This window comes from Methanoregula sp. UBA64, assembly GCF_002502735.1.
Lineage (GTDB): Archaea > Halobacteriota > Methanomicrobia > Methanomicrobiales > Methanospirillaceae > Methanoregula.
On sequence record NZ_DAQC01000001.1, the window covers coordinates 170572 to 228242 of the forward strand.

Below are 57671 nucleotides of genomic sequence, written 5' to 3' on the forward strand. Positions count from 1 at the left end.
ACTTCACGGTCCCGGTGGCAGGAAGCGGCGCCGTTGTCCATGCAATGGAGATCAATCCTGTTGCGTTCGGGTACCTGAAACGAAATATTGCCGCAAACAACCTTGGGGATCGGGTGGAGGCGTCCTGCGGGGACTGCCGGAACCTCCTTACCGGTGAATACGACCGGGTGGTGATGGGACATTTCGATGCCGTGGAGATGCTCCCGTCCGTCTTCTCCCATGTCCGCGCGGGCAGCGTCCTCCATGTCCACAGCATCGGGGAACAGTCGGCAAAGATCGGGGAAGCCCTGAGAGGCGCAGGTTTTTCTTTTAGCATCCAGGTACATAAGGTTAAGAAATACCGCCCGCACGCATGGCATGTCGTGCAGGACGTGACGCTCGCATGACAGTCCAGACCCTTGCAAAAAAAGAGATCGTGATCGGTGTTACGGGGAGCATCGCGGCGGTGGAGACCGTAAAACTTGTCCATGCGCTCCGGAGGAAAGGCGCCACGGTCCGGCCGGTCATGAGCGCGGCGGCGCAGGGGATCGTCCACCCCGATGCGCTCACGTACGCGAGCGGGAACGAGACCATCACCCGGCTCTCGGGCCTCGTGGAGCACGTGACCCTCTGCGGCGACGGGGGGAGCGCCGCGCTCCTTCTTGTTGCCCCCTGCACGGCAAACACGATAGGAAAGATAGCCTGCGGGATCGACGATACCCCGGTCACGACCTGCGCGACAACGGCGCTTGGGAGCGGGATTCCGGTGATCGTTGTCCCGGCCATGCACCACAGCATGTATCGCCACCCGGCGGTTATCAAAAATATCAAAACCCTCAAATCGTGGGGGGTGGAGGTTGCCGAACCCCGGATCGAAGAGGAGAAGGCAAAGATCGCCACGACCGACGAGATCGTCCTCATGTGCGAGCGGGCGGTCATGGGTAAACCCCTTGCGGGAAAGCGGGTGCTTATTACAAGCGGCCCCTGCCGGGAACCGGTGGACGATGTGCGGGTGCTTACTACACGGTCGGGCGGGCAGATGGGGCAGGAGATCGCGCTCGAAGCGTACCGGCTCGGTGCCGATGTTACCATTATCCACAACGGGAAGATCCCCCTCGTGGAAAATATCGGGATCGAGACCGCTGCCGATATGTCCCGGGCGGTAAGCGCGTACCTGAAGAAAGCGGCCCCTGACGTTTACATCAGCGCGGCGGCCGTTTCTGATTTTGCCCCAAAAAAGATCGCCGGGAAGATCCCGAGCGGGAGACCGGCCACCATCGATCTCTCCCCGCTCCCGAAACTCCTCGACAGCGTCCTCAGGCACAAGGAGACCCGGGTGATCGCCTTTAAGATCGGGAGAAAACCCCTCCCCGAGGCACAGGCCCTGATCGGCCGCGGGGCATGGATGGTGATGACCAATACGCCCGAGAGCATGGGCACGCCCGACGGCTCCTACCGGATCGTGACCGCGAAAGATAAGGCCGGAAAACCGGTGGCCGGGACAAAAGAGGAGATCGCGTCCGCACTCTGGCAGGAGCTCCTTGCCGGTTTTGGTACCCCGAAAAAACCACGCAAACACAATTCCTAATAGACCCGGAGGGCATACAGTACTAAACAGGTACCTTGTCCGATGATACCGGCATCCGTTACGGCATTCTGCCCCGGCCATATATCGGGTTATTTCAGGAGAGTGGACGGGAGGGATCCGGCCACCACCGGGAGCATCGGCGCCGGCATTGTCATCAGCGAGGGCGTGACCTCGACCGTCCGTAAGGCCGGCACTTCCTCGGTCATTGTCCGTATGCAGTCCGCGGACGGGTCAGCGGTCGAGGTTTCTAGGAGTTCCCCGCCGCTCGCCTCCGCACTCGACCGGCTCGGGGCCACGGTCTCTGTGGAAACACTCTGCCGGCTTCCCATCAGCGCCGGCTTCGGGCTTTCGGCAGCGGCACTGCTCTCCACGCTCACCGCCACCGACCGGCTGCTCGGTCTCGGGCTTGCCGCTGACGAGATCGCGGAGATCGCCCATGAAACCGAGGTGAAGTTTAAGACCGGTCTTGGTGACGTCGCCGCCTGCCAGGGCGGCGGCCGGGTGGTCCGGACCGGCCCCGGCATCCACGGCACCATCCGCCGCAGCTTCGATCTTGCCGGGCCGCTCTCTGCGGTCTGTTTCGGGCCGATCCATACGCCCGATGTCCTCGGGTCGCCCGCGCAGATGGCGCAGGTGGCAGGAGCGTTTCCGGCGCGGGAGCCGGAGACGGCAGCAGAATTTTTTGCCTGCTGCCGGGAATTTTCCAAAAAGAGCGGGCTTGAGACGGCATCGGTGAAAGCCGTGCTTGCCGCGTGCGACCAAAAAAAAATCCCGGCAGCCATGACAATGCTCGGCGACGGTGTCTTTGCGTACGGGGCCGGGGCCGCCGGGGTACTCCGGCCGTTTGGCACGGTGTACGGGATGCAGATGGCAGCGTCCGGGACCCGGATTCTTGAGGTGAAAGAATGATCCCAAAAGACCACCCCCGCTACCAATCGCTTGTCACCCGCGAGCACCTTGCCGAGTGCGCCCGCGCCGGGATCGTATCCCTCGAAGGGCTCACCTCCCACGGGCGGGGCGAGGCCTTCGATTACCTCCTCGGGGAAAAGACCAGCGCCAGTGCCCTTCGTGCGGAAAAGACCGCGGCAGCCCTGCTCCGTCTGGCAAAACACCCGGTGCTTTCCGTGAACGGCAATACCGCGGCGCTTGCAGCACACGAGATTGCCCTTCTCCAGAAGGCGAGCGGGGCGCTCGTGGAGGTGAACCTCTTCCACCGGACCCCGGAGCGGGTACAGCAGATCGAGGCCGTCCTCCGCAAAGCCGGGGCCGCGGTCTTCTCGGGAGAAGCCGAGCGCCTGCTCCCGCTCTCCCACGACCGGGCCTTCTGCCGGCGCGAGGGGATGTATGCAGCCGATGTCGTGCTCGTCCCGCTCGAAGACGGCGACCGGTGCGAAGTCCTTGTCGGGATGGGAAAGAAAGTGATTGCGGTTGACTTGAATCCGCTCTCGCGCACGGCAAAGACCGCGACCCTGACCATCGTGGACGAGGTGACCCGGGCCCTTCCCCGGATCGCCGAAGCCTGCACCGCGCTCTCGGACGATGAATGCCGGAGTCTTGTTGCGGGGCTGGACAACCGGGGCTTTTTAGCGGAGGCAAAAGACGAAATGGCACGGAGGCTGCATGCTCTGGACTGAAAAGCACCGCCCGGCAGTGCTTGCCGAGATAAAGGGCCAGGACCGGATTGTTGCGATCCTCTCGTCCTGTGCCTCCGCAAAGACCCTCCCGCACCTGATGCTCACCGGCCCGCACGGCACCGGCAAGAGTGCCGCGATCCGCTGCTTTGCCCGCGAGCTGTACGGCGAGAACTACGAGACCAACACCACGATCTTCCAGACCTCCGATCTTTTCTCGCAGGGGAAAAAACTGCTCGAAGAGGACGAGCGGTACGCGCACCTGTACCAGAAAGGCCAGAGCCTCATTGTGAACTTCAAGCACATCCTCAAGTGGTACGCCTCGATCCGCCCGCTCGACGCGGACTTCAAGCTGATGGTCTTTGAGGACGCGCACGCCCTCACGCGCGATGCACAGCAGGGCCTGCGCCGGATCATGGAGCGGTACAGCGGCACCTGCCGGTTTGTCTTTACCACAACAAACCCGAGCGCCATAATCCCGGCCATCTCGTCCCGGTGCCTGCCGCTCTTCTTTGCGCCGATCCCCGCCGATCTCATGATCGGGCACTTGCGGGAGATCGCAGGGCAGGAACAGGCCGGGACCAGAGTGTCCTGCACGGAAGACGACCTCGAACTGATCGCCGCGGCAGCAAAAGGAGACCTGCGCCGGGCAATCCTGATGCTTCAGGTTGCAAGCGAGACCGGCTCGTGCAGCAATCTTGCCGCACTCTCGCAGTCGGAGACCGCGACCGTTGCATCTTCTGCCCTGCGCCTGATCCAGTCGGGCGATGTCCAAAGCGGCATCCGCCAGCTCGAATCGCTGATGATCGATTACGGGCTTTCGGGCCGCGAGGTGCTCGCCGAGATCCGCGAAGCCGCCCACCGGGACTACAACCACCCGGCCCTTGCCCGGGCGCTGGCGGCTGCCGACGCACGCCTCGGGCACGCGAACAGCGAGTATATCCAGATCGATGCGTTTGCCACGGGGATCCGGGAGATCTTCTCATGAGCCAGGTAAAAGTCGAGAAGATCCGGCAGCACTACGATGCAATCGCCGGCATCTACGACACCCATTACGACCACCCGCGGGGCCGGTGCTACCACACCCATATCAGCACGCACGTGATGGAAGCCCTCCCCCGGGGCGGCAGGCTCCTCGATATCGGCTGCGGGACCGGCCTTTTTATCGGGAAATATTTACAGAACGGGGGAAGTGCGGTCGGGATCGATATCAGCCGCAACATGATAAAAAAAGCCCGGATGCGGTGCCCGGGCTCGCCCTTTACGCTCGGGACCGGGGAGGGCCTGCCGTTCAGGGACGACTCGTTTGACGCGGTCTCAAGCCTTCTCGTCTTTACCTACCTCAGGGATCCTGCCGCCATGCTCGACGAGGCGTACCGGGTCCTGAAACCCGGGGGATCGATCTCGATCTGCACGCTCGGGAAAAAACTGCTCACTTCGGGGATCCCGGCCATCTACCAGATAAGCGAGAAGATCCGGGTCAGCCACGTGGTCATGAAGGATTTCGGGGAACGGTATTACGACGGGGACGAGATGTACCGAATGTTTGTCGAGGCCGGCTTTTGCAATATCTCGGTGAGCTGGCGCTCGTTTGCCCACATCGACATGATCGACCCGCTCTTCTCCCTTGCGCAACGGATGGAGCCGTTCATCGAGCGCCGGTTCCCGCAGCTTGCCTACAATATCTGCGTGGATGCGCAAAAACCCGGGAACTGAGTCCCGTTCCCCGGCATCTCCTGCGGGGATCCTCCCCAACCTTTATCAGTCACACGGCAGAATTACATAAGGAGTTTTCACATATGGGTAAGACAGGTACAACCCTCTGGTCACAGGTCAAGGGCGTTAAGGGGCAGATCCGGCTCGTCCCGAAAAAAGAAGGCGAGCGCAAGAGCCCGGGACCCAACCAGCGGTTCAAGTCAAGCATCAATTTACGCAAAGTCGACCAGGCAGCAGCTGAGGAACAGCAGCACGGACGCGGCGGCAGGCGCGGCGGATCTGGCGGACGCGGTGGGCGTGGCGGCAGGCGCGGCGGCGACCGGTCCGGTGGCTCGGGCATGAACGAGTCTACGGCAAGCCCGCTCATCCGCCGGCGCATGCGCCGGGCAAAAGTCTCTGCCCTCGGGGCAAAGGCAAAATCCTCGAAATAATTTTACCGTATAAAAAAAATTAGTGCCTGATCCGTGATCAGTGGATTCATTTCAGGAGGGGCATACCCCTGCCCCCCAGGCATTTTTTTAATAATCTTATCGCGTCCTCCGGGGGCTGTTTTATAGGAAGCACGCCAAAATCATAATTATCATCTACCCGGGGCGACTATCGTGAGTATGGATCTTCCAACCGCAGTAAAATCCTACCAGTTCGGCGAACGGGCAAAGTCGGAACTTATCATCGTTTCCCAGCTCTGCCTGGCACTGACCGGTTTTGCCGATACCCAGAAGAGCGGCGGCAAAAAGATGCTCCTCCTCCTCATGGAACAGGTCAGGGCCGAGATCCTCTTTGCAGCCCACAGCACCGGGGATAAGGAGTTCGAGCGGGCGGCAGCTTCCCTCAACGAGGCGATCTCGCTCGTGGAGAGCGAGCAGCCGGAAAAGGCCGCAGAAAAACTTGCCCTGGCCATCAGTGCATCGACTACCCCGGCGCAGCTCGCATGGCAGGAACTCTCGGACCATGGACTACTCTGAATTTTCCGGTTTCCTTCTGGGCCGCTGCTCGGTCCGGGAGTTCGACCCGGAACCGCTCGCCGATGAAGACATAACCTCTGTGGTAGCCGCAGCCCAGCTGGCGCCGAGCGCCGGCAATCTCGAAGCCTGGGATGTGGTCGTGGTGACCGACGAGGACGCCCGGCAGGCCATGTCCGATGCAGCATTCGGGCAGGCCCATGTGGCAGAAGCGCCGGCGCTCTTTGTGGTCTGCGCAAATTACATCCGCTCGATGTCGCAGTACGGGGAACGCGGGATCCTGTATGCCGTCGAGGACGCGACCATTGCCTGCACGTACATGATGCTTGCCGCCCGGGCCCGGGGGCTCTCGTCCTGCTGGACCGGGGCATTCGAAGAGGACGAGGTCCGGGAATATCTCGGACTTCCCGCCCATATCCGGCCCTTAGCGATCCTTGCTGTCGGAAAAAGCAGCGCCCCGGTGCGGCGGGCGGAGCACATGGATATCGAAAACCACCTCCATTATAATACGTGGTAGGGAATACGGGGAGAGAAAAAAGGGGAGATCATAAATGCCGGACTACCTGGTAACACTGGAATCTGCATGGTACATCAAGGAAGCAAAGTCGCTTGACGATGCGATCGGTATTGCAATCAGCGAAGCGGGCAAGCGCCTCAACCCCTCGGCAAAGTTTGTCGAGGTCGAAGCGGGGATGCTCGAATGCCCGTTCTGCGAACAGCCGCTCTCAAGCGCAATTGTGGTCGCGGACACGGCACTCGTCGGCCTGATACTCGAGATGAGGGTGTTTCGGGCCGAATCAAAGGAGCACGCGGGCCGGATTGCAAAATCCGTGATAGGAAAGGCTCTCCACGAGGTGCCGCTCAAACTTATGGACGTGGAAGAGATATGATCCATATCGTCGGGCACACCGCGGTCGACCATATCTCCCGCGTGGCCCATCTCCCCAAAGAGAACCAGTCAACCCATATCACCGAACGCCGGATCCTGTTCGGCGGCGGGGCGGCAAACATTGCTGCCGGGATTGCGGTCCTTGGGGAGGACGTCACCCTCCATTCCTGCGTTGGCGACGATTTTGCCGGCAGCGAGTACGAGAAATGGATGGAGACGCTCGGCATTAGCCGGCAGTTTTTTACCGTGCCCGGCACGCACACGCCGACCGCGTTCATGTTCACGGACGATGCCGGCGACCAGATGACGTTTTTCGAGTGGGGCGCATCAAAGGCCTTTGCAACCTCCGAGGCCCCGGCGCTTCCCCTTGTCCACATGGCAACGGCCGATCCCGAGTTCAACTGCCGGGTGGCGGAAAAGAGCGAGTTTGTCTCCTTTGACCCGGGCCAGGACGTATTCTGGTATACAAAAGAGCAGCTCGAATCCATTCTCTCGAACTCCGATATCCTCTTTGCAAACAAGCACGAGGTGCAGAAGATGTGCGAGACGCTGGGCACGACAAAAGAAGCGCTCATAAAAATGGTGGGAATGGCGATCTTTACCATGAGCGGCGACGGGAGCACGCTGTACGCGGGCGGGAGCGAACACGTGATCCCGGCGATCCCGGTTACCCTTGCCGACCCGACCGGGGCCGGCGATTCGTACCGGGCCGGGTTCCTCTCCGCGTACGTGCGGGGGTATTCTCCCCTTGCCTGCTGCCGGGTGGGAACGGTCACTGCCTCCTATGTGGTCGAACACACCGGCTGCCAGACGCATCTTCCCACCTGGGATCAGATGCTCGAACGGTACAGCCGCCACTTTGGCACGCTGGAACAACCGGCGCCGCGGGGGTAGGATCATGCGTTTTGCAGCAGGTACAGGACCGGGCAGGATCCCCGGGATCGCAGGGCGTGGCGTGTCGATGAAGTACGGCAGGAGGTATGCCTGATGGCAATGGCAGGGGATGTCAAACTCGGGCAGCTGACAAAGTATCTCTTCAGCGCCCCGTCGTGGCCGGTCTCCCTCCTCATCATGATCGTCCTTGGCCTGGTCATCGACGGCGCTATCGCCCGGGTCTGGGTCCAGCTCCCGTTCTCGGGAACCCTTGCCTTTACCATCCCGGCAATCGCGGCATTCGTGCTCACCAAGCCCATCATCGATTTTTCCGGCAAGACGATGACGTGGAACCGGTCGGCGCTCCTTGCGCTCTCCTGCACGGTCTTTGGCGTCATCATCACGTTCGCCTCGCTCGCGGGCGGGATCCGGTACCTTCCGCTCTTTTACGGGATCTCGCTCGGGTTTGTCTTTGGCCTGCGCCTCTTTGTCCTTGTTGCCATCTCCGATTACCGCGTGCCCCGGATGATCCTGCCGGCCGTGACGCAGAGCGGTGTCGGCGTTATTGCCGGGTGGTTCCTCTTCTCCCCGGGCTGGGTGGCATTTGCCCTCATCCTCCACGTGGTCTTTGGCCTCGGGTTTGCTATCCTTGTCTGGCTGATCGAGCGCCCGCTCTACCGTGCGTTCCGCATCCGCGGGCTCGCGTTCGTGAACGCGTTCGTGGCAAACATGACCGACGGCTCGAAAAAGGAGATGGAGGACTTTTTCCGGGACATCGGCGAGGAGATCTACGTGCCGCAGGTCTGCCTCTTTTTCAGGCGGGCTGCAAAAAAGCCGGTCCTCTTTACCGTCCCGAACCTCCACCCCGGGCCCATGGGCGAGATCGGGGGCGGCAACCTCCCGAAGCTCATCCACGACCGGATGACAAAAGAGGAGACCCTCGTCCCCCACGGCTGCGCCTCGCACGACTTCAACCTGGTCTCGGAGAACGAGATCGACAAGGTGATTGCGGCTATCGAAGCCTCAAAGAAGGACTGCGCCTACGATCCCGGTGCAACGCCCTCGCGGAGCATAACCTGCGGGACGGTAAAGATCCTGTACCAGCGGTTTGGGAATTCCATTCTGATGATCTCGACCCGGTCGCCGGAGATGACCGAAGATCTCGATTACTCCATCGGCCTTGCGATCATGGCAGAAGGCCACCGCTGGTTCCCGCACGTGGCATTTGTCGATGCGCATAACTGCATGACCGATCTCTCGTCTGCCGTGCTCCCGGCAACGCTGACTGCGACCGAGTACCAGAAAGGGGCGGCGGGCGCCATGGAATCGTGCAGCAACGCCCCCCTTGCACCGTTTAAGGTCGGGTATGCCCGCAGGCACCTGCCCTATTCCCGGGACGAGGGATTCGGGGATCTCGGCGTGCAGGTGATGGTGGTGGAGACGGCCGGGCAGAAGACCGCATATGTCCTCTTTGACGGGAACAATATGGCAGGCGGTGTCCGCGAGGCCCTGTGCGAAAAGATCCGCACGCTTGTCGATGCCACCGAAGTGATGACAACCGATACCCACGTGGTCAACACGATCACCGGCAAGAACCCGGTCGGGCTGACCATCCCGGCAGAAACCTTCCTCCCGCTCGTGATGGACACTGTCCGCGAGGCTATTGCCGATCTGGGCGATGCCGAGTGTGCGGCAACAACGGCGCAGTGCGAGCACGTGGTGGTCTTTGGCTCCAACCGGATCTCGCAGCTCGCGAGCACGGTAAACGCGATGCTCATCTTTGTGGCGCCGCTCTCGCTTGCCATGCTGCTTCTGGCATTCCTGCTTTCGCTTGCGGCATACGTGGTGCTGGTGTAGACCTGTTCATGTCTTACCCAAGGGGAACGGTCTCACCGCTTTTTCTTTTTTCTTTCCCTGATCCGGTGGACGATCCGGTTGTGCCGGGAAATTTATGGAAAATCCTGCAGGCAATGGTTCGAAGACCGGATTGCATTTATAGTATCACCTGAAAGGATGATATGGTGAGAACCATGAAGATCAGCGCACGAAACATGCTCAAAGGCACGGTAAAATCGATCACCCCGGGAGCCGTCAACTCCGAGATCGTTATCGAACTTCCCGGCGGCCAGCTCATCACCTCGATCATCACGAAGAAGTCCGTGGAATCGCTCGGGCTTGCACCCGGCAAGGTGGCATACGCTGTCATCAAGTCGAGCGAAGTCATGGTTGCAGTAGACTAATCTCTTTTTTATTTCCGGGATCTGTCCGGATGCTTTGTGATATTTCCGCTGAATGCCGGATCCGTCCGTCTCCTTGATCCGGGCACCTCCCCGGAGCCGGGGGATTTTTTGGCAACCGGGTCATTTCTGCGTGTGCCGGTTTTTTACCCTGCGGGACAACGACAATTTTTATGAGGGGCCGGCAGAGTGACTAAGGAATACCAGGCTTCGTTTTTCCCGGTGGTTTCCCATGAAGCATACGATACAGCGCATCCTTCTTGCAGCCGTGTTCCTTGCGGTATGCATTCCCGTTGTCCCGGCATGGAATGTGGAGAGTTACACGATGAATCCCTCCGGCCCGCTGCCGCAGAATGCCCCGGTGACGGTTACGTTCAGCGTGGACTTCCCGGCAGAAGCTTCCGAACCGACCTTTCCTGCAGCAGGCGACCTGGTCATGACCACCGGTCTTGCAAAGCCCGCATGGTCGTACACGATCACAACGGGCGATGGCGGGTCGTCCACGACACCTGCGTACTACAACCAGACCCTTGACTTAAGCGGCCTTTTGTTATCCTACAAAGGGCATGGCAGCGAGGCACTGAGCGTTACGCTGAAGGGAACGGCTCCCGCAGTGCCGGCGCCTGCAAATATAACGGTCCTCGATCTCCACGAAATTGACAAAAACGGGAAGGCCGTTACGAGCACGCAGGTAACCCGGACTGCTGCGGTCTCGGACGCGGTCTGGACAACGGCCACGCCGCAGCTGGCAACCCCGGCACAGACTGAGCAGCAGGCCGGCTTGTGGGACCGGATTGTGGGGATGTTCAAAGGACTGTTCGGGATGCCGGCCTGATCTTTTTTTATCCGACGGCACCGATTGTTTTTTTATCGTCCGTATCCGGCCGGAATGTACCTTTAGGGAGCGCCGGGGGATACTTATCGCGGAGTTTTCAGGAGCAGGTCCATGCGCTCGATAAATTTTTTAGCGTCTGATATGGCCTGCCTGACCTCTTCCGAAGTAGGGCGGGCATCCAGGCTGTACTGATCGTCCTGCCGTAATCCCCGCATGTGATCGAACTGTAGTACCCATTCGTCTTCCAGCAGTCCCGCGTCCCGGCAGGCTTCGAGATATACGCCAATGCAGTAATGGCTTTTCTCCCGGATCCCGTCACGGATGAGAATTGCCCGGGCCGCGTGGAAATATCCCATGTATGCAGCCATGAGGGCAGAACGCACCGCGCCGGCATCGCAGTCAAAGCCGGCTTCGGTTATCCACTCGCGGGCCTGTTCAAGGGACTGCATTGCCTTCCCGCCTGAAGGTGTAACCTTTCGCAGGAGTCCTCGCTCGTAACATTCGTCAAGACGTGTCAGGAGATTCACCTTCGAGCGTGATTGATTGTTTTACAAAGGACCGGTAAAACGGTTCATCGCTCTGTTTGAGCCCGGCCATTTTTTCCTGTGTCAGGACCAGGACCCGGGCTTCGGCAGAAACTGCACGCGATACTTCCCGCTCAAGTTCTGCGACCATCACCCCGGATGGCAGGGTTTTTACGTACACCCAGAGATCGATGTCGCTCTCTTCCGTGTTTGTCCCGGCGGCCCAGCTCCCGTAGATGCCGGTGCCACAAGCCCATGCCGGTTTTTTGAATGCGGCGGCGACGAGATCGGTATTGAGCAGACGTTTTACGGCAAGGGTCATTGGGGAAAATTCCAGATGGTATGTGCGGTCGGTCCGCGTGAGCAGGCCTTCATGTTCGAGCAGGGCAAGGTACGGGGAGACGAGGCCTTTTGATAACCCGGTCTTTGCGGCGATTTGCTGCACGGTGCAGGCCGGTACAAGCAGGACGGCGCGGAGCAGGGTGACGCGTTCCCCGGTCCGGAAGAGTGCGGAGAGATCATGCAGTTGTTCGTTCATAGTCCCTGAACCAAGTGTTCACGTTCCGTGAACAAAATGTTTGCGATCCGTGAACAATGGTCACGTATGCAAGATCTCACGATCCTGGTAGAGGAGATGACCTCTCTGTTCCGCACGCGATTTCGGGGTCGGTCGATCAGCTGTTTGCAGGGGGGTGGGGGCCACCCCCCCACCCGCTATTTTTGAAAACGGGGATCACCCCCCTCCCCTCCTGTCCGTAAAGGTGGGGGGTACCCCCCTCCGGTTCCGGCACCATAATTCACTATTTCCCATGGAGTCATCGACGGAGGGATGGTGTCGGGAACGATCGCGTGGGGGGAGGGGGGGTAGGGGGTACCCCCTCCCCCTTGTTGGCCGGAAACGGGGGGTACCCCCCCACCCGGGATTTTTTTTAAGAGGGGGGTACCCCCCTCTCTTTGTTGGCAAAAAGGATCTCGGATGACCCCTCATGCAGCTTTGAAATGAGCGGGGGTGCGACCCGGAATCTTTTTGGGAAGTGTGGTGGGGATTGTATGTAGTCATCGGGTCCCGGATGGATCACGCGGACGGGGGCTTCGCCCCCATACCCCCACGAGCGAGCAATGCAGCCGTTCCGAAGGAACCGTGAATAATGAACCGCATTTACCCGGAGAGGAGAGTGAAGAATCGTACGTATGTGAAGAACTATTGTTCGAACGTAAACGATGCCCCACGCGAGAAAACGCCTCGCCGGGTTTTCCCGCTACGCACGTACCGGGATCCTCAACCCCAAAAAGATCCTTGCCCGGGCAGAGGGTCCGACGAGGCGCCCGAGCGACTCCGGGCCGAAGCGAGGAGGGGGAAGAATCGCACGTATGTGAAGGGGATTTAAAAAATGAAAACCGGTGTGTTTGGGATATGGTCCGTCAGGCCGGATCGGTGCGGCTATGGAGGAAACATTCATGAAGCCAGCTCTTCGATATCCGTTTCTGCGATCTTTAAAACAAAGGGTTCCGGCATGGGTATTTTTGTGCGAACGGTCTTCTCTTTCAGCCGTACGATCACTTCGTTCTGGCCGCTGGCGAGCGGCTGATCGAGTACGATCGTGCGCCTGTCCACCATTTTTCCTTCGACCGTGACCGTCATGTCCTCACCCCTTAATATTTTCATATAGTGCTGCACGGGCATATGTGCTTCTCCCTCAGAGGAATGCCCGAGACCATTCATTATGCGAGAGAACCGGTTCTTCGAGCTGTGATGCTGCGATCACATACTTGCCAATGTCAATTTTTGTGCGATTCTTTACAGTATTAATGTATAAAATTTGTTTCACGGTAAAGAAAACCGCAGCAGGGCATCATCCCCACTCACAAAAGATCGATCAGACTTCGTCCGGTTTCCGGGCATTGATCCCATGGACCCGGGAAAAGTCCCGGTCATAGGTCGCGATAATTTCGATTGAATGCTCTTCCATGCATGCGATATGAAGTGCATCGTTCCCAAGAAGCCCCCATTCCTGCATGACAGCCAGGGATCGTTCGAATGTCTGGGGGGTGATCCCGTACACAACCATGGGGCGGATACTCCGGATATCCTCCATCACTTCCCGGACATTCTCTGCTTCCCGGACAAGCTCCGGGTGCAGTTTCATCTGGCGGACTGCCGATTCTGGATCGATTCCGCTGCTGCTGACAACGGAAGCGATGAGGAGCCGGTGAAGAACTTCGTTGAGCACAATAACCGAGGTTGCGCTGGGAAATATTCCTGCATCTGCATCTTCCAGGAACCGGGTACAGGCAGCAGCATCTTTGCCGGTGCCAAGGACAATGTTTAAGAAAATGTTTGCATCGATAAAAACAGTCGCGTCGCTTTCCTGACGGACTGCCATTCCCTCACTGCTCCAGGAGGGGATCAGTAATGATGCGGCGGACAAGTTCCGGGTCCGCAAGAGCAATCTTCTGCCGCATCCGCTGGACCGGGGAGAGTGGCATATCCTCGCCACGGTTGGGTAACGACCGGGCCTTCGTGCGGGGTGCTGCAACCGGGGTCCCGGGTGATTCGGCGGTTCGTGCTTTCGTGCTCATGATAATTGAGGAGTTATACGCTCCGGAAAATATTAACCCTGCGTATCCCGGGACCGGATCACCTCAGGTAGTTTCCCGAATCATCAGATTGAGTGTATGGTGAAGTGAGAGCCCGGCCGGGCCAGAATACGTACTCAATAATGCAAAACACGCACGAATTCAGGGAAAAATTACATTTTCACGTCAGAGAAAAATGCACCTGATAGCACTCTTTATTTGGCCGATCCAGGGGTCGCAAGGGTGACTGGACGTGGCAAAAACGATCCCTGTTACAGGCCCCTGGTGGCCCTTTTACGGGCATCGAAAGCGGGCGTATTTCGGCAAACTGGGCCTGATTTGAGGGTTTTTTCCATGCGAACCCGAGCGGAGCATTTTACGGGCTTTTCCGGGAAGGGGCGGGATCGGGAAACGGGAATCCGGGGCTGAATCGGGCTTGTTTGGGATACGGTCTGCCAGGCCGTATCGGTGCGGCTGTTTTTCGGACCCTTGTTTTAGGGCACCCTCATACGGGTCATCTGACCCGTGACAGGTCAAATACCCGTGACGGGTTCGTTACCCGTGACAGGTCCGGTGAGGAGAACAACGCGAGGAAAATGCACTAATATATAGGGGGAATTGGATGGCTCCTTATTTTTTATCAGCCCCAACTTTCCATATCTTAAAAGAGCGGATCAAACATGCGAAAGGAGTGCTCCATCCAACTATCAAAGGAGCGGAAAGCCGCCATGATCGCGGAGATCAAACACTATTTCAAGAAAGAGCGGGACGAATAGCTCGGCGATCTCGCGGCCGAAATGGTCCTTGACTTTATCATAGAGAAGCTGGCCCCGGATTTTTATAACCAGGGCGTGGACAATGCGTACCGGTACATGAAAGAGGCCACGGAGGATTTGATGGGGATACGGGCGGGGTGAGGGGAGGCAGAGAGGAGAGATGCAGCAAAGAGGCGAGATTAATTAAACACTAACATAAGAATGGGAATACTATGAGTGCTCATGAGTATACTCCAGAAAACGCTCTTTCGTTACTCATGCAGAAACTTAAAGAGCGCAATCAAGATCTTGCATTGAAGATCCAATCAGAGATAGATTCTGGAAAGGATATCCGTGCAGAAGAGCCCGAAATTGACAAAAGGAAAAATCCACACACCTACAGAAAAAAAGTTCCTTATAGCCACGCAGAAGCGTTACAGATTGCAGTGGATGCTTTAGAGTCATATTTTATCGAACAACCCCTTTTTGTTAAATCGATGACTGAAAATTTAGGAAGTACTCTACTTGGGGGGCCGAATCTTATATCGCTTGATAGATCTTACGAAAAAAACATACGAGACAAAAATAGTTTTGTGTCCGCAGAAAAGAGAAAACCCGTAGAAATCGAACTTCGAACAGAAACTCAAATGTCTATAAGAGGGGAGGAGACTATAGAATTAATACCTCCCTCTTTCGAGTTAATTGAATCGCAAAAGAAAAACCTGGAAGTACTGCGATATTTAACGAATTTCAAGGAAGGATAATTGTGGCAACAATTCGTGACCTTGAAACAGCAATTGATAATTTATTGAATCATCGACTGGGTATTGGTCAGTATGAGCTAGTTCGAAGGGTAGAAGAGAAAGCTTATGAAGCATATGTCTTTGGGTTATGTCTGAAAGCAGTTCGTGAGTTAGGTGAAATACCAATTTTACGTGGAATTAACGGACCCCCGAATCCATTTATCTTTAGGGGTGGGCCGGGTCAAATCCATTCGAGAACACGAAATTATGGCTATGCAGAATTCTCGCTTAACAATCACAATTTTGAGATACATGCCGGAGTTGAGTTCAAAGGAACGAGCAATATGACTCATGAACTTGATGTTTGCATTATGAGAGCCGAAAATGCATATGAATGTCGTCAACACCCTGATGATCCCCCGGCGGCGAGCCTCTTTGGCTGTTGGGAATGCAAATTTTATGCGGGCACCCTCCCGAAACATCTTGGACGGGCATTCGTTGGACTGATTGATGATATGGGGTCAAATATACGATTAAGTGGTCTTTGCTCGAATTCAGATCATATTCAGCTTCGTGAGTATCTTCAACCCAAATCACGGCCTTATCCTAATTTTCGTTTAACTCCTCTAAGAATTACGAATGAAGATATTTTCGTTAATCAGATTAAAGGGGCACTAAAAAAGATGACCGCAGCATGAACAATTTTTTGAGTGATAATTAAGAAAATTCTGTGAGTAGGCTCAAACAATCTGCGGTTGAAGGGACTTTTATAATGTGATAGTATCTCATGAGCATTCGGGCACTTCGTCTCCCTAACCATTTTTCACAAATTAAATCAGCCCAATAAGATTTTTCTATCTCGTTATTTGATGTGGATGAGGAGAACCTTGTCAGATTTCAATCCAGATCACATCCTGGCTGATGAAGGGTTTCAGGAGTGGGGACATCCATTTTTCCGAAAGGATGTCCACTTTCCTGCCGCAGAGATTCTCTAAATAGTCCGCGAGGTTCATGAAATTTGCGTACGTTTCCTTGCCCGGCAAAAAATCGACAAGAACATCAACATCGCTTTTCCGCGTCTGTTCGCCACGGGCAAAGGAGCCAAAGATACCGATACGTTTCACCCCGAATTTTGTGCGGATGGCTGGTGCTGCGGTTTCCAGCCTTTTCATGATGGGACTTTTCCGCTTTCGGGAGATTACCTGTTCGGGCATCTGGATCACTATAGTCCTTGTATGGAAATAGGGGATTCCCTGAAAATAAGAGTTTGGTCAGATCAAAAGGCCGGGACTTCTCATATGACATGTCGTCTGGGATTTTTTTACAAGGGGTGTTAGGGGAAAAACCGGCAATGTGGAATTCGTTGCCTACTTCCCCTCTTTTGCCGCCTTCTCCCTCGCCATCACAATCAGTTTCCCGGCAAGCGTCCGTACCGCCTGCCACGCCGGGCTGTCTTCAGGAATCCTTGAAACCGGCGTTGCCGCAAGGTCCGCCGCCTCGACCGCCGGGTCTTCCGGGATCACCGCAATAGGCTTCTCGTTCCCGATATCCACCGGCGCAGCGCCGGATTTATACCGGTTGAAGACCACGTGGATCTTCTCCGGCTCAAGGCCGAGCTGGGTGGCGATCTCCCGGATCCGGGCAATCGTCCGCAGGCCCCGGGCCCCGGGGTCGCTCACGATCAAAAGCACGTCCGGCTTTCCTATCGTACCCCGGCTGATGTGCTCCATCCCCGCCTCGGTATCGATCACGAGGAACTTGTAATCGCGTTCGAGCTGCACCATGCACTCCGAGAGGAGATCGTTGGCAAAACAGTAACAGCCGGTACCCTCGGGCCGGCCCATGGCAACCAGGTCAAAACCGTTTGCTTCGACCAGTGCCTGCCGGAACCGGAACCGGACATAGTCGTGCCGGTTCATGCCCGGCGGGATGTTTCGCGTGAATGCCTCTTCCCGCATGCTCCCGAGCGTCTCTTTTACCTCGACCCCGAGCGCCTCGTGGAAGTTTGCGTTCGGATCGGCATCTACGGCAAGGACCGGGGTCTGGCCGGCCGCGATGAATGCCCGGACAAGGAGCGAACTGGTCGTGGTCTTCCCGGTCCCGCCTTTCCCGGAGAGGGCTATGGTAAACGGTCGTTGCGTCATGAGTGTCATCCTTTGTTATTGCGTGATCCCGGCCCGGATCCTCCGCGAGATCTCCGCCGCCGCATGGTGGATGGCGTTAGCGCCTGCGACATCCGCAAACCGGATCCCGCAGCTCGGGGTGATGAGCGACTGCGCATCGAAGAGTTCAACAGGAACCTGCTTTGTGAGCTGGGCGCGGATATCGCAGTACTTTGCATACAGCGAATCGACCGTCTCCGTGGCAAAGATCTTATACTCGGCCGGGACAATTCCCCATGCAACAACCCCGCCGCGTTCCATGTAGGCCCGGATCGCATCGGAGTAGAGCAGGAACTCTTTTGCAGTCGTGTACGCATCGAGCGAGATCACGGCAGGGTCAAGGTTCATGATAAATTCCCAGTCAGTGTTCGAGCAGCAGTGGATGCCAAGGCCACCCTTTACCAGGGAAGCAATGTCCTGCCAGCCGCTCTTTACGCTCTCCTTGTCGATCGGGACAACGGACGACCCGAGCGATGCAAGGTAGGGTTCGCCAAGGAGCACGAGCGTCTCTTTTATCCCGGTCCGCTCCTGCATCTCATGTTCGCACCAGCGGGCCCGGAGCGCGATCATTTTAGAGAGCACATCGGCGAGCTGGGTGTCGTAGTAGATGGGCCGTTTCTCGGCATCGACCACCTGCATCCCGAAGGTCACCGGCCCGGTAACCTGGCACTTGAGCACCTGCGTCCGGGGAAACTTCTGGGTCATCATCTCGGGAAATGCAGAGGAGTGCGCAGCGTCAAGGGCATAGGGTGCGAAATTCTCCTCCACAAAATCCAGGTATACCTGCTCCATTGCGGCGGTGTTGTCCTTCGTGCTGTCGTAGAACAACCGCTCCTCCCGTATAACCCCCCCGGGGAGCTGTGCGGAATCGTTAAAGACAATGCCTTCAAGAAGCCCGCGGTTCGGGAGCGTCGGGATGTAGGGAAATTCCGGGAACGCTTCGAGGACATCGCTGCATGCTTCTTTTGGATCGGTGTGGGGGAGCGCCCCGACACCGGTGGCAAGGGAATACGGCGGGGGAATCATTTTTGCCATTTAGTGTGCCTCCTTCCTCTCGCGCACGGATTCGAGGAGCGCCTGGACCCGGGGGAAGAGCGAGAGATCGGTGTGGGGCAAAAAGGCGCTCGATGTGTACTCGTCCATGAACGAGGGCTCGGCATTGAGCTCGATGTAGGCGATCCGGCCGGCAATCCCGTCGAGCATCTTGCGCTTTCTCCGGTTGACGAGGGCGAGGTTTGCCCCGGCCACCGCACCGTTCCCGATGTTCTTGATCCGTTCGAGATCGATCTCCGGGATAAGGCCGACAATGGTCGCGTTCTTCTTGTTGATGTAGTTCCCGAATGCCCCGGCAAAGTAGATGGTGCCGATATCGAGGTGCGTGACGCCGGCCTCTTTCATTAAGGTCACGCAGGCCGCATGGATGGACGCCTTGCTCATGATGAGGTTCTTGATGTCGTTTTCCGTGATCACGATGTCTTTTTTGATATCCGTCTCCGGCGCCCATGCAACAACGTACTCCGGGAAATGGGCACCGGTCCGGATCCGGGGATTTTTGATCTCCGTATTGATCCGGCCCGTGCGGTCGATCACGCCGGCAGAGAGGAGTTCGGCCAGCGTGTCGATCAGGCCGGATCCGGTGATGCCGCGGGGTTTTACCCCGTTGATCGTGGAATACTTCGGGTCGAGCGTGACCGGATCGATGGCGATCTTCTCGATCGCCCCGGGGTTTGCCCGCATCCCGAAGAGGACCTCGCCGCCTTCAAGCGCCGGCCCGGCCGCTCCCGCACAGGAGAACATCCATTCATTGTTGCCGAGTACGACCTCGAAGTTCGTCCCGATATCCACCAAAAGCGAGATTCCGTCCTGGTCTCCCATGCCGCAGGCAAGGATGTCGGCTATGATATCGCCGCCGATAAAATCGCTCACGGCCGGGAACGCGAAGAGCCCGCAGTTCTTGTTGCAGGTAAGCCCGATCCGTGCGGCAGCAACGGAGAGCGCCCGCTGGACGACCGGGACATAGGGCTCCTTGATGATATACGCCGGGTCGATCCCGAGCAGCATGTGGGTCATCACGGTGTTCCCCGCGACAACGACCTCGTAGATATCCTCGCGGTCGATCCCGGCGGTATTTGCTGCCGAGGTCAGCGCCGTGTTGATGCTGTCCACCGCCAGGGCCTGGAGCTTTTCTATCCCGTTCTTCTGGGCATAGTTGACTCTGGCGAGAATATCTTCCCCGCAGCTGATCTGCCGGTTGTAGTTGGAGGCAACGGCCACCACTTTCCCGGTGATTAAGTCCCAGAGGTACGCGACCACCGTGGTCGAGCCAAGGTCTACGGCTGCGCCGTACAGCCTCGTTGAGGTATTGTTCTCCTGGAGGTCGATGAGCCGGTACCCGCCGGGTACGAGCGCGATGGTGCCGGTGACCTTCCAGTCGCTGTGCCGGAGCACGGCCGGGATCTCGCGCATCACTTCGAGGGGTGCATACATCTTCTCGGCCACCGGGCCGCCGGTCTTCTGGATCCCCCAGAGCAGGCGGGTGAGGTCGGGGGACGGGTCGGCAAGCGTCGGCGGCTGGAGCTCGACATAGTATTTTTTCACGGACGGGTGGAACTCGATCTCCGAATCCATGCCGTTCACGAGGATCTTCTGCTCCTGGATGAGCGTGCTCTCGGGGATTACCACCTGGAGGTCGCCCTGGATGATCGCTTCGCAGGCAAGGCAGGCGCCTTTGGCGAGTTCTTCTTCAGAGAAGAACCGCCCGTATTTCTGCCGGTCGAACTCGACCTTCCCGGACGGGACGTACACAATGCACTTGCCGCATTTTCCCTGCCCTCCGCAGACCACGTTCATGTTGATGCCGGCTCTTTGTGCGGCGTCGAGAATGGTCGTCCCGCGCTTTGCCTCGATCTTGCGATAGCTCGGGAGGAAGGTTACGGTGCGCATGGTCAGGGTTTCCACTCCTGGTGGATGAATTCACCAATTTCCGCCGCATCGCGGGGGCCGACGAGCACCTTCCACCCGGTTGCCTCCTCGATCCTTCCCGAGAGGGGGGCGGCATACCCCGGGATGATCAGTTTCTTGTGGGAGACTTCGTTCTCCACGCCGAATTTTTTGAGCGCATCGCGGACAAGGGTTTCGTTGAGCTTTCCTGCCGCAACGGCTGTCAGGACCGAGAGTCCTTCCGTGTCCACAATCAGCATGAAGCAGGGGACCCGGGTGGATTCGAGGTAGCCCTGGAGCGTGAAAAACGTCAGGGAGAAGTTTACCGTCATGAGCACCGGTGCATCTTTTCCCGGCGTCCCGACCCGGTACAGGCCCGGGTTCATCTGGATGGGTTTCTGCGGGTCGGTGTAGATGTTCTGCCGGAGCGTGAGCGCTGCCTTTGCAGAGGCCGGCGAGAGCGGGTGGCAGACAATGACCGAGGCGTACTTGACGATCCCAAGCGCAATCGCAGCGTCCTCATCGGAAAATTTCGTTGCGTCGAGGTACACCGGGTACCCGAGATCCGGCATGGCCCGGGTGATGGCAAGCTCGCGGATAGCCGTGGACCGGGTAAGGAAATCGCCAAGCGTCTGCGGGGCGGGATCGATCAGGAGGTTTTTGACGCCTTCCGCCACGCAGTTCCGGGTGAGTTCCGCGAGGGCGTCGAAGGTTGGCGCACGCACGACCAGCCGGCAGCCGTGTTTTTTTGCTATGGCACAGAGCGGTTTGTAATTCTCCGGGGTTGCGGCACAGATGACCGGGTGGTAGGTCCCGCAGAGGACTAGAGCCGCTTCGAGCGCTTCCGGGTTCTCCGATACGAGAATCTCGGGGAGGCCGGCGGTCTTTTCTACCGCCGCAACCGCCTTTGCATAGGTTTCAGCGGAGCCGCTGGTGTTGACGATCGCCGTGCCGTTGAATTTTAAGTCTGCCCCGACCCGGGTAAGCGTCTCGTCCCTGACCCGGGCGGTAACGGCAGCTATCTCTTCCTCGCTCTGGGTATCCCCGACCACGAACATGATGCCCGGCGGATGGTAGAAGGTCTTGTCGTGGCGGTACAGGACAAATTCTTCCCCAACGGAATACGAGCGCTCGCCAACGCCAACCGCGACAAGTTTGATGGGCGGGCGCGTGGTTGCCCCGAGCACGTTCTTTGCATTGTCGTCGAGGTACGGGCAGAGCTCGACATCGGCTTTCCCGGCCGCGAGCTTCATGGCAAACGTCAGGCAGGTGGGATCCCCGCACTCCTTGCAGTTCTTCTTCGGGAGGAGCTTGTAGATATCGAGGGCCTTGAGTGCCATATTCACACCTCCGTCCGGGCAGAGAGCCCGGCAAATGCGGCTTTTAACCGTTTCACCGTATCAGGGTGGCGGACGCAGACGATCTCCGCACCGGCCACCGCTGCGGCAAGGCTGGTGGTAAATTCCCATTCAATCGCCATGCTGTCCCGTGCCGGGCCTTCCGCCTCGCGCACCTCTTTTACGGTAAGGGAATCCGAGGGTGCGCAGATCTGCGGCATTGCAAGATCCGTGTCCCCTTTTAACGCCGAGAACCGGATCCGCTCCATGGCCGAGTAGGAGTACTCGAAACCGTAGCCGAGCGCTCCCGTGTAGGGGTCGATCACGATGTGATCGCGGGTGACGCCGATCTCTTTTAAAAGGATGTTGAGCTGCTTTGCAAGGTTGATGTCGATGGGCGACTGGGCTATGATCGAGTGGTTGTAGGCAAGAGCAGCGGCAGCGATGCTCCTGTAGCGCCCGGCCTCCGCGGTCCCGAGCAGGAGTTTCTCCCCCTGCCCGGTCTCGCCGCATTTCAAAAAGACCTCGCTGTCGATCTTCGGCTCGTTGCTCCCCTCGATAACGAGCGGGAGCGTGGTTGCGGCAAGGACGGATTCCACCGTCTTCCCGATCGCCGGGATATCGGAGAAATCGCGCTGCTTGGTGCTTGTCAGGCAGAGCCGGACCAGGTCGGCACCGTACGCGGTCTCGGCGGTCTTTGCCCATGCCCCGGGATCGTTTACCAGGTCGCCGCAGAAGTCGTTGACAATCGGCGACCAGTAGCGCGGATCGTCGCAGATCTCAAACGCGATCAGCGGTGCGGGAAACGAGAGGTCCTTTTCCATAAACGGAAGCGTTGTCCCTCCGCCCAGGGTATAGGACTTCGATCGCGTGCCCCCCTCGCTTTTCGTTGCGCCAAGGATAACGTTTCCCACCGTGCTGGTCCAGCCAAAGTTCAGGTCGGGTTCCATGATTGTGCCTCACATCAGGGGTTTCATGGCAAGCGCCGGGTGGCCGACACGCGTCAGGTACTCAGTCAGGTCTTCGATGGTCGCAGCCGTTGTCTCATCGGCAATCTTGTCGAAGAGATCGGGATGGCCCTTGCTCTCCAGCAGCGGCACGAGCCGGGATTTCAGCTCTTCCTTGAGCTGTGCCGGCATCCAGACGAGCCGTTCGATCCCGCCCTCGCCCTGCAGGAACCGGTCCGAGAGGATGTAGTTTTTCGAGATCCCGGCAAAGCCCGGGGTCTGTGCCCCGCCGCCGATGGTACCGGCAAGGGTCGAGAAGGTCATCCCGGAAGGTGTCATTCCCTTGTATTCCCGGTTCACGACCATGATGCCGTTTACCTCGGGGAGCATCAGGGCGATCGCCTCGAAACACCCGCAGCAGGTCATGGGGAACTCCATCACGGAATAGAGCGAGCAGCGCTCGATCTCGCCGTGGCTGGCTTTCTTCACGAACCGGTTCACGCCCTCGAATTCGCCGTTCTGGGCATTGATAAGCGCCCCTTTCTCAACCGGCTGGTTAGCTCCCGAGGGCGAGATCTCGTACGCGATCTTCCCGTCCAGCCAGCTGATTGCCCCGCAAAGCGCCGGCCGTTCCGGGGTGATCACGCAGACATGGTTCGGGGCAAACGTCTGGCAGAGCGTGCAGGAATAATAGGTATCGACATCGTTGTCCCGCATCCCCTTGATCCGGGCATCGCGTTCTGCATAGATCTCTTCTGCCTCCTTCTTTGCCGCAAGGACCTTTTCGGGATCGGTGATAAGCGTCACGGAAACAGCGTCGAGCAGCTGCGGGAAGTCCATACGGAACTTGCTTGCAAGGAGTTTTCCGAGATGTTCGACTTTCACCCCCTTTGCATAGGCTTCTTTTGAGATCCGAACCCAGATGAGATCCCGTTGCGCCACATGCCAGGACCCTTCTCCGTAGTTGATGAAGTTGTGGATCCGGCGTTCGAGAACCGGCTCGTAGTCTTTCTTCATCGTCTTGCCGGTCACATCGATGATGATGCCGAGGGGGTACGCCCCGCCTTCTTTCATGGCATCGATCTCCGGGCCGATCACGGTCACTTTCCCGTCCTCGATCTCCCCGGGATTTTTCATGCGCAGGAGCTCGAATGCCGGGGAACGGCCCCCGCCGAATTCGACCTGCATCTCCTCTTTTCTGATGCTCTTTCCTTCAAACGCCGGGGAGCATGCCATCGGGATCGGAATTGCAGTCACCGTGACCCGGATCCCTTTTAAGTCCATGCCCTTGCGGACAACTTCCTCGGGAGCGGCCGGCACCCAGTCCCCGCCTTCGTATCCGCCAAGGGTCAGGATGGGAAAGCCCAGCACCCGCATGCCGTCTACAAACGCGATATCCTCATCCGAGAGACCGGGGAAGACGATCACGATCGCCTTTGCCCGCTCGGCAGCATAGGCAAGCAGCCGGTGGATATCGCCGGGAGCTACGCCGCCAAACATCATGGCTACCCGGGTAACGATGTCCACGAAATGGACACTATGGAGGGGTTTTGACCCGAGCGGGATGAGCCGGTAATCGAGCCCGAGTTTAACCCCTGCCTCCGAAAGGGTGGGGACTACGCCGCCGGAGAGGAAGGTGAGCATGTATTTTTCCTGGAGCTCACGACAGATGGCGGCAGCGCTTTCGGCGCTCTTCGGGGAGCCGACAATAAGGGCGAGCCCAAGGATACTGCCATCGACAAGGGAGTACCCGAGCTTCCTGAGCACGGTATCGCTGATAAAACCCGTATACGGTGCCGGTTCTTTCCCGGCCGCTGCGGTCTCTCCGGCAAGGATACATTCCGCGGCCACCAGGGGATTATCTGCGGTCTTTGCAAAAACTTCCGCAGCTGCCGCCGGTGTGTGGACCGCGGTACCCGTCAGTGCATAGGAGACCGGAAGGTGGTACGCGGTCTCTTCGTACGAAAATTCCCCGGACAATTTTGCTATATTTTTTTTCAGCTGTTCGTTCCCGGTTTTTCTGGCAAGCGTAACGTCGGACATATATCCCTTCAATGTATGGGTTACTGCACAAGCCATACATATAGTTTCGTTATCTGTGCAAATGGAACAAACGATTGAAGATTACGCGAAATACGGAGCCGGTTTTTGGCAAAAACGCGGGAATCATGGAGAACACTATTTATTCCCGAAGATGAATATTCTCTTTAAGGTGAGGGAAAGAAATGCATTCGCATCAGGTCCTGAAAATCTTTTCGGGTTTTCTATTTCTGATTTTGATCGCAGTATGTATTGTTCCGGTATCTGCTGATACCGGGGCTGTCACGATTACCTACCGGGGTGCCGGCGGGTATTATGTCGGAGACACCATTGCCTTTGACGGGAAAAACACGCTCGGGAATACCACGGTCGTACGAATTACCGGCCCGGGACTGCCCGCAGAGGGTGTGCCGCCTTATAACCTGACCGGCACGCCGGGAACCGGCAATACCGCAATCGTTGACGATATGAACTCGTGGGTATTTTACTGGGATATGTCCCGTGCGGTCGGTGTCGATCACCTGTACACGGCAAGATATACCCTTACCGCATATGACGCGAACCATCCCGGGGTTACCGCATCCGTCCCCATCATGCTCAAAAAGCCCGAGTTCTATGTTGCGATGACCCCGAACCCGGCAAAGCTTGACGATTATGTCACTCTTGTCGGGTACAGCGAGAAGGGTGCGGCAAATATCGAGATCGATGTGATCGATTCACAGGGAAACAAAGTCCACACGTATCTTGCTGCCACCGATGCTAGCGGGGATTTCAATTACGGGTTCCATGTGGATCTCCCACCCGGCGATTATACGGTAACTATCGGCAGCCCGGCAATGGCAAAAAGCATCACCAGGACACTGACGGTCAATGCAACCCCGGGGAATGCTGAGGTCGTAGCCACGGTTACTCCCGCTGCAACGCCCGCTAATGCAGCAGGGACACTCGTGATCTCTTCAAAACCCACGGGTGCAGCGGTCTACCTTGACACCGTCATGGTGGGGAATACTCCCCTGACGCTGAATACGGTGACCCCGGGTGCACACACCATAGAAGTCAGGTCTCCGGGATACCAGCCAAACACGGTTGGTGTCACGGTCGACAGCGGGAAAACCACGGAGATCACACCGGAACTGGTAAAATCGCCGTCGGGTGCTCCGCTCTCCCCGCTTACCGCGGTATTTGGCTGTATCATCGGGGCCTTCTGTATCATCGCCCTGCGTTCGCACAGGAAATAATCATAATACTTTTTTTTAATTTCCTGAATGTCTGCGGGACGGGATGACGGATCGGGTTTTTTGGCCCGTCCATAAATTATAATGATCTTACATCCAATGCTGATCCTGCAAGCGGGGCGCATGGAATCGTGAAGAAGTTTGGATTTATCGCTCATATGCCGGACGAGCCCGGATCGCTGGAACGGGCTGCAGATATCATAAAACAATACAACGGCAACATCAACCGCATCCAGTACGACCGGAGAATCGATCCCTGTACGGTCTTTTACGAAGTAACGGCATCGGAAGAAGCATATGCCGATATCACCGGGGATTTACAAAGGGTCGGGTATCTCCAGACATCGTTAAAACCGGTCAGCTTTTTGAAATTCTTCGTCCACCTGCCCCACATCCCCGGTTCGCTCAGTACCTTCCTGAAATACATCACCATATCCGGGGCAAATATCGGGTACATCGACTTTGACGATGCAGGCCGGTACCCGGACCGGCTCACGGTCAGCCTGAACCTGGACAACCCTTCGGCAATCGAGCAGCTGCTCGATGAGCTCAAGTCCCGCTACCAGCTCGAGATCCTCGAATACGATACCACGGGCAGGCACCTGGATGACACTATCTTCTATGTCCGCCTGGCACAGGAGATCCGCGATCTCATCGGGGAATCGGAGAACGAATTTGTCCTCTCGTTTCTTGCCGACACCAACCATATCGCCCAGGAACTCACAAACCGGGGAAACGATCCCCGTAAGGTTTTCGACAGCGTGTTACAGACGGGCAGGACCCTGCGGGCAACGACCGGGGCCGGCTTTTACGCGGATGTGCAGAAACTTGCCGTAACAAAAGAGACAACCGTCTACTGCTTCCAGCCCCCCTGCGGCGGCAGTATCTATGTGATTGCTTCCCCCGGTGAAACCCTGATGCTTGATACCGGGTACGGGATCTACCATGCCGATGTCATGAAGATGTTTGCCCGCTTTGGGATCGGGCCGGAACGGGCCATCACCCGGGTGATCATCAGCCACGCGGATGCAGACCACTGCGGTGCCGGGGGATTTTTCCCGGTCCCGGGGATCATGCACACCGGCACGCGCGAGATCATAAAGACCAACAACCGGGCCTACGGTTCCCGGAACGAGCACTCGGTCCTCGAAGCGTTCTATACCAAGATGATCAACTGCTTCTCGCAGTTCAAGGCATCGGGGGAGATCACCTGCCTTCCCCCGGCCGGCGCAAAAATGCGGTCCATCTTCCCGGTACTGGACACGATCCGGATCGGGGACCTGGAACTGGAGATCCTCGAAGGGTTCGGGGGGCATACCTATGGTCAGATCTACCTCTTCTCCGCATCCGAAGGCCTCCTGTTTACCGCGGATGCGGTGATCAACTTTTCGAGCCTGACAAAGGAGCGGGCGGATTACAGTTCCCTTGCCGACTTCCTTGTCACCTCGGTGAACGTGGACAGCGAGCTTGCAAGGAAGGAACGCCGGGCGCTCCTCGAACTGGCCGCAGAGACCGACCGCGGGCTTGCCCCGAGAGGAAAGCGGTGCCGGATCTGCGGGGGCCATGGCACAATCTCCGTGCTGGAAAACGGGAAACTTGCAACCTGCGGGGAAATCCTCCATTATACCCCGTCAGAAAATTAACCCCGTTCCCCTTTTTAGTTTCGCGTTTTTTTGTTTTGTACGAAATTCTCTTCTAGTTTGGGATAGCACCATTCCTATTGAGAAGGATGGAAAATCACAGGGTTCAGGAAATGATGCAGCTGATGGCCTCGAAGATCCGGGCCATCTCGAACGGGATATCCGATGCAGATGTAAACGCTTTTATCGACGAACTCCTGCAGGCAAAACGGATCTATGTCATGGGAGCCGGCAGGTCCGGCCTTGTTGCAAAGAGTTTTGCCATGCGCTTGATGCACCTCGGCCTCCAGTCGTACGTGGTAGGGGAGACCATCACGCCGGCAGTCCAGAAAGGGGATGCGATCGTGGTCTTTTCCGGCTCGGGAAAGACCAAAAGCATCGCGGATATCGCGGAGACCGGAAAAGAGATCGGTGCCCATATCTGCCTGATCACGTCAAACCCGGACTCCCGTATCGGGAATATCGCGGACTGCAAAGTCATTATCGAGAGCCAGCGGGACGATGCCCGCGACGATGCCGCGGAATACGAGATCCGGCAGATGCTTGGCGATCACAAGTCCTTTGCACCGCTGGGGACTCTCTTTGAGACGGCCTCGCTCATCTTATCCGATGCCGTGATCTCGCGGCTCATGGAGATCACAAAGACCGACGAGTCGGCGCTCAAGAACCGTCATGCGAATATGGAGTGATACGGGCATCCGTATCCTTTAAAGGACACAAGCAATGACAGGACCGTTTTCATCACGGGTAAAGGATATCGAGATCTCGGGGATTCGCAAAATCTTCGAAGCGGCGGGGCCCGGTTCAATCAACCTGGGTCTCGGCCAGCCGGATTTCGATACGCCGCAGCACATCAAGGACGCTGCGATTGCTGCAATACAGGCAGGAAAGACCGGGTATACGGGCAACAACGGGATCCCCGAACTCCGGGCCGCACTCAGTGACAAACTCAAAAACGAGAACCATGTGACGTGCTCCCCCGACCGGATCATTGTTACTGCAGGAGCGAGCGAAGCCTTGCATATCGTGATGCAGGCGCTCGTAAACGAGGGGGACCTCGTCCTCTGTGCCGACCCGGGCTTTGTATCGTATGCGGCACTCGCAACCATTGCGGGAGGGCGGCCGGTTGGCGTCCCGCTGGATAAGACATTCCATATCGATATCGAGAAGGCCAAATCACTCATGGACGGTGCCCGGCTCTTTATCCTCAACTCCCCGGCAAACCCCACTGGTGCGGTAGAGAGTAAGGAATCGGTAAAGGCCCTTGTCGAATATGCAGAGGATGCCGGTGTCACGATCGTCAGCGACGAAGTGTACGAGCATTTTATCTACGGGAAAGAACACTGGAGCGCAGCCCGCTTCGGGGACAATGTTGTCACCATCAATGCGGCAAGCAAGACCTATGCGATGACCGGCTGGAGGCTCGGGTATCTCGCGGCACCGGAAGATATTGTCGGGCAGTGCATCAAGGTCCACCAGTACTGCCAGGCCTGCGCCACCTCCATCTCGCAGTACGCGGCGCTTGCTGCCTACACCGGCGACCAGAGCCCGGTGAAAAAGATGCGCGACGAGTACAAAGCCCGGCGCGATCTGATCTGTGCGGGACTTGCAAAGATCGGGTTTTCGTTCCCCGTGCCTGAAGGGGCTTTCTACGCTTTTGTCCCGATGAAACCGGCGCTCGTTACCCGGATCATCGAGAGCGGGGTTATTCTCACGCCCGGCTCTGCATTCGGGACAAACGCACCGGATTATGCCCGTATCAGTTACGCGGCCTCACGGGACGACCTCAAGCGAGCCCTTGATAGGATCGAAAAGGCAACAGGAGAATAATATGGTAAAGGAACTTTTACGGAAATTATCCAATGCCCACGGTGTTTCGGGCAGCGAAGGCAGCGTATTTGCCGTTATAAAAAAGGAACTCAAAGGATATGTGGACGAGATCCACGAGGACCCGATGGGTAACCTCATCGCGGTGAAAAAAGGCAATACCACGAAAGTCATGCTTGCCGCCCACATGGACGAGATCGGCCTTATGGTCAAGTATATCGACGATAAGGGTTTTCTCCGGTTTGTCACGCTCGGCGGCTGGTACGCGCCCACGCTCTACAACCAGCGCGTGATCGTTCACGGGGCAAAGGGCGACAAAATCGGCGTCATCGGCGGCAAGCCCCCGCACATGATGGACGAGGATGAGCGCAAAAAAGGCGTCAAGGCCGACGACATGTTCATTGATGTCGGGGCAAAGGACAAGAAAGATGCCGGGGCAATGGGGATCGAGGTCGGCACTACGGTCACCATCGACCGTGAGTTTACCGAGCTTGCCAACAACCGGGTGACCGGTAAGGCATTCGACAACCGGGCCGGCTGCGCGATGCTGATAAAAACCATGCAGAAGGTAAAATCCCCCTTCACAATCTACGCGGTCTTTACCGTGCAGGAAGAGGTTGGTCTGAAGGGCGCAAAGACGAGTGCATATTCCATCGAACCCGACTGGGCAATCGCAACCGATGTCACCATTCCGGGCGACCACCCGGGCATCGACATGAAGGATGCAGCTGTCGAGATGGGAAAAGGCCCCGTTGTCACGATCGTGGACGCTGCCGGGCGCGGGCTTATTGCCGACAAGAGGGTTGTCAAGTGGCTCCGCGATGCAGCGACAAAGAACAAGATCCCGGTGCAGTTCGAAGTCGGGAACGGCGGGACAACCGATGCGACCTCCATCCATCTCACCAAAGGCGGGATCCCGAGCACCACGCTCAGCCCGGCAACCCGGTACATCCACTCGCCGGTCGAGGTGCTGGATATGGCAGATGTCGAGGCGGGGGTTAACCTGCTCGTCGCCGCGCTTAAAACAAAGCCGGCATTCTGATCCTCTTTTTTTATCTGTTCGATTATTTATCCGGGGAAAACCTGTGAGGCAGTCCTTATGTGGAGGGAGCACATGGCGTTTCCCGTGGGAAAGCCCCGCTAAAAACCTACAAACCAAATGATTTCATTCTGCTGAAAATAAAATAAGAAAACGGGTAAAAGTTGTGACGCCCCGGCCGGGACTTGAACCCGGGTCAAAAGCTCCGCAGGCTTCTAGGATGTCCACTACCCTACCGGGACCTGTTACTCTGGGCTTGCCTGCCTTACTTACATCGTTTTCATCGCTTAAATATCTCACCGTAGTAAAAGCGATATCCCGATATTCTGCCGGAAAACAATTTACAAAAAAGGGTTCTCTGCCTAACTGCTAGGTCTTCCCTGAACCTGGTTTTCCGGGGTCCACGTCGGCGTTGTCGTTGCCGTTACTATCGGCAGTGAGTTCTGGGTCTGGGTCCAGTATTTGCATTCGGTAAACGTTCTGTTATACGGATCATCGAAATTTCCCACCGGTTTTACCCATATCCCTACGGTTGCCGTGATGCTCTGGCCTTTAAACTCGATAAGCATGTCGTCGCTCTTCATGACTTTGAGCGTTGCACTGGTGTATGTTGATAATCCCTTTGCCGAGCCAAAACCGTCATCCAGATACACCTCTCCCGAGGTCTTGTTCCTGACGGTTATCTCGAACCAGGAATAAGGTGCATAATCTGAGTAGGTATAGGTGACTTCCTTTTTGGATCCCGTCCGCTCCTGAACCCACTTGTTTACCGTAACGTTCGTGGGTATCACGGTATAGTTGATGTACATCGGCGGGTTTTTGAGATTGAAGTTGATGGCTGAGGTATTATAGATAAAATTCTGCGTATTGCTGTAGATAAGGCAGGACCGGTCTTCCGGAGGCAGGGTTGACGTGGGGACGAGCAGGTTTGCCCCGGAAGCTCCGGTTCCATTATCGGGGGTTTCCGTTACAAACGGCGTAGCAGCGGTCACGTAACTGGGGGTTTCGGTTGTCACGGTTTCCGTTGGGCCGGCGGTGCCAACCTCGCCGACGGATCCCGTGGAAGGCGTGGATCCTTTCGGGGGCGTTACGCAGCCTGTACCGGCAATCAGCAGAATGATAAAGAGCAGGGATAATAGCAGGCAGATCTGTTTTGTCATCACTGATGTGTTTTTGGCGTTTTCCTTTATTTATGTGTACGGTATTCAGGGATTGGTACCCGGATTAGTCCCGAACGTGGCCCGGGAATCAGATAAGAAACGAACATATGTGCGGCAGGTCCGGGTAGTAGGGAGTGTCCCGGCATCCGGGAAACTACATAACCCTTAACGGTACAATAGGAAAACGCATTTTTATCCGGAACCGGGTGATCCTCATGGCACCGCTACGAGCCTGTCTGATTCTCTTAATTACAGCCCTGTGCATTACCGTGCCGGTCTCTGCCGGGACAAAATACCTGGATGGCAGCCCGAACCTGAATGTGTTGGTCTCCGGCACCAACGAGTTCTCTGCAGGAAGCGAAATCTCCATCCCGCTGGTTATTGAAAATACCGGTTTTAGCACGAGTAAGGAGGTCGCGTCGTCTGTCATCGACCGTCCCGATCTCCCGGCAACGGCAAAATTTGTCGCCGTTACCATGACCCCCGGTGACGCCCCGTTCGTCATCAAATCAGATCCCCAGATGATCGGGGATCTCCCCGGCCAGGCCAAAAAGACCGTGACGGTTCAGGCAAAGATCGACAGCAATGCACCGGCCGGTACCTATCTCGTCCCGGTCAACCTCACCTATACCCGGATCGATTCGGTCATCCAGTACCAGGTCGACTCCTTCAAGAATTACTATGTCGTGGAGACTACCACGGTGTATGTCCCCATTGTCATTAAGAAAGAAGTAATTCCCGGGATCGTAGCCGCGATACCGGACCACCTGATAGCGAATTCTGACGGGTACCTGAATCTCACCATAAAAAATACCGGAACCCTTGACGGGACAAAGGCTACCGTGAAATTGCTCCGGAATGACAACAGCCCGGTAACTCCGGTGGACAACAGCGTCTATATCGGGGATTTCCCGGCGGGGAGCACGGTATCCTGCCGGTACAAGGTGAACGTGGCAGAGACCGCACAGAACGCCTCGTATCCGGTGGATCTCGTTGTTGTGTACCAGAATAACGAGGGCGACTTTGTCACCTCCCGGACGGAAACCGCGGGGGTTGCTGTGGGAAGCAAGGTGGATTTTGTCATCCTGTCGCCTCCCGCTGAGATGAACCCGGGCAGCAAAAAGATCATTCAGGTCGTGTATAAGAACACCGGGAGTACGCCGGTGAGAAGCGCAGAGGCCCGTATCAGCGCGGTCAAACCGTTCACGAGCAGCTCTGATATCTCCTACCTTGGCGATCTCGCCCCGGGCCAGACCGCAACCGCAACATTCCAGCTCAAAGTCTCAAGCGATGCCACCGTAAAGGACTACGGTCTTGATTCGGAGATCCGGTACCTCAGTTCCCTGAACTCCACCACTATATCGGATCCCATGAAGGTCACGGTCAGGGTAGACAACCTTACCGGTATTGCCGGGATCCTCTCTAACTCCGTGTACGTTTCCGTGATCGTAGCCATTATCATCGGGATCGTGTACGCGCTCTATTATCTCCGGAAGAAACGGCAGTAATCTTTTTTCCCGTCCCGGCAGGACCGGGTCAGATACAGGGGCCCGCCCCATTTTTTTTATGGAAATCCGTTGCGGCGCTAGTTTCATGACCCATGCCGGGCAACCATCCCTGCTAATGACAGAACTGCGAAGCGACAGGGTAAAAAAGGGATACGAACGGGCGCCGAACCGCTCGCTCCTGCGTGCACTGGGTGTGACCGACCGCGAGATGGCACAGCCGTTTGTCGGGATTGCAAATGCCTATAACACGATTGTTCCCGGCCATATGCACCTGCGGCAGTTGTCTGAACGGGTCCGCGAGGGCATAGCCGCGGCCGGCGGAGTGCCGTTCGAGTTCGGCGTGATCGGCATCTGCGACGGGATTGCCATGGGCCACGAAGGAATGCGGTATTCCCTTCCCTCACGTGAGAACATTGCCGATTCCATCGAGCTCATGGTGCAGGCGCACCGATTCGATGGGCTTGTCTGTGTAGGTACCTGCGACAAGATCGTGCCCGGCATGCTCATGGCAGCGGTCCGGACCAATGTCCCGACCGTTGTTTTGACGGGCGGGCCGATGCTCTCCGGCAACCTCGGGGGAAAAGACCTCTCGCTCATTGATGTCTTTGAAGGGGTCGGGAAAGTCGCCGCCGGTAACATGAGCGACGAGTCCTTAAAGGATCTCGAATGCTGCGCCATGCCCGGCTGCGGGAGCTGCCAGGGACTTTATACGGCAAACACCATGGCCTGCATGACCGAGACCCTCGGGATGTCCCTTCCGGGCTGCGCAACGATACCTGCGGTCGACGCCGCCAAGTTACGGATTGCCCGCGAGACGGGTGAAGCTGCCGTTGCCGCAGTTAATAAAAATATCACGCCCCGCAGTATCGTCACGAAAAAGAGCCTGGAGAACGCGATCCGCCTGGACATGGCCCTTGGCGGTTCCACGAACACCGTCCTTCATCTCATGGCGGTGGCAACCGAGGCAGAAGTCCCGCTCTCCTTAGAGGACTTCAACCGCATTGCAGAGGAGATCCCCCACATCTGCTACATGCAGCCCTCGGGCCCCCATTCGATGCAGACCCTGTACCGTGCCGGCGGGATCCCGGCAGTCATGAAACGCCTGGAGAAGTACCTGGACGATCTCCCGACGGTCTCGGGAAAGACCATCCGCCAGATCGCAGATGCAGCGGTCATCAAAAACGAAGATGTCATTAAAAGCCCGGATCACCCGGTCAATACTGCCGGCGGCCTCAAGATCCTCTTTGGATCGCTCGCGCCGGATGGTGCGGTCGTGAAGTGTGCAGCCGTGCCAAAGGAGATCTGGAAGCACACCGGCCCGGCCCGGGTCTTCGATGGCGAGGAACCGGCAATGGCTGCGATCCTCTCGCGGCAGGTAAAGGAGGGCGATGTGGTCATCATCCGGAACGAAGGTCCCCGCGGGGCCCCGGGAATGCCGGAGATGCTTGCCGCAACATCGGCCCTGATGGGCGTGGGCTACAAGGATGTTGTCCTGATCACGGACGGGCGCTTCTCGGGCGGCACCCGGGGCCCCTGTATCGGGCATGTGGCGCCCGAGGCAGCGGTCGGCGGGCCGATTGCATTTGTCCACGACGGGGACAAAATCGCGGTCGATCTCTTCGCAAAGAAGATCGATCTACTGGTCGATGAAACGACGCTTGCGGCACGCAAAGCCTTATGGAAGCCGGTAAAAAAGCCGCTCACGGGCGTCCTTGCCCGGTACGCAAAGACCGTGGAGCAGGCAAACCTCGGCGCAGTGCAGAGATAAGGACAGCGGATCCCTTTTTTGTTCTTTTATCCGGGCTGTTCCTCATCGGAACTTGGTTTTTCATCTGCGAAAGAAAAACGTGGGCAGAGTTCCCGGTTACAATTAATAGAATATTGTAAATATTGCCCCGCATATTTTGTGGTTTTCTGGGATGACTTACCTACAAATTCCAAAAAATATAAGTTGAATTTTAACATATGCAATAATATGAGATATCTGTGGACCCTGATGGTATTATCTCTTTTAGTTATGATTTCTCTGTGTACAGGTTGTACAAGTAGTTCTCCGCAACAGGGATCATATGGAACAGTAGTCACCCAAACATCGGTAGCAGCACCGGAAACACCGGGCCCAACGCAAACCCTGCCGCATAATTATGAAGTTTCCGTAGAAGTTCATAGTGACGGTCATGCGCATGCACCCCATGTTATCTTCACGTTTCAAGGTGGGTATGGAATGAATGTCATACCTGAAATTGATGTTCGCCTTACTCGCTCAGATGGCATTGTCGAAAATGATAAAATGGTTTCACCCCTTACAATTGGTCAGAGCATATCCCTTGATTCCACAAACACCAACACAGACCGTGCCGAAGTCTGGGTAATTACCCCTTCGGGTGATCGCGTTAAAGTTGTTGACAAGTACGTTCCATTCCGATCCTATTCTTAATTTTTTAGTTAAATTGTTAATTACTCCTGATCATATCTATAATTGAACCTTACAATAACTCAGAAGAATTCCTCAAGGATACAAAATGTCAAACCAAAAATTATTTATGAGCTATTTTAGTATATAATTTTGAATTTAACTCCTAAATTTTAAGTCGGCATTTGCGAACTTTGAGAAATTTGTTAAACTTCCTTTTCAAGACTGGCATTATGATTTCGATTTTGCTGGATGATGTTGCATGAGTTATATATTAAAGAAATGGTTATTTATAAAATCCTTATTCTAAAAAATTCAATATTCGTGTAATCAATTTAATATAATAGCGTTTCTCTGTATATTCCCCGATTTTAGGTTCATTTCAGCGGAGTGTTTTTACAGAATTCCCGCTACTTACAATATCCGGGTGAATGGATAGGGGAAAATTTAAATTAAGGTTACCACCAACCCCTTTCAGGGTACACAATCCGCCACTGTCCATTCATTTTGATAACTGTGTATGAAAAGTTTCGGGTATTATGTGCGGTAACTCCAAAGGAATCTCGTGAGGAATACGAATAGGTTCCTGAAACCAAATACCGGTTATCGTTAATTTTTGAAGTTTGAAGAATTTGAATATCAATAATTTTAAAATTATTTTGTTTCAGGTTTTGTTCTAATGATACAATAGTGGATGCTTTCTTTTCCTCAGAAAGAGGTTGTTCTGTGTAGGTGTCAACAAATAAGTTGGTGACTCTATCATATTGACCATTGCTCAGTAGTTGAAGAGATTGGGTAACTACATATGCGGGAGTCCCTGTGGCATCAATTCCTTGGGTTTCACCAGGTTGCGAAACTTCGTTTACCCATTGACCTTGCCAAAGAAAGAAAACACCTCCTAATATAAGGGTAATAATTACAATAAATCCCCCTATTACTACAAACGTCTTTTTTTTACTAGAGATAGTATTACTGTCGGAGGATAATAAATCCTGTTTGAAAGATCCCGTTCGAGATTTGACGGTCTCCGCAGAAAGATCGGATACATTATTTGCATTTACTAATCGTTGAAGAGTTGATTTGTTTTTTTCAGATTTTTGCAGCTCTTCTTGAACATTTTTTCGTTCCTTTTTAAATTCGGCCTTGATTAACTCCCCTTTTTTAAAACGAATTTCCTGGTTTTCAAGAATTTGAGTAAATAAGTTAATATTTGTATCTTCCAATTTTATCTGTTTCCCTATTGTTTCCTTAATTTGTATAATTGCCTCATTTGCATCATATATTAATTTGTCATACCCAGCTTTAATGCGGATATAATCTTCTGCTGATACTAATCCCTTAACTTTTAGATTTTCCAGATTTTCAAGCAGCCGTTCTATTTTTTCCTTTTCTGTAAGGGCTTTTTGTAAGTTTGACTCTTCCCCACTCATAATTCATCCCTATATATTTTATGAAACTAGAAAATTTTATCTTCCTATCTATTTATTTATAACTGTGGCATTATACCGCGGTCCAAAAATTTCATGGGAATATTAAAAATTTATAAATATAATGTTGCAATGCCTGATTTCATCTATTATTCTGACGGGTATGAACAAGTTCCCGTATGTTGATATAGAAATTTGTCCAAAATGTAACGTAATGATAAATGCTACACTCCTGTTGAAGAAAGGGGTACAGGAAGAGTAATTATTGTATCTTTTATTGTTCTAGGAGTGGAAGAAAATTGTTAATGTATGATGAAATACTTGTATAACTGCTCTCTGTAGGATTCCTGAATGCGAATAAGAGATGACAAAGTAGAGATTATTCTTGAGATGTTGTAGAGGCTGTTTTTGATCTTAATCTCCTTAATCCGGTGAATACGGTTTCAACTTCATTTCTCTGATGCTATTTTTCATCATCGAACAATAGAGCCAGGTGTCTTCGATAGTATCCTGAAATCCGTTTGTGTTTTCTGTTTCTGACCGGGATGAGAGAACAGGAGTCCAGAGTATCTTGGATCAATTCGTGGCTCTCATCAAACCTGTAACAACCTGTTGATCCGTATCAACGGAGATGGAGGTTTTCAGGAATCGTTTTCTGGTTTTCCGGTTCTCCAGGAATAATAATGACTGGTATAAGAACTGGTGAACCCGGAGGAATCGATAGCAGTACATTGAATCTTCTCTCCCCCGTCATAGAATTTCGTCGTCAACCGGTTGATTAACCGAGCAAATGTCGATGATCGAAGATGCTGGCAGAACTTATGAATCGTCGTGAAATGAGGGACATTATCAAGATGGATTTTTTCCCGGAGTCTGTCTATGATCTCCGCAAGGTCTAGGGTATCCAGGTAATCTTCCGAAAGATATTCTTTCAGGAGAAGAAAGCTAGTTAACTGGTGCAGTGTGTATATCTTCTTTGAGAATTGGGAGGAATACAACGGAGTACTGGAATCTCGGATTATCCCAAAGATAATTCAACAAACCTGATATGCCGGTTTGCTGACTCTATTTTGCCCCCTTGTCGTTACTGAACATAACCTAATGTGGGTGCACTGTAACTTAGATCTTTCGACTTACTGGGGGGCTCTCTTCTCGGAAAAATGATTTCTACAGAGCCAAAGCAACTTTTTTTATACTGTTATTTGGATTTATTGAGTCCTTTATACTCCCTATATTATCATCGCTCTTCAACGCACATAATGTATTCAATTTTTAATACAATTTTGAAAATAAATTACTTGATTAAATATCTGCTTATTTTCATTTGAAATAGGGTATTTTATTAATGATTACTGATAACAACAATATATGAAATGGTATACCATTACTTTGATATGTATTGGGATTTTGATCGCGTGTGTGTTTTCAATGGGATGTACTTCAAACAATATAAGTAGTAATCCTCAAGGATCAACAAGTATTTCAAATACTGTGCCAGCCAGCAATGCGGGGGGATCGGTGTCTTCAACAACCACTGGCACCACCACATCCACCGGATCTACATCCTCAACTTCGGCTGTGTCTACATATACTAATACACAATACGGGATATCTCTCCAGTATCCGTCAAGTTGGTCCTATGATGAAAAGGGTACATGGGCAGTCCGCAATTATGGAAGAAATACAAAAAATATTGTAGGATTCTATGTCCCCGGCACAAGTTCGTATATATTGACAATAGATGCCGATCCTGGTTATAAAGATGATCTTGAGACCTATTTCAATAAAGCTGTTCTTGCATTGCAGGAGACCTATAATCAAAAAAACCAACTTTGGGAAAAAACGGGTAGTTTTTTCCAGCTAAAAATTTCTGACAACAAAGCATATAGAATAGACTATGTTGTAACTGATCAGGATACTAACAAACAGATCGCGAAAGGTTGGCAGATATTCACAAAGGCGAATAACAACATTTATGTATATACCTATAATGGGGAAAATAATTCAGATAGTGTAGCGTTAATAAAATCACTTTCTATCACACCTATTGCGGAAGTTACTACATTAAATAGGGGCTAATTTTTTTTGGGAATGACAACCTTTTTTCATTTTTTAAAACAAATATGTTAAACTATACTATCAAAGTAACATGGCATTCTCAACAATTGCGGAGTCAAAATCGCCACTTCTGTCATGAATTGTATGGTTAGCGAAGCGCTCAAAGACACAAATACAGGTTTCTGCTCAAAGAAATTAAATTGAAAGTGATCGTTTACAATGGTTTCATGTTTTTTAGCTTCGTGGTTCTTATTGTTGATTTCTATAACGCCACAATTTTTTTACTTTAAATCCAATTATTAATAATGAAAGAAGCTTTTTGCGGAAACTGTGGTGCGAAACTGGATTTGACAGCGTCCGTGAAGTGCCCGATATGTGGTGCAGAATATGTTTCACCAGAATCTCCTAAAATTGCCGAAGTGATTCCTCAAACTACGAAATCACGTCGGGGCTTAGTTACTGCGGTTGCTGTTATTGTAATTGTAATTATTGCGATTGCAGGATATTATTTGGCGGAGTCATCGACAAATGCTGAATCCCATTCTGAATATCCTGTTACTGTTGCATCCGGTGAAGGTCAATATTCTACTGATGTAACATCCTCAATATATCCATCTGTTACCACTACATCATATGTTTCCTCGACATCATCTTTGGTATCTAAAGGAACTGTTCTACCCCGTAAGGCAAATTTAAAGACAATTGCAACATTTTCAGGAACCTCTAGTAGAACAACAAATAACTTTTATGTTCCATCATATTGGGAACTGTGGTATACTGCAGATCCCAAAGTCACCGGTGGGCAAGATATAAAAGGGGGGAGCTCTTCAGCATCTGCGATTTTTCCCCGTCTTTCTATTCAAGTGATGGATGGTGATAATCCAAACCAGGTGGCCCGAACAATCGAACCGCCCGGGGGGCTAGACGTCACACTTTGGAAAAGTTCTGGGAACGATCCTCGTCCGTGGGTGGAAAAATTCTATGCCGGTAATAAACACTATTACTTGGTAATTAATGAAGAGTTTCTCAATTCCTATACAATTGAGATTCGCTCACCGAATAACTGATTTTTTTGATCTCCAATACATAACGGGTAGTATACAAAACCCTTATTTATAATGTATTACTATATTTTTACCGTGCTTTAGTTAGGGAAGTGAATGTAGTGGAGGAGAATCGGAAAGAGGATAACAGACAGTTTTATATGGGGTGGGGGCTTGCAATAACCGCTTTTGCCTTATTGTTAATTGCGCAATCGATTTTTAAGGATGTTTGGATTTCGAGTGTTGTTTTTCTAATTATATTAGGATGTGGACTGATCGCTCTGGGGTCAGTAAGCGTGAAAATGCCCATTGTATCCTTCTTTGGAGTACTGTGTCTATTGATCGGTTTGGGTATCATAGGTATTTTCTTTGTTCACATAGATATTCTGCTTATAATTGGACTTATAATTATAATTTTTGTATTATATTTTGTTGTAACCGGGAGGAACAAAATCAATGGCTGATTTAAGAGAATCTGTTGTGGATAACCGGGGTTTAATTAAAAAAATTGAACTGGCAATCCCCGGATTCAGGGGATATAGGATACGTGAGGATCTTCGCGCATCAGACAATATCTTGCGGTGTTACATCGCCGACCAGATTGAAAATGAAATAAAAATCCCTCTTGATCGGATTGGTGAAACTTTAACAAGGGCATTTGAAATTGATTCCATCCGTGATGTTAAGGATTGTATTAACCAGATTAAAGGTCTTGAAGCCAAAATCCGTCACGCAGAACAGGGATATTCCGGGATTTCCCCCCAAATAAGGACCGAAGAAAAAGAGTTAAATTGCATTTATGAATTTGATTTAGCGTTGATCAAACGGGTAAAAGATATGCAAAGTTTGGTGCAGTCCATGGATACATATATCCTTGAAAACAAGTTGGGGGAACTTAAACCCCAATTAAACGAAATCAAAAAACAGGCCTCGGGTCTGGATAATGTCTTCAACCAACGATTGTCATTAATATCCACGATAGAACCCTAGGTGAATTCTAAATGGCACTTGATACTTTTGGGAATCAAAAGCAGATTGATAAGTCGAATGATGCGGCGCGGAATACATTTTACTGGCCCGATAATTTGAAAGGTCAAAATCTCGTATGGCGACTGCCGAGAAATACTGCTTGGAATGATAATGTAATTGTCAGAGAAGATGAAATGGCAGTCTTCTTCAGAGATGGTAAAGCACTTCATGTTTTTGACCGTCCTGATCGGTATGCCCTGACAACCCAGAATGTCCCCGTCCTTGCAACACTTGGTGCAGCGTTAACCGGTGTTAGGCAGATTGGCGAAGTGTATTATGTTCAGAAACGAGAATTTCGTGGAAAATTTGAATCCGCTAATACGATGACATTCCGCGACAAGGATTTCGGACTGGCAAATTTCATTGTTTCGGGACAATTTGCCTATAAGGTTTCCAACCCGATGCTCTTTATCACTCAGTTTATCGGTACAAAAGGGATGCAGCATACCGATGAAATTGCACACTGGCTTCAGGATCAAATCCTAATGACCATCAATGCAATCCTTGGAAATCTGCAGAAAAACAAAGGAATGGGCATTCTCGACATGCCTGCATATTTATCTGAAATTGAACAGATGTGTCTCTCGAATCTGACCAGTGAAACAGAGCAGTATGGTCTCAAAATCACAAAGTTTTCCGGCCTCGTAATAAAAATGTCCGAAGCGGTTCAGAAGGCAATCGACCAGAGAAGTGCGATGTCTGCACTCGGTGTAAATTATATGCAGTTACAGACGGGTCAGGCTATTGGGGGTATTGGTGTAGGGGCTGAAAAAGGAGGGGATGCAGCTGGAATCGCGGGACTCGGTGCTGGAATTGGCGCAGGAATGGCGATGAGTCAAGCAATGGGTCAGGCTATGATTTCTCAACCCGCCCCGCATATGGCAGGATCTCCCCAAATAAGTGCGGGATTTTCATTATGTCCCAAATGTGGATTCAAAGCAAACGGTTCTGTAAAATATTGTCCCGAATGCGGAAACCAGATGACCTCTGCAAGTGGCGAGGAAATGCGATGTCCATTCTGCAAAGCGGTAATTAAAGCCAATGTCAAATTCTGTCCCGAATGCGGGAAAAAAGTAACTTTTGAATGTCCCAAATGTAATACAAAAATTGAACCAAATGAAAAATTTTGTCATAACTGTGGAGCGCGCGTCGTTGAACAATAGTAATTATGGGCAGGTTGAATTATCATGAGGACTTGTAGAAATTGTGGGAAGTCGGTAGCACCAAACTTAAAATTTTGTACGAATTGTGGTTCGAGTGACATTTTTGACTCTGAAAAGCAGGTTTCTGAATATAAAAGAACTTGTAATCAGTGTGGTACTTCCTGGCACTCTTTAACTAAACGAGAAAATGTCATTACAAAAAATATTGCCGGGGTTAAAAAAACCCAATGCTGCAATATGTGTGATGCCAATGCACGGAATAAAAGTGAACAAAAATTGAATACCTATGAGGATGAATTAGAACGACTAAAAAGATGCCCGAAATGTGGATCAGGTGATTTCAAAGAAGAACTGATAGTCTATGATAAAAAATAATATTTTTGTTGCCGTGTCTATTTTTTGTATAAGGTCAATCTGGCATGGGAAATTGGGAAGAAAATATAATGGCCGAAAAGGGATTTTATGCAGATTTTATCCCTCTTGTTCCAATTATGCAATTATGGCTCTAGAAAAATATGGGTTTATTAAAGGCTGGCAGTTGGCATATCGTAGACTTAAACGATGTAATCAATCAAATACCGAATCTTGCATAGACTATCCATAATATATCACAGCATAGGGATTGGATTGCCGTGTCACCTCTTAAGGAGTATGAGTCTTTTTAGATCAAATCAACTTAAATAGCAACCTTTTTTTATTTTCAAATATCCTTGATATATATATGCCAGATTTTTGTGGAAATTGTGGGGCATCTATGGATTTATCCATCTCGGATGTCTGTCCGAATTGTGGTAAAAAAGCCGGCGCTGCGGGAACTTCTCATGCAGGTGATTCTGCGATAGCACAAGGTGATACCGCAACCTTTGGTCTTGATGAAAATATTGCATCAGCTGCATGTTATGTACTTGGATGGTTAACAGGGATAATTTTCCTCCTTGTGGAAAAAGAGAATAAAACTGTACGATTCAATGCCATGCAGTCCCTTTTGACATTTCTGCCACTATCACTTATCATTTGGATAGTTGGTGCTATTGTTGAAATGATGACAATTGGTGCTGGTTATTATGCAGCTGCTGGAACACGTGCCACTTTTGGTATAATTACTACGTTAATTTGGATTATTATGTTAATTTTATGGGTGGTGTTGATTTATAAAGCATATAAGGGAGAAAAATTTCTTGTTCCGATTGTTGGAAAAGTCGCCGCTCGTCAGTTAGAATAACCCATTCCTTTTTTATTTGCATGATTATTTATTTCCAGATCCTTATAGTAAAAAAAAGGAAATTTTTAATTTCACTCAATTAAATGACCTTGTTCAGGGTATCCTCATTGGCTATGGTGTGTAAATATGGAAATTCCCCTATTGTGAGCGTTGAAGGCAGCTATTGAGGGAAATGCAGATTTCGAAAATATAAGGAACCTCAAGATCCCTAACGATTATAAAACATTCGAGCTAAAAATTGAGTGAACAATTTCTGTCATATAACTGGTTTACCTGTATAGTGCTGGTTTGGTTATCTTCAAAAGATCCACATATACAATTTCGTCCCCACAAAAAAGTAATATATGACTTTAGTTATGCAGTATCGGCGCTGTCGTAGAGCTGGCAGATGTACCGTGCTGCAAAGACCATGAGGAAGGGACTGATTATGATCTCAATAATTGGTCCGACTATGGGGATCAGTCCGAGAACTGAGTAGATTACTCCGAAAATCACTACAATTATAATAAGTGCGAGTATATAACTACCTGTTCCGATCTTGCCGATGGTGGAAAAAATTTCTCCAAAGTTAAATGCCTCCCCCATTTTTCCGGTACGCGCAAAGCGGATCACACCAATGGTGGCAATAAAACATAAAATAATTGCAAGAATTACCGCAATAAGCACCCCAACAAGTACAGGGCCAATAATCGATGTAGATATATTTTGAGCTATATTCTGGGTTGATGCAACCGTGGTCATATTTTGGGTTGATAAAAGTCCCTTTTTAATGATTGCCAAGGTTGCGGCTAATGCTACTGCCACTAAAACGATGATTACCGGAATTACATAGACGATCTCGATGACCAGGTACTTGATACCGTCAACAAAGAGTTTGCCGAGTTCCGTGATCTCTGGCAGCGGTTTGTCACCCCGGAGGATCTTAAGCATATATCCTTCATAGATGGCTCCGAGCAGAACCGCGATGATGAGTGCAACGACAAACCCACCCATAAGCGACATGAAGTCGGGGGTCGCGCCGCTCATCAGCGAGCCGGCGAACACGAGCGCCCATGCAATGATCGGTATTGCCGGTAGGATCTCAAGGACGATTAAGAGAATCCACTTTATCAGGTTTCCGACAAGGCCATCCTTTGCGTAGCCGAAGGCTTCGCCAAGTACTTTTCCGTAATCCATTTTTCCTTCACCACACAAATGCAGCTAAACCATCCGTGACTGTTTTGCCACAAACGATTTAAGCAATTATCAAAACTTCGCAGAATATATATCTATCTTAAAATCCGGGCCAAAAAAGGAGAATACCGGTAATTTTGTCAGTGCCGGAAGTACCGTACACCGGTAAAGACCATCGCCATGTTGAGCTTGTTTGCCGCTTCGATGACTTCCTTGTCACGGATGGAGCCGCCGGGCTGGACAAGGGCCGTTGCCCCGGCCTTTGCCGCAACTTCGAGCGTGTCCGGGAAGGGAAGAAATGCATCGGAGGCTACTGCGGATCCGGCGAGCGGTGCGCAGGCCTTCTCGATTGCGATCTTTGCCGAGTCTACCCGGCTCATCTGCCCGGCGCCGATCCCGAGCGTGCGCTTCTGGTCGGCAAAGATGATGGTGTTGCTTTTCGTGTGCTTGCAGACCTTCCAGGCAAGCTTAAGTGCGGCCATCTCGTCGGTAGTCGGGTCGCGGTCGGTGATCACCTGCCAGTTCTCTTGGTAGGCCGGTGTCCGCTGGACGAGAATGCCGCCATCGATTGCCCGGACTTCGTCAGCATTGACGCGTTCTGGCAGGACAAGCACCCGCATGTTCTCTTTCTTCTTCATTGTTTCGAGGGCATCCCTGGTAAACGACGGGGCGACTATCACTTCGACAAAGGTGGAGTCGATGGCCTCTGCAAGTTTCTTGTCAACTTCGCGGTTGAGCGAGACTACCGAGCCGTAGGCAGAGACCGGGTCTACCTCCCGGGCGGTCAGGTAGGCGTCGAGGATGTCGGATCCGATCGAGACCCCGCAGGGGTTGTTGTGCTTTACGATGACTGCTGCCGGGTCCTCAAACTCGCGGAGGAGGGCGGTCCCCGCGTTGACGTCGAGGTAATTGTTATACGACATCTGCTTTCCCTGGAGCGGTTCGGCACCGGCAATACCCGAAGTACCGTAGACCGCGGCCTGCTGGTGGGGGTTCTCTCCGTACCGGAGCATCCTGCCGTGGGAATACTGGAGGGAGAGGGTCGGGGGGAACGCTGCATTGAGGGACTGGAGGTGGTTGCTGATCGCAGCATCGTATGCAGCGGTCCGGGCAAATGCCTTTTTCGCAAGGTTCAACCGCTGCTCTTCGGTAAACCCGGCGCCTTCAACGGTTTTGGTGACCATCGGGTAATCCGCCGGGTCAACGACAACGGCAACGTCTTTGAAGTTCTTTGCCGCCGCCCGGATCATGGCCGGCCCGCCCACATCGACATACTCGATGAGCTTGTCGAGGGGAAGGGACTGTCCCGACATCTTCTCGAACGGGTACAGGTTGACCACTAAAAGATCGATCCGGTTGATGCCGTACTTCGCCATCACTGCATCGTCGATCTGGCGCCGGCCCAGAAGGCCGCCGTGAACCTTGGGGTGGAGCGTCTTTACCCGGCCGTCCATCATCTCGGGAAAGCCGGTATAATTCGAGACCTCCGTGAACGGGATCTTTGCCTGTTCCAGCGCTTTGCCGGTACCGCCGGAACTCATAAGGGAAAACTTGTTTTTCACCATAGCCTGTGCCAGTTCCACGATCCCGGTCTTATCCCATACCGAAAGAAGCGCCCATTTCATGGTTTTTCTATATGTTCGGAAAGGACAAAAAGGTACTTCGGTATCCTCCCGGTTGACCGGGAAACCGGGGATTTTTGGCCGGGCAACAGAGAGTCCTGCAGCAACAGTTCAGGACCGGATAAACTTGGGTATGAGCAATTTTTAATCGCCGGTATGGGGGATCATTGAGGTACAATTTGATCCCTGCAAAAATGATGCACGGAAATTTTTACTCCGTAAAACGATCCGGAAGATACCAGATTCCGCCAGGCATTTTTATTTTGTACCCGCACGATCCCCTACTTCCATTGCCCGTACCTGATAAAAATCCGGTCGAACGTCCTCTGGTTTTTACGACGAAAATTTGACCGGAAAAGAGTGCCGGACCCGGCGCCTTTCCTGATGGGGGGTCATTAAGGTACAAAATGAACTCCCCCATCCCGGAATATTTTCCCGTATACAGCGATCCTCCGCGAGCGGGTATCCGGAATACTGCATACGGATCCACCGGGATTTTTCCCGGATACGCGGACCGGGCCTCCCTGTCGGGATATTTCCCGTTTCCCGTGCGCTCGTGCCACCGTATTATTTTATGGCCTCGTGTGCAGGGCCGTTCAGTCGTTGGAGCGTTCCTAAATTTTATATAGAACCACAATTCAATAGATATTGGAACATCGAATGGGATGTGCTATGGAAGATCACGATACCACCCCTGTGCCGGATACCAAGGCAAATGAGCCGGAGCAATCCGCAGCCAGCCAGACTCCTGAACGCGATGAACTCGCGGAACAAAAGAGACTGCTGGCAGACGCAAACGAGCGGTACCTCCGGCTTGCCGCGGATTTCGACAACTACCGGAAGAGGGTTACCCGGGACCAGGAATCCCTGGTGCACCACGCAAACGAACGTTTTGCGGTCGATGTGCTGGAGATTGCCGACAACCTGGAGCGAGCCCTCAAGGCGGACGACGAACATCTCCGCACCGGTGTCGAACACATCCGCAGCCTGTTTGCCGATATCCTTGCACGGCACGGTATCTCCCAGATTGACGCAGTGAAAAAAACCTTTGACCCCGGCGAACACGAAGCGATCGCCCATGTCCCCTCCCCGGAAAAGGAAGGGATGGTCGTGGATGTCGTATCACCGGGGTACCGGATGCACAAGAAAGTGATCCGGTATGCAAAAGTCGCAGTATCGAAGGGAACACCAGACAACCAGAAAGAACATTGTGAATCAACCAAAAAGGAGGACTGAACTCTTATGGCAAACGAGAAGATTTTAGGGATCGACCTTGGGACCACCTTCTCCTGCATGTCGATCATGGAGGCGGGCAAGCCCATCGTCATCCCCAACAGCGAAGGCGGACGGACAACCGCATCGGTCGTTGCATTCACCAAGGAAGGCGAGCGCCTCGTGGGAAGCCTCGCGAAGCGCCAGGCAATCACCAACCCCCAGCGCACGATCCAGTCCATCAAGCGCAAGATGGGGACAACGGAAAAGGTAAAGATCGGCGACAAGGAGTACACGCCGCAGGAGATCTCGGCGATGATCCTCCAGAAGCTCAAGACCGATGCCGAGGCCTACCTGGGCGAGAAGATTGCAAAGGCCGTTATCACGGTCCCGGCCTATTTCAACGACGCCCAGAGGCAGGCAACCAAGGATGCAGGAAAGATCGCCGGCCTTGAAGTCCTGCGTATCATCAACGAGCCCACGGCAAGCGCCCTTGCGTACGGCATCGATAAGGAAGCAGATGTCACCGTCCTTGTCTACGATCTCGGCGGCGGGACGTTCGATGTCTCGATCCTGACTCTCGGCGACGGCGTCTTTGAGGTCAAGTCTACCGCAGGGAATAACCACCTTGGCGGCGACGACTTCGATAAGAGGATCACCGATTACCTTGTCGAGGAGTTCAAGAAGAAAGAGGGCATCGATCTCAAGAACGATATCTATGCCATGCAGCGCCTGCGCGATGCATCGGAGAACGCGAAGATCGAGCTCTCCCAGCGCCAGACCACGAACATCAACCTGCCCTACATCACCACGGACTCGACCGGCCCGAAATTCCTCAATATCGACCTCTCCCGTGCCAAGCTCGAACAGCTGATCGGCGACCTGATCGAATCCACGGTCGGCCCGGTCAACCAGGCATTGAGCGACGCGAAATTGACGGCCAAAGACATCGACCATGTGCTGCTGGTCGGCGGGTCGACCCGTATCCCGCTCGTTGTGGAGACGGTAAAGAAGCTCCTCGGAAAAGAGCCGGACAAGGGCCTCAACCCGGACGAGTGCGTTGCCCTTGGTGCAGCCATCCAGGGCGCCGTGCTGACCGGTGAGACCAAGGATATCGTGCTCCTTGACGTGACGCCGCTTACGCTCGGTATCGAGACGCTCGGTGGGATTGCAACCAAACTCATCGAGAGAAACACCACGATCCCGACACGGAAGAGCCAGATCTTCTCGACTGCCGCAGACGGGCAGACCAGTGTCGAGATTCATGTCGTTCAGGGCGAGCGTGCGCTTGCAAAGGACAACTTCACGCTCGGCAAGTTCCAGCTGACCGGTATCCCCCCGGCGCCCCGGGGCATCCCGCAGATCGAAGTGACCTTCGATATCGATTCGAACGGGATCATCCACGTCTCTGCAAAGGATCTCGGGAGCGGCAACGAGCAGGCGATCTCCATCAAAGGCGACAAGAAGCTCTCCGATGAAGAGATCAAGAAGATGATGGATGCCGCAAAGCAGTTCGAGGCCGACGACAAGAAGAAGCGGGACGAGATCGAGGTCAGGAACCAGGCCGACACCGCGGTCTTTACTGCGGAAAAGATGCTCAAAGAGAACGGCGAGAAGCTCGAAGCGGACGACAAGAAGAAGATCGAGGACGGCGTTGCCGAGGTCAGGAAGGTTCTTGCCGGCGAGAATATCGATGAGATCAAGAAGGCTATGGAGACCCTGACCGAAGCGGTGTACGCGGCCACTACGAAGATCTACCAGAAGATGCAGGCCGAGAACGCCGCAAAGCAGCAGGGAGCGGCCGAGGGTGCAGCCGGCGCCGGGCCCCACCAGCAGCAGGCAGAGCCGGACCAGAAACAGGACGACAACGTAGTCAACGCAGATTACAAAGTCAAAGACGAGTGAGCGCTCATGGCTTCGGGCGATTACTATGAGATCCTCGGCGTACCGAGGACTGCCGATGAAAAAGAGGTCCAGAAGGCATACCGCAACCTCGCCCGGAAGTACCACCCGGATGTCTGCAAGGACTCGGGAGCCGAAGACAAATTCAAGTCGATCAACGAGGCCTACAGCGTGCTCTCGGATGCCCAGAAGCGTGCGCAGTACGACAACATGGGCCACGAGACGTACACGAACGCCTCGAAGGGATCCTATACCGGTGCCGGGGGCTTTGGCGGGGGAGGCTTTTCCTCCGACTTCTCCGGGTTTGGCGACATCTTCGACTTCTTTGGCGGCGGCCAGCGCCGCTCCGGGCCCCGGTCCGGCGACGATGTCTTAATGCGGATGCAGCTCTCGCTTGAAGAGGCGGTAGCCGGCACCGACAAGGAGATCGATCTGCTGCACAGCGAGGCATGCCCCACCTGTGCGGGCTCAGGGAGCGAGACGAAAAAGACCAATGTCTGTCCCCGGTGCGGCGGCAGCGGCCAGATGCGCCAGACTGCCCAGTCGCCATTCGGGCAGTTTGTCCGGATGACCCCCTGTACCATGTGCGGGGGGCGGGGCAAGATCCCGGAGAAGCAGTGCAAGAGCTGCCACGGGTCCGGCCATACCCGGGTAAAGCGCAAGGTCTCCGTCCATATCCCGGCCGGTGTTGACACCGGCATGCGCCTGCGCATGGAAGGTTATGGCGAGGCCGGGGACTACGGGGCGCAAAACGGCGACCTCTACATCGAGATGTACGTGCTCCCGAACAAGCGGTTCGAGCGGGTTGGCGACAATCTTGAAACCTCGGTCGAGATCACTCCCGCGCTTGCCGTTCTCGGGACCACCGTCGAGGTCGAGACCATAGACAAACGCCACCTCGAGCTGAAGATCCCGGCCGGCATCCAGTACAACACGGCCCTCCGGATTGCCGGGGAAGGCGTGAAACGGCGCGGAAAGCCCGGGGACCTCCTTGTCCGGGTGAAGATCGTCACTCCCAAAGGAGTGTCCGGGGAGCAAAAAGAGCTCTACGAGAAGATCGCCGAACTGGAAGGCCACGGCAACAAGGGCGGCGGGATCTTCTCCGGCCTGATGGGAAAGAAAAAAGGGAAAAAGTAACTACCCTCTCATTCTCCCTTTTTTCTCTTTTTCTTCCACAGGTATTTCTGGAAAAAACGTCCATATCGTACGAATGAAGCTGATCTTCGAGCTCTCGGGCGAGAACGAGACTCTTCCCCGTGCCGAGCTCGAGTGTGTCGGGACGGTGACGGACTATCGCCCGCAGGTCGCGGTTGCAGAATGCCCGGATCCCTCTGCCGCACAGCGCCTTGCCATGACCCATGTGGTAATGGAATACCTGGGCGAATGCGACCCGGAACCCGCCTCGTTCCGCAGCCTGCTTTCCGATCTCTCTCTTGTCACAGAGGAGCAGTTTGCCGGCCGGGCAAAACTCATCCATGCCGGTAACGATCACAACCCCTGTTCCCAGCGGGAGTTCGAACGGCTGATCGGCACCATGGTCAAAGGGCCCGTAAAACTGATCGATCCCCCGGTGGAGTACCGGGCGATCCTGTCCGGGGACCGCTGCTATCTCGGGAAGGTCCGCTACCGGATTGCCCGGGGGGCCTACAATGAGCGGAACCCGGGGAAGCGGGAGTTCTTCCACCCCGGGGTCATGATGCCCCGGATGGCAAGGACGCTGGTGAACCTTACCCTGTGCGGTGCGGGCGCAAAACTCCTCGACCCCTTCTGCGGGACCGGCGGGACCCTGATCGAGTCGGAGATGCTCGGCATGGAGACAATCGGGAGCGACTTCGACCCGATGATGATCGGCGGCTGCCGGGAGAACCTGGTGCAGGGGACCCTGATGCTTGCCGATGCAACCCGGCTCCCGGTACGGGACGCATCCATCGATGCCATTGCAACCGATTTCCCGTACGGGCAGTCGGTCTGCATCAAAAAAGAGGACACCATGGAGAACCTCTACCACGGGGCGCTTGACGAGATGTGCCGCGTCCTCAAACCCGGCCGCCGTGCAATCGTGGTGACGCATCGCGATATTTCCGCCATCGCCGGGCAGCACATGCCTGTTCTCCAGCACCATACGCAGCGGGTCCACAAGAGCCTCACCCGGCATGTCCTCGTGCTGAAAAAATAAAGGGGCTCATGCCCGGTGAAAATTCTTATGAGGAACGCCGGCCCCATGTACTTGCTGTTATGAAATACACGTACGCGGTATCTCTCACGCTCCTTCTTGTCCTTAGCGCATGCCTTATCTTTCCTGTCTCGGCAGATCCGGCCGATGCTGCCGGATGGTATGCGGCAGGCGAGAACCTGACGGCACAGAACAACTACACCCTGGCCCTCCAGGCATACGACCAGGCAATCTCACTCGATCCTTCGTTTGCAGAGGCCTGGAACGGCCGGGCGGATATTCTCAACCGGGTCCACTTGAAGACGCAGGATCCTATTGCGACCCTTAACCTCGCCCTTGCCGCATCGGACAAGGCTCTCGCACTGAACAGTACCTCGGTGCCGTTCTTGATCAACCGGGGGCAGATCCTCTATAATATCGGCTATTACTACAAGGATACCGCCGGCGATCAGGCAACCGCGTCAAAATATTTTAACGACCAGCTCTCGGCATTCGAGAAAGCAACGACCCTCGAGCCCAATAACCCCGATGCATGGTTCAACCGTGCCTATGCGCTTTGCGGCCTGGGCCGGTGCAGCGAGGGCGTGGACGACTTCAAAAAGGTCCAGCAGCTCGATCCGGACTATCCCCATCTCCAGGGAAACCTTGAGAATGCCCAGAAACTGGCCGCAGTCCAGACCCCGTTCTATGTAAAATATGCCTTTGGGATCATTGTGGCCGTGATCGCCGTTATCGGGGCGGTGTTCTGGTATATCTCCGTCAGGAAAAAATACTAAAATTTTCCGTTTTTAAGGTTCTCTTTTTTTTATGCTAAAAAAGGAATTACTGGGCCTTCTCGTAGCAGATCTTTGCCTCTTCCTGCTTGCCGAGCTTTTCGAGGGTGGCACCGATGTCGTTCCAGACCTCTTTTCTGGACGGATCGATCTCGATGGCGCGCTTGAACGAGGTGAGCGCCTCCTGGTATTTTTCCAGTTCCTGGAGGGCCCGGCCCTGGTGGATCCAGGCATCGACAAATTCCGGCTGGAGCGAGATCATCGCATGGTAGGACTCGGCGGCCTCCTCGTACTGCCCGAGCGCCTCTAATGCGCTTCCCTTGGTGAAGTAGGCGATCGAGAACGACGGGTCGATGGCGAGCGCCCGGTCATAGGACTCGATGGCTGCCCGGTGATCGTTCAGGCCGGCAATGCTCATGCCCCGCCTAGTCCACCCAACCGCGTTCTCCGGGTCGATCCTGAGGCCTTCGTCATAAGCATCGCGTGCCTCGGCGAACTTCCCGATATCGTATAAGGCGTTCCCTTTCCCGAACCATGCAACGGCAAGCCCGGCATCGTGTTCGAGTGCCTTGTCGAAAGCCTCCAGTGCATCGCGATACATCCCCAGCTCGGCAAGCGACGCCCCTTTGTGGGCAAAGGTCTCGCCATTGAGGGGATCGAGTTCCAGCGCCCGGTCGTACGATTTTATCGCATCCCGGTACTGCTCAACGGCAGCGTACGCAAGGCCTCGTTCACGGTAGATCTCGGCGCGTCCCGGCTGGATACCGATCGCCCGGTCGTACTCGGTGATTGCGGCATCGAAGCTCCCTTCATCGTAGAGCGTTTTTGCCTTCCAGTAATGTGCCTGGTAGCAGGAAGGATCGAGTTCCAGCGCCCGGTCGAATGCCCGGATTGCACCGTCGGGATTACGGAGCGCCAGGTACGCCCGCCCCTTCTTGAAGATCGCGCCGGCATACCCGGGGTTTGCCACAAGGGCCTGGTCGAAAGCTGCGATCGCTTCCTTGTACTTCTCGAGGTGCAGGTACGCCGTTCCTTTCTCGTAGAAAGCATCCGGGTAATCGCTCTTTATCTTCAGGGCTGCTTCAAGCGATGCTATCGCTTCTTCGTACTGGCGGGAGCGGCTGAGCGTGACGCCCTTGTAGTAATGCGCCTGGGCGTACTGGCGGTTGATACTGAGGGCATGGTTGAACGCATCGAGCGCTGCCTCGTTCTGGTCGCGCTTGAAGAGTGCAAGGCCCCGGTAATAATACGCTTCGGCTGATTCCGGCAGCAGGGTGATTACCTTGTCCAGCGCCTCGTTTGCCTCGTCAATGCGTTCGAGGTGGATGAGGGACCGGCCAAGGTTGAGGAGCGCCGGTGCATAGGACGGGCTGATGGCAAGGGCATGGTTATAGCAGTCCACTGCCTCGTCGTACCGGTCAAGGTTTGCTTCGGCTATTCCTTTGTGGAGCCAGGCTTCCGCAAAGTCCCCTTTCTCAGTAAGCGCCCGGTCAAAGGCAGTGATCGCCTCGGGATACATTGCGATCCCGCAGAGGGCCCGGCCTTTCGCATAGAATGCCGGTGCGCACTTCGGGCGCTGGACGAGGGCAGCATCGAAGTTCTTGATGGCTTCCTGGTATCTGCCCAGTGCAGAGAGCGAGAGACCGTACTCATAGTAGGTCTGTGCATCTTTCTTGTCGAGGGCAATGGCTTTTGTGAAGCAGGTAATGGCATCCTTGTGCCGATCCAGGGTGGCAAGGGCCATGCCTTTCCCGGTCCAGAGGTAGGCAAAGTTCGGGCGTATCTTCAGTGCGAGATCGAAGGAGGGTATCGCATCCTCGGCACGGGAGATCTTTAACAGGGCAAGGCCCTTGTGGTACAGCGCCTCGTCGTGGCGCGGTTTGCGGCGGATGGCGCTGTCGTAAGCAAGAACTGCATCGTCGTACTGTCCCAGTTCGAAGAGGGCCCGGCCCTTGTAGTAATAGGCCTCTGTTGCCTCGGCATTGGCATCGAGTGCCTTATCGAAAGCCCCGACTGCATCGTCGTATTTTTTGAGGGCAAGAAGCGCCCTGCCGCGGAGGTACCAGGCTTCGGAATTGTCCGGATCGATTTCCAGCGTCTTGTCGTACGATTCGAGGGCATCGGTGTACTTCCCCAGATCGAAGAAGACCATGCCCCGGTGGAGCCATACGGACACCGATCCGGGCGTCAGCTGGATCACGCGATCGAATGCCTCGATGGCATTGTCGAGCCGTCCGGTTGCCGCCAGGGAAAGGCCCTTGTTGTAGAATGCCTCAAAGTTTCCTGCATCGAGATCGATCTCTTTGTCGAAGGCAACGATTGCGTCGTCGTGTCGTCCGAGTTCTGCAAGGGCCTTTCCTTTGTGGAAATAGACTCCTGCGTAATTCTTGCTGATAAGGAGGGTTTTGTCGAACGTCTTGACCGCTTCGCGGAACATCCCGAGGGCAGAAAGGGCTTTTCCTTTCTCAAAGAGCGCGTCGGCAAAGACCGGGTCGCTTTCGAGCGCCGCATCAAAGGCCTTCACGGCATCTTCGGCAGCGCCGGTCCGGGCGAGTGCAACGCCCTTGTAATAGAGGGTTTTTGCATCAGCCGGCCGTATCGCCAGCGCCTCGTTGTAACTGGCGACTGCCTCGCTGTACCGCTGGAGCTGGTCTAACGCCCGGGCTTTCTGGACCTGCGCATCGAAGTGCTGCGGGCTGATGACGAGCGTGCGGTCGAAGGCCGCGATGGCATCGTCGTAGTGCCTGAGCCGTAAGAGCACGCATCCCTGCTCGTACCATGCATCGGCATCGTCGGGCAGGTACACCAGCAGGCGCTCGTACGCGGCAGCAGCTTCGGTGTCCTCACCGAGTGCTGACAGGGATGCGGCCCGGAAATAGAGTGCATCGGTGTCTTTCGGGCTGGCAGACAGGGTAATTTCGAGCGCTGCAAGGGCCTCGTCGTAACGTTTGAGGGCATAGAGCGCCCGTGCACGTTCGAGGGATGCTTCGGGGTCCGATGGGACAAGTTCGAGGACCCGGTCGAACGAGGCGATTGCATCGGTATATTTCTTTACTGCGGCAAGCGCCCGCCCCTTTTCCATAGGGCCCGTGGGATCGTCCGGTTTTAAGGCGATCAGGTGATCGTACGCCCCGATTGCCCCGTCGTAGTGGCCCGTGTGCATCAGGGCCGCGCCCTTTCCGCCCCAGATTTCAGGATCCCGGGGGTTGAGGGCAAGCGCTGCATCGAAGGCCATATCCGCGTCTTCGAACCGGCCGAGAGCAACCAGCGAGCGGGCGCGGAGATATGCCGGCTCGTAATTATCCGAGAGCTGGGTAAATGCCATACGGAGGACTTCCTGTGCCTCCTCGTGCCGGTTCAGGCTCGCGAGCGCTTTTCCTTTTGCAAACAGGATCTCGCCGTTCCCTGGCTCTTTTCCGAGCGCAATATCGAAGAGATGGACCGCTTCGTCGTACTGGTCCAGCCGGTAGCAGGCTTCTCCTTCGGAGAAGAGCAGGTCGATATCGTGGGGTTCGATCTGGCGGGCCTTCTCAAAGGCCTGAACCGCCTCATCATCCTTTTTCAGCCTGACCGATGCGAGGCCCCGGTGGAACCATGCATCGAAGTGATCCGGCTTTTTCGCGATCATCCGGTCGAATGTGGCAATGGCCTCGGCATACCTGCCAAGGCGTTCGAGCGGGATCCCGAGATAATATGCTGCGTCCCCGAATGTCGCGTCGAGTTCGAGAACCCGGCGGAACTCTTCTGCGGCCTTCTCGTTTTCGCCGAGTTCCAGGAGCGCCCGGCCCTTCTCGTAATGGGTCTCCGGCTTTGTCCCGTCCCGTTCGATCCCCTGCGAGAATGCATCGATCGCTTCCGCGTACCTGCCGAGGCGTGCCAGCGCTACGCCTTTCTCATGGTAGGGTGCATACGGGCCGGCATCGATAGCGAGGGCGTGGTCGAATGCCGTAACGGCATCGCCATACTGTTCGAGCCGGCCGAGTGCAGTGCCCTTGGCAAACCAGGCATCGTAGCCTTTGGGATCCAGCCGGATGGCGGCATCGAATGCATTTACCGCTTCTGCATATTTTTTGAGGTTTGCGAGCGCCCGGCCCTTGTTGAGGAAGACCGGTGCGCTGGAGGTATCGATCGCGATTGCCGCATCGAACGCCGCAATTGCATCCTTGTTCTTTTTGAGCCTGAAGTAGGCAAGGCCTTTTTCGTAATAGGCAATGGAAAAGTCCGGGTCGATTGCCGAGGCCATCTCGAACGATTCTATTGCCTGCTTGTCGCGCCCGAGTTTTGTAAGTGCGATACCCTTGTCGAAATAGGCGCTCGTATATTTCGTATTGAGCTTGAGCGCCCGGTCAAAGGAGGGGATAGCCTCCTCGTACCTTCCCATGCCGGCGAGAGCCACGGCCTTGTCGTACCAGCCGTTGGCATTGTCGGGCTTGAGCTCCAGGGCTCTGGTGAGTGCATCGATGGCAGATTTCAGGTCGCCGCCGGACAGGTGTGCGCTGCCCTTCTTGAACAGTGCCAGGGCATTGTCCGGGTCGTCGGAAAGGACCCGGTCAAAGCAGTGCAGCGCCTCGCTGTACCGGTGGAGCCCGGCAAGGGAGAGACCCTTGCGGTACCAGGCATCGGTATTTTCCGGGGTAAGTGCAAGGGCCCGGTCGAAGGCTGCAAGCGCCTCTTCCTGCCGATCGAGATCGAGCAGCACACTCCCTTTCAGGATCCAGACATCGGAAACATTGTTCTCGAGATCGAGCGATGCATCCAGCACCGCAAGGGCCTCGTCAGCCCGTTGCAGTTTTGCGAGCATGCGTCCCTTGTGGTACAAGGCCCCGGCGTTCTGGGGGCTGACTTCGAGCAGCTTGTCGAAGGCTGCAAGCGCCTGTACGTACCTGCTCATGTTCGCATACGCGAGCCCCGACTGGAAGAGCGCGTCCTGCAGGGAGGGATCGTGTTCGAGCGCTTTTTTAAAGGACCGGATCGCCTTCTCATAACTCCCGAGCGCCGACAGGGCAAGGCCCCGCTGGTAATAGGCGCGGGCATGATCCGTTACGTACTGGATCTCCTGATCGAACGCTGCGACGGCTTCGGTATACTTTTTCAGCCTGGAGAGGGCAAGCCCCTTTTTGTAGGCTGCATCCGGATACGACGGGTCGAGACCGAGCACCTGATCGTAGGCATGGACCGCATCCTCGTCGCTTCCGGTGAGTGCCAGCGATTCGCCCTTATAGAATGCCGCTTCAACCGATTTCGGGTCGAGGGCAAGTGCCTGGTCGAATGCTGCAACCGCAGCTGTCCCGTCGTTCTGGTGGAAGAGCGCCTCCCC

The 57671-nt window shown here is 54.4% G+C and carries 53 protein-coding genes, 1 tRNA gene and 1 pseudogene (2 of these 55 only partly in view); 37 read left to right on the forward strand and 18 right to left on the reverse strand.

All coding sequences use genetic code 11. The features are described 5' to 3' along the window. From BP758_RS00785 to BP758_RS00850, 14 genes are all read left to right on the forward strand, one after another. On the forward strand, positions 1-386 hold the 3' portion of the coding sequence (locus BP758_RS00785) for a class I SAM-dependent methyltransferase (protein ID WP_292367754.1). Its footprint begins 487 nt before the window's first position; only the last 386 of its 873 coding nucleotides appear in the window; the start codon falls outside the window, past its left edge; the stop codon is at positions 384-386. Continuing rightward, positions 383-1567, forward strand: coding sequence for a bifunctional phosphopantothenoylcysteine decarboxylase/phosphopantothenate--cysteine ligase CoaBC (gene coaBC, locus BP758_RS00790; RefSeq protein WP_292367756.1), 1185 nt, complete (start codon positions 383-385; stop codon positions 1565-1567). The genes BP758_RS00785 and coaBC overlap by 4 nt, the downstream gene beginning before the upstream one ends. Positions 1568-1609: 42 nt before the next feature. Continuing rightward, positions 1610-2476, forward strand: coding sequence for a pantoate kinase (locus BP758_RS00795; protein WP_292367758.1), 867 nt, complete (start codon positions 1610-1612; stop codon positions 2474-2476). After that, positions 2473-3201, forward strand: coding sequence for a 4-phosphopantoate--beta-alanine ligase (locus tag BP758_RS00800; protein ID WP_292367760.1), 729 nt, complete (start codon positions 2473-2475; stop codon positions 3199-3201). Before BP758_RS00795 ends, BP758_RS00800 begins: the two co-directional genes overlap by 4 nt. Then, positions 3188-4186, forward strand: a complete 999-nt coding sequence (locus BP758_RS00805) for an AAA family ATPase (RefSeq protein WP_292367762.1) — start codon at positions 3188-3190, stop codon at positions 4184-4186. The genes BP758_RS00800 and BP758_RS00805 overlap by 14 nt, the downstream gene beginning before the upstream one ends. Then, on the forward strand, positions 4183-4914 hold the full coding sequence (locus tag BP758_RS00810) for a class I SAM-dependent methyltransferase (RefSeq protein WP_292367764.1): 732 nt from the start codon (positions 4183-4185) through the stop codon (positions 4912-4914). Before BP758_RS00805 ends, BP758_RS00810 begins: the two co-directional genes overlap by 4 nt. A gap of 83 nt (positions 4915-4997) precedes the next feature. After that, on the forward strand, positions 4998-5345 hold the full coding sequence (locus BP758_RS00815; RefSeq protein WP_292367766.1) for a DUF5350 domain-containing protein: 348 nt from the start codon (positions 4998-5000) through the stop codon (positions 5343-5345). A gap of 177 nt (positions 5346-5522) precedes the next feature. Beyond that, complete coding sequence (locus BP758_RS00820) at positions 5523-5879, forward strand: hypothetical protein (protein WP_292367768.1); 357 nt, start codon at positions 5523-5525, stop codon at positions 5877-5879. Continuing rightward, positions 5866-6393 (forward strand): nitroreductase family protein, encoded by a 528-nt coding sequence (locus BP758_RS00825; protein WP_292367770.1) that lies wholly within the window; start codon positions 5866-5868, stop codon positions 6391-6393. Before BP758_RS00820 ends, BP758_RS00825 begins: the two co-directional genes overlap by 14 nt. Before the next feature lie 34 nt (positions 6394-6427). Beyond that, a complete protein-coding gene (locus tag BP758_RS00830) occupies positions 6428-6766 on the forward strand; it encodes a DUF555 domain-containing protein (protein ID WP_292367772.1) in 339 nt (112 codons plus the stop codon). Next, positions 6763-7659: a carbohydrate kinase family protein gene (locus tag BP758_RS00835; RefSeq protein WP_292367773.1), complete on the forward strand. Its 897-nt coding sequence runs from the start codon at positions 6763-6765 to the stop codon at positions 7657-7659. Before BP758_RS00830 ends, BP758_RS00835 begins: the two co-directional genes overlap by 4 nt. 93 nt (positions 7660-7752) lie before the next feature. Beyond that, complete coding sequence (locus BP758_RS00840) at positions 7753-9495, forward strand: DUF2070 family protein (RefSeq protein ID WP_292367775.1); 1743 nt, start codon at positions 7753-7755, stop codon at positions 9493-9495. A 173-nt stretch (positions 9496-9668) separates the two neighbouring features. Beyond that, positions 9669-9878 (forward strand): TOBE domain-containing protein, encoded by a 210-nt coding sequence (locus tag BP758_RS00845; protein ID WP_292367777.1) that lies wholly within the window; start codon positions 9669-9671, stop codon positions 9876-9878. A 229-nt stretch (positions 9879-10107) separates the two neighbouring features. Further along, positions 10108-10710 carry a hypothetical protein gene (locus BP758_RS00850; protein WP_292367780.1) on the forward strand — a complete coding sequence of 201 codons (603 nt, stop codon included), beginning with the start codon at positions 10108-10110 and terminating at the stop codon, positions 10708-10710. An 83-nt stretch (positions 10711-10793) separates the two neighbouring features. On the opposite strand, the gene BP758_RS00855 is transcribed toward BP758_RS00850, so the two are convergent. The 5 genes from BP758_RS00855 to BP758_RS00875 all read right to left on the reverse strand — a co-directional run bounded on the left by BP758_RS00855 (position 10794) and on the right by BP758_RS00875 (position 13814). Continuing rightward, on the reverse strand, positions 10794-11159 hold the full coding sequence (locus BP758_RS00855; RefSeq protein ID WP_292367782.1) for a HEPN domain-containing protein: 366 nt from the start codon (positions 11157-11159) through the stop codon (positions 10794-10796). 55 nt (positions 11160-11214) lie between these two features. Beyond that, positions 11215-11772, reverse strand: coding sequence for a MarR family transcriptional regulator (locus BP758_RS00860; protein ID WP_292367783.1), 558 nt, complete (start codon positions 11770-11772; stop codon positions 11215-11217). 918 nt (positions 11773-12690) lie between these two features. Further along, positions 12691-12876 carry a hypothetical protein gene (locus BP758_RS00865; RefSeq protein ID WP_292367785.1) on the reverse strand — a complete coding sequence of 62 codons (186 nt, stop codon included), beginning with the start codon at positions 12874-12876 and terminating at the stop codon, positions 12691-12693. A gap of 235 nt (positions 12877-13111) precedes the next feature. Continuing rightward, entirely contained in the window at positions 13112-13618 is a 507-nt protein-coding gene (locus BP758_RS00870; protein ID WP_292367786.1) for a type II toxin-antitoxin system VapC family toxin, read from the reverse strand. A 4-nt stretch (positions 13619-13622) separates the two neighbouring features. Continuing rightward, entirely contained in the window at positions 13623-13814 is a 192-nt protein-coding gene (locus BP758_RS00875) for a hypothetical protein (RefSeq protein WP_292367788.1), read from the reverse strand. Positions 13815-14599: 785 nt separating this feature from the next. On the opposite strand from BP758_RS00875, the pseudogene BP758_RS12335 reads away from it, so the two are divergent. The 3 genes and pseudogenes from BP758_RS12335 to BP758_RS00890 all read left to right on the forward strand — a co-directional run. Beyond that, a pseudogene (locus BP758_RS12335) lies at positions 14600-14728 on the forward strand (DUF2164 family protein); the annotation flags it as partial. Positions 14729-14799: 71 nt separating this feature from the next. Further along, positions 14800-15330 carry a hypothetical protein gene (locus BP758_RS00885; protein ID WP_292367791.1) on the forward strand — a complete coding sequence of 177 codons (531 nt, stop codon included), beginning with the start codon at positions 14800-14802 and terminating at the stop codon, positions 15328-15330. Between the two features lie 2 nt (positions 15331-15332). Continuing rightward, entirely contained in the window at positions 15333-16007 is a 675-nt protein-coding gene (locus BP758_RS00890; RefSeq protein WP_292367793.1) for a hypothetical protein, read from the forward strand. Positions 16008-16199: 192 nt separating this feature from the next. Here BP758_RS00890 and BP758_RS00895 read toward each other — a convergent pair whose 3' ends face one another. The 7 genes from BP758_RS00895 to acsB all read right to left on the reverse strand — a co-directional run bounded on the left by BP758_RS00895 (position 16200) and on the right by acsB (position 24738). Beyond that, positions 16200-16481, reverse strand: a complete 282-nt coding sequence (locus BP758_RS00895) for a nucleotidyltransferase family protein (protein WP_292367795.1) — start codon at positions 16479-16481, stop codon at positions 16200-16202. A 195-nt stretch (positions 16482-16676) separates the two neighbouring features. Continuing rightward, positions 16677-17453, reverse strand: a complete 777-nt coding sequence (locus BP758_RS00900) for an AAA family ATPase (protein WP_292367797.1) — start codon at positions 17451-17453, stop codon at positions 16677-16679. Between the two features lie 15 nt (positions 17454-17468). Further along, positions 17469-18506, reverse strand: a complete 1038-nt coding sequence (locus BP758_RS00905) for a hypothetical protein (RefSeq protein WP_292367799.1) — start codon at positions 18504-18506, stop codon at positions 17469-17471. Continuing rightward, the gene (locus BP758_RS00910; protein ID WP_292367800.1) at positions 18507-20414 is read right to left on the reverse strand and encodes an ASKHA domain-containing protein; all 1908 of its coding nucleotides are present in this window, start codon (positions 20412-20414) and stop codon (positions 18507-18509) included. Between the two features lie 2 nt (positions 20415-20416). Next, entirely contained in the window at positions 20417-21751 is a 1335-nt protein-coding gene (acsC, locus tag BP758_RS00915) for an acetyl-CoA decarbonylase/synthase complex subunit gamma (protein ID WP_292367803.1), read from the reverse strand. 2 nt (positions 21752-21753) lie between these two features. After that, on the reverse strand, positions 21754-22698 hold the full coding sequence (locus tag BP758_RS00920; RefSeq protein ID WP_292367805.1) for an acetyl-CoA decarbonylase/synthase complex subunit delta: 945 nt from the start codon (positions 22696-22698) through the stop codon (positions 21754-21756). Between the two features lie 9 nt (positions 22699-22707). Beyond that, entirely contained in the window at positions 22708-24738 is a 2031-nt protein-coding gene (acsB, locus tag BP758_RS00925; protein ID WP_292367807.1) for an acetyl-CoA decarbonylase/synthase complex subunit alpha/beta, read from the reverse strand. 233 nt (positions 24739-24971) lie between these two features. Between acsB and BP758_RS00930 the strand changes: the two genes are divergently transcribed. The 5 genes from BP758_RS00930 to BP758_RS00950 all read left to right on the forward strand — a co-directional run bounded on the left by BP758_RS00930 (position 24972) and on the right by BP758_RS00950 (position 30479). Continuing rightward, positions 24972-25973 carry a PEGA domain-containing protein gene (locus BP758_RS00930; RefSeq protein WP_292367809.1) on the forward strand — a complete coding sequence of 334 codons (1002 nt, stop codon included), beginning with the start codon at positions 24972-24974 and terminating at the stop codon, positions 25971-25973. 128 nt (positions 25974-26101) lie between these two features. Beyond that, positions 26102-27613, forward strand: coding sequence for an MBL fold metallo-hydrolase (locus BP758_RS00935; RefSeq protein WP_292367811.1), 1512 nt, complete (start codon positions 26102-26104; stop codon positions 27611-27613). A gap of 86 nt (positions 27614-27699) precedes the next feature. Next, positions 27700-28299 (forward strand): 6-phospho-3-hexuloisomerase, encoded by a 600-nt coding sequence (gene hxlB, locus BP758_RS00940; protein ID WP_292367812.1) that lies wholly within the window; start codon positions 27700-27702, stop codon positions 28297-28299. A gap of 34 nt (positions 28300-28333) precedes the next feature. Continuing rightward, positions 28334-29440: a pyridoxal phosphate-dependent aminotransferase gene (locus BP758_RS00945; RefSeq protein WP_292367814.1), complete on the forward strand. Its 1107-nt coding sequence runs from the start codon at positions 28334-28336 to the stop codon at positions 29438-29440. A gap of 1 nt (position 29441) precedes the next feature. After that, positions 29442-30479, forward strand: a complete 1038-nt coding sequence (locus BP758_RS00950; protein ID WP_292367816.1) for a M42 family metallopeptidase — start codon at positions 29442-29444, stop codon at positions 30477-30479. A gap of 167 nt (positions 30480-30646) precedes the next feature. On the opposite strand, the gene BP758_RS00955 is transcribed toward BP758_RS00950, so the two are convergent. Both BP758_RS00955 and BP758_RS00960 read right to left on the reverse strand, forming a co-directional pair. After that, a tRNA-Arg gene (locus tag BP758_RS00955) sits at positions 30647-30718 on the reverse strand. A gap of 120 nt (positions 30719-30838) precedes the next feature. Then, entirely contained in the window at positions 30839-31636 is a 798-nt protein-coding gene (locus BP758_RS00960; RefSeq protein WP_292367818.1) for a hypothetical protein, read from the reverse strand. 215 nt (positions 31637-31851) lie between these two features. Here BP758_RS00960 and BP758_RS00965 point away from each other — a divergent pair, with 215 nt between their 5' ends. From BP758_RS00965 to BP758_RS00975, 3 genes are all read left to right on the forward strand, one after another. Then, positions 31852-33144, forward strand: coding sequence for a COG1361 S-layer family protein (locus BP758_RS00965; RefSeq protein WP_292367819.1), 1293 nt, complete (start codon positions 31852-31854; stop codon positions 33142-33144). Between the two features lie 115 nt (positions 33145-33259). Continuing rightward, on the forward strand, positions 33260-34912 hold the full coding sequence (gene ilvD, locus BP758_RS00970; RefSeq protein WP_292367821.1) for a dihydroxy-acid dehydratase: 1653 nt from the start codon (positions 33260-33262) through the stop codon (positions 34910-34912). A gap of 228 nt (positions 34913-35140) precedes the next feature. Then, positions 35141-35581: a hypothetical protein gene (locus BP758_RS00975; RefSeq protein WP_292367823.1), complete on the forward strand. Its 441-nt coding sequence runs from the start codon at positions 35141-35143 to the stop codon at positions 35579-35581. Between the two features lie 434 nt (positions 35582-36015). On the opposite strand, the gene BP758_RS00980 is transcribed toward BP758_RS00975, so the two are convergent. After that, positions 36016-36987: a hypothetical protein gene (locus tag BP758_RS00980; RefSeq protein WP_292367825.1), complete on the reverse strand. Its 972-nt coding sequence runs from the start codon at positions 36985-36987 to the stop codon at positions 36016-36018. A 1425-nt stretch (positions 36988-38412) separates the two neighbouring features. Here BP758_RS00980 and BP758_RS00985 point away from each other — a divergent pair. From BP758_RS00985 to BP758_RS01010, 7 genes are all read left to right on the forward strand, one after another. Further along, positions 38413-39063 (forward strand): PsbP-related protein, encoded by a 651-nt coding sequence (locus tag BP758_RS00985; RefSeq protein WP_292367827.1) that lies wholly within the window; start codon positions 38413-38415, stop codon positions 39061-39063. A gap of 284 nt (positions 39064-39347) precedes the next feature. After that, positions 39348-40109, forward strand: a complete 762-nt coding sequence (locus tag BP758_RS00990; RefSeq protein WP_292367828.1) for a hypothetical protein — start codon at positions 39348-39350, stop codon at positions 40107-40109. Between the two features lie 89 nt (positions 40110-40198). Then, positions 40199-40549, forward strand: coding sequence for a hypothetical protein (locus BP758_RS00995; protein ID WP_292367830.1), 351 nt, complete (start codon positions 40199-40201; stop codon positions 40547-40549). Next, positions 40542-41075, forward strand: a complete 534-nt coding sequence (locus BP758_RS01000) for a hypothetical protein (RefSeq protein WP_292367831.1) — start codon at positions 40542-40544, stop codon at positions 41073-41075. The genes BP758_RS00995 and BP758_RS01000 overlap by 8 nt, the downstream gene beginning before the upstream one ends. An 11-nt stretch (positions 41076-41086) precedes the next feature. Next, positions 41087-42277, forward strand: a complete 1191-nt coding sequence (locus BP758_RS01005) for an SPFH domain-containing protein (protein WP_292367833.1) — start codon at positions 41087-41089, stop codon at positions 42275-42277. 361 nt (positions 42278-42638) lie between these two features. Further along, positions 42639-42881: a membrane protein insertion efficiency factor YidD gene (gene yidD, locus BP758_RS12315; protein ID WP_349680490.1), complete on the forward strand. Its 243-nt coding sequence runs from the start codon at positions 42639-42641 to the stop codon at positions 42879-42881. A 150-nt stretch (positions 42882-43031) separates the two neighbouring features. Continuing rightward, a complete protein-coding gene (locus tag BP758_RS01010) occupies positions 43032-43499 on the forward strand; it encodes a DUF4870 domain-containing protein (RefSeq protein WP_292367835.1) in 468 nt (155 codons plus the stop codon). A gap of 354 nt (positions 43500-43853) precedes the next feature. Here BP758_RS01010 and BP758_RS01015 read toward each other — a convergent pair whose 3' ends face one another. Together BP758_RS01015 and purH are read right to left on the reverse strand one after the other, a co-directional pair. Beyond that, positions 43854-44675 carry a DUF4013 domain-containing protein gene (locus BP758_RS01015; protein ID WP_292367837.1) on the reverse strand — a complete coding sequence of 274 codons (822 nt, stop codon included), beginning with the start codon at positions 44673-44675 and terminating at the stop codon, positions 43854-43856. 137 nt (positions 44676-44812) lie between these two features. After that, on the reverse strand, positions 44813-46297 hold the full coding sequence (purH, locus tag BP758_RS01020; protein WP_292367838.1) for a bifunctional phosphoribosylaminoimidazolecarboxamide formyltransferase/IMP cyclohydrolase: 1485 nt from the start codon (positions 46295-46297) through the stop codon (positions 44813-44815). A 669-nt stretch (positions 46298-46966) separates the two neighbouring features. On the opposite strand from purH, the gene BP758_RS01025 reads away from it, so the two are divergent. From BP758_RS01025 to BP758_RS01045, 5 genes are all read left to right on the forward strand, one after another. Beyond that, a complete protein-coding gene (locus tag BP758_RS01025; protein WP_292367840.1) occupies positions 46967-47530 on the forward strand; it encodes a nucleotide exchange factor GrpE in 564 nt (187 codons plus the stop codon). Positions 47531-47536: 6 nt separating this feature from the next. Beyond that, entirely contained in the window at positions 47537-49411 is a 1875-nt protein-coding gene (dnaK, locus tag BP758_RS01030; RefSeq protein ID WP_292367842.1) for a molecular chaperone DnaK, read from the forward strand. A gap of 6 nt (positions 49412-49417) precedes the next feature. Next, positions 49418-50545 (forward strand): molecular chaperone DnaJ, encoded by a 1128-nt coding sequence (dnaJ, locus tag BP758_RS01035; RefSeq protein WP_292367844.1) that lies wholly within the window; start codon positions 49418-49420, stop codon positions 50543-50545. 73 nt (positions 50546-50618) lie between these two features. Further along, a complete protein-coding gene (locus tag BP758_RS01040; protein ID WP_292367846.1) occupies positions 50619-51584 on the forward strand; it encodes a methyltransferase domain-containing protein in 966 nt (321 codons plus the stop codon). Between the two features lie 59 nt (positions 51585-51643). After that, entirely contained in the window at positions 51644-52357 is a 714-nt protein-coding gene (locus tag BP758_RS01045; protein ID WP_292367848.1) for a tetratricopeptide repeat protein, read from the forward strand. Between the two features lie 46 nt (positions 52358-52403). On the opposite strand, the gene BP758_RS01050 is transcribed toward BP758_RS01045, so the two are convergent. Then, positions 52404-57671, reverse strand: the final stretch of a protein-coding gene (locus tag BP758_RS01050; protein WP_292367851.1) for a tetratricopeptide repeat protein. Its footprint extends 6156 nt past the window's final position; the window shows 5268 of its 11424 coding nt (coding positions 6157-11424); its start codon lies beyond the right edge, outside the window; its stop codon occupies positions 52404-52406.

Excerpts from the sequence above, each read along its gene's own strand:
- BP758_RS00950 (WP_292367816.1), top strand. The coding sequence starts at position 29,442 with ATGGTAAAGGAACTTTTACGGAAATTATCCAATGCCCACGGTGTTTCG.
- BP758_RS00920 (WP_292367805.1), bottom strand. The coding sequence starts at position 22,698 with ATGGAACCCGACCTGAACTTTGGCTGGACCAGCACGGTGGGAAACGTT.
- BP758_RS00870 (WP_292367786.1), bottom strand. The coding sequence starts at position 13,618 with ATGGCAGTCCGTCAGGAAAGCGACGCGACTGTTTTTATCGATGCAAAC.
- BP758_RS00795 (WP_292367758.1), top strand. The coding sequence starts at position 1,610 with ATGATACCGGCATCCGTTACGGCATTCTGCCCCGGCCATATATCGGGT.
- BP758_RS00805 (WP_292367762.1), top strand. The coding sequence starts at position 3,188 with ATGCTCTGGACTGAAAAGCACCGCCCGGCAGTGCTTGCCGAGATAAAG.
- BP758_RS00960 (WP_292367818.1), bottom strand. The coding sequence starts at position 31,636 with ATGACAAAACAGATCTGCCTGCTATTATCCCTGCTCTTTATCATTCTG.
- BP758_RS00975 (WP_292367823.1), top strand. The coding sequence starts at position 35,141 with ATGGTATTATCTCTTTTAGTTATGATTTCTCTGTGTACAGGTTGTACA.
- BP758_RS00855 (WP_292367782.1), bottom strand. The coding sequence starts at position 11,159 with ATGCAGTCCCTTGAACAGGCCCGCGAGTGGATAACCGAAGCCGGCTTT.
- BP758_RS00965 (WP_292367819.1), top strand. The coding sequence starts at position 31,852 with ATGGCACCGCTACGAGCCTGTCTGATTCTCTTAATTACAGCCCTGTGC.
- hxlB (WP_292367812.1), top strand. The coding sequence starts at position 27,700 with ATGGAAAATCACAGGGTTCAGGAAATGATGCAGCTGATGGCCTCGAAG.
- BP758_RS00845 (WP_292367777.1), top strand. The coding sequence starts at position 9,669 with ATGAAGATCAGCGCACGAAACATGCTCAAAGGCACGGTAAAATCGATC.
- BP758_RS01040 (WP_292367846.1), top strand. The coding sequence starts at position 50,619 with ATGAAGCTGATCTTCGAGCTCTCGGGCGAGAACGAGACTCTTCCCCGT.
- purH (WP_292367838.1), bottom strand. The coding sequence starts at position 46,297 with ATGAAATGGGCGCTTCTTTCGGTATGGGATAAGACCGGGATCGTGGAA.
- BP758_RS01025 (WP_292367840.1), top strand. The coding sequence starts at position 46,967 with ATGGAAGATCACGATACCACCCCTGTGCCGGATACCAAGGCAAATGAG.
- BP758_RS00800 (WP_292367760.1), top strand. The coding sequence starts at position 2,473 with ATGATCCCAAAAGACCACCCCCGCTACCAATCGCTTGTCACCCGCGAG.
- BP758_RS00945 (WP_292367814.1), top strand. The coding sequence starts at position 28,334 with ATGACAGGACCGTTTTCATCACGGGTAAAGGATATCGAGATCTCGGGG.
- BP758_RS00990 (WP_292367828.1), top strand. The coding sequence starts at position 39,348 with ATGAAAGAAGCTTTTTGCGGAAACTGTGGTGCGAAACTGGATTTGACA.
- BP758_RS00830 (WP_292367772.1), top strand. The coding sequence starts at position 6,428 with ATGCCGGACTACCTGGTAACACTGGAATCTGCATGGTACATCAAGGAA.
- BP758_RS00985 (WP_292367827.1), top strand. The coding sequence starts at position 38,413 with ATGGGATGTACTTCAAACAATATAAGTAGTAATCCTCAAGGATCAACA.
- dnaJ (WP_292367844.1), top strand. The coding sequence starts at position 49,418 with ATGGCTTCGGGCGATTACTATGAGATCCTCGGCGTACCGAGGACTGCC.
- BP758_RS00840 (WP_292367775.1), top strand. The coding sequence starts at position 7,753 with ATGGCAATGGCAGGGGATGTCAAACTCGGGCAGCTGACAAAGTATCTC.
- BP758_RS01005 (WP_292367833.1), top strand. The coding sequence starts at position 41,087 with ATGGCACTTGATACTTTTGGGAATCAAAAGCAGATTGATAAGTCGAAT.
- BP758_RS01015 (WP_292367837.1), bottom strand. The coding sequence starts at position 44,675 with ATGGATTACGGAAAAGTACTTGGCGAAGCCTTCGGCTACGCAAAGGAT.
- acsC (WP_292367803.1), bottom strand. The coding sequence starts at position 21,751 with ATGGCACTCAAGGCCCTCGATATCTACAAGCTCCTCCCGAAGAAGAAC.
- BP758_RS00850 (WP_292367780.1), top strand. The coding sequence starts at position 10,108 with ATGAAGCATACGATACAGCGCATCCTTCTTGCAGCCGTGTTCCTTGCG.
- BP758_RS01000 (WP_292367831.1), top strand. The coding sequence starts at position 40,542 with ATGGCTGATTTAAGAGAATCTGTTGTGGATAACCGGGGTTTAATTAAA.
- BP758_RS00885 (WP_292367791.1), top strand. The coding sequence starts at position 14,800 with ATGAGTGCTCATGAGTATACTCCAGAAAACGCTCTTTCGTTACTCATG.
- BP758_RS00815 (WP_292367766.1), top strand. The coding sequence starts at position 4,998 with ATGGGTAAGACAGGTACAACCCTCTGGTCACAGGTCAAGGGCGTTAAG.
- coaBC (WP_292367756.1), top strand. The coding sequence starts at position 383 with ATGACAGTCCAGACCCTTGCAAAAAAAGAGATCGTGATCGGTGTTACG.
- BP758_RS00825 (WP_292367770.1), top strand. The coding sequence starts at position 5,866 with ATGGACTACTCTGAATTTTCCGGTTTCCTTCTGGGCCGCTGCTCGGTC.
- BP758_RS00865 (WP_292367785.1), bottom strand. The coding sequence starts at position 12,876 with ATGACGGTCACGGTCGAAGGAAAAATGGTGGACAGGCGCACGATCGTA.
- BP758_RS00910 (WP_292367800.1), bottom strand. The coding sequence starts at position 20,414 with ATGCGCACCGTAACCTTCCTCCCGAGCTATCGCAAGATCGAGGCAAAG.
- BP758_RS00980 (WP_292367825.1), bottom strand. The coding sequence starts at position 36,987 with ATGAGTGGGGAAGAGTCAAACTTACAAAAAGCCCTTACAGAAAAGGAA.
- BP758_RS01045 (WP_292367848.1), top strand. The coding sequence starts at position 51,644 with ATGAAATACACGTACGCGGTATCTCTCACGCTCCTTCTTGTCCTTAGC.
- BP758_RS00905 (WP_292367799.1), bottom strand. The coding sequence starts at position 18,506 with ATGGCAAAAATGATTCCCCCGCCGTATTCCCTTGCCACCGGTGTCGGG.
- acsB (WP_292367807.1), bottom strand. The coding sequence starts at position 24,738 with ATGTCCGACGTTACGCTTGCCAGAAAAACCGGGAACGAACAGCTGAAA.
- BP758_RS01010 (WP_292367835.1), top strand. The coding sequence starts at position 43,032 with ATGGATTTATCCATCTCGGATGTCTGTCCGAATTGTGGTAAAAAAGCC.
- BP758_RS00875 (WP_292367788.1), bottom strand. The coding sequence starts at position 13,814 with ATGAGCACGAAAGCACGAACCGCCGAATCACCCGGGACCCCGGTTGCA.
- BP758_RS00820 (WP_292367768.1), top strand. The coding sequence starts at position 5,523 with ATGGATCTTCCAACCGCAGTAAAATCCTACCAGTTCGGCGAACGGGCA.
- BP758_RS00860 (WP_292367783.1), bottom strand. The coding sequence starts at position 11,772 with ATGAACGAACAACTGCATGATCTCTCCGCACTCTTCCGGACCGGGGAA.
- dnaK (WP_292367842.1), top strand. The coding sequence starts at position 47,537 with ATGGCAAACGAGAAGATTTTAGGGATCGACCTTGGGACCACCTTCTCC.
- BP758_RS00895 (WP_292367795.1), bottom strand. The coding sequence starts at position 16,481 with ATGAAAAGGCTGGAAACCGCAGCACCAGCCATCCGCACAAAATTCGGG.
- BP758_RS00810 (WP_292367764.1), top strand. The coding sequence starts at position 4,183 with ATGAGCCAGGTAAAAGTCGAGAAGATCCGGCAGCACTACGATGCAATC.
- yidD (WP_349680490.1), top strand. The coding sequence starts at position 42,639 with ATGATAAAAAATAATATTTTTGTTGCCGTGTCTATTTTTTGTATAAGG.
- BP758_RS00900 (WP_292367797.1), bottom strand. The coding sequence starts at position 17,453 with ATGACGCAACGACCGTTTACCATAGCCCTCTCCGGGAAAGGCGGGACC.
- BP758_RS00835 (WP_292367773.1), top strand. The coding sequence starts at position 6,763 with ATGATCCATATCGTCGGGCACACCGCGGTCGACCATATCTCCCGCGTG.
- ilvD (WP_292367821.1), top strand. The coding sequence starts at position 33,260 with ATGACAGAACTGCGAAGCGACAGGGTAAAAAAGGGATACGAACGGGCG.